The 57,671-nt window shown below is 74.5% G+C and carries 48 protein-coding genes (2 of these 48 only partly in view); 18 read left to right on the forward strand and 30 right to left on the reverse strand.

Features of this window, described 5'->3' with window-relative positions; translation table 11 throughout:
* Positions 1 to 795, reverse strand: the 5' portion of a protein-coding gene (locus tag FB458_RS18245; protein ID WP_141849753.1) for a YihY/virulence factor BrkB family protein. Its footprint begins 288 nt before the window's first position; the window shows 795 of its 1,083 coding nt (coding positions 1–795); it begins with the start codon at positions 793 to 795; its stop codon lies off the left edge, out of view.
* Between the two features lie 63 nt (positions 796 to 858).
* Here FB458_RS18245 and FB458_RS18250 point away from each other — a divergent pair, with 63 nt between their 5' ends.
* Entirely contained in the window at positions 859 to 2,514 is a 1,656-nt protein-coding gene (locus FB458_RS18250) for an acyl-CoA dehydrogenase family protein (protein ID WP_141849754.1), read from the forward strand.
* A 6-nt stretch (positions 2,515 to 2,520) separates the two neighbouring features.
* On the opposite strand, the gene FB458_RS18255 is transcribed toward FB458_RS18250, so the two are convergent.
* Together FB458_RS18255 and FB458_RS18260 are read right to left on the reverse strand one after the other, a co-directional pair.
* On the reverse strand, positions 2,521 to 3,993 hold the full coding sequence (locus FB458_RS18255) for a hypothetical protein (RefSeq protein ID WP_141849755.1): 1,473 nt from the start codon (positions 3,991 to 3,993) through the stop codon (positions 2,521 to 2,523).
* A 65-nt stretch (positions 3,994 to 4,058) separates the two neighbouring features.
* On the reverse strand, positions 4,059 to 4,919 hold the full coding sequence (locus tag FB458_RS18260; protein ID WP_246061359.1) for a polyphosphate kinase 2 family protein: 861 nt from the start codon (positions 4,917 to 4,919) through the stop codon (positions 4,059 to 4,061).
* A gap of 62 nt (positions 4,920 to 4,981) precedes the next feature.
* On the opposite strand from FB458_RS18260, the gene FB458_RS18265 reads away from it, so the two are divergent.
* A complete protein-coding gene (locus tag FB458_RS18265) occupies positions 4,982 to 5,746 on the forward strand; it encodes a dihydrofolate reductase family protein (protein ID WP_246061360.1) in 765 nt (254 codons plus the stop codon).
* On the opposite strand, the gene FB458_RS18270 is transcribed toward FB458_RS18265, so the two are convergent.
* Positions 5,712 to 6,929: an alpha/beta hydrolase family protein gene (locus FB458_RS18270; protein WP_141849757.1), complete on the reverse strand. Its 1,218-nt coding sequence runs from the start codon at positions 6,927 to 6,929 to the stop codon at positions 5,712 to 5,714. The genes FB458_RS18265 and FB458_RS18270 overlap by 35 nt on opposite strands.
* A gap of 17 nt (positions 6,930 to 6,946) precedes the next feature.
* Here FB458_RS18270 and FB458_RS18275 point away from each other — a divergent pair, with 17 nt between their 5' ends.
* Positions 6,947 to 8,020, forward strand: coding sequence for an ATP-dependent DNA ligase (locus tag FB458_RS18275; RefSeq protein WP_141849758.1), 1,074 nt, complete (start codon positions 6,947 to 6,949; stop codon positions 8,018 to 8,020).
* 15 nt (positions 8,021 to 8,035) lie between these two features.
* Here the strand turns inward: FB458_RS18275 and tpx are convergent, their stop codons facing one another.
* A complete protein-coding gene (gene tpx / locus FB458_RS18280) occupies positions 8,036 to 8,527 on the reverse strand; it encodes a thiol peroxidase (RefSeq protein ID WP_141849759.1) in 492 nt (163 codons plus the stop codon).
* Between the two features lie 404 nt (positions 8,528 to 8,931).
* Between tpx and FB458_RS18285 the strand changes: the two genes are divergently transcribed.
* A complete protein-coding gene (locus tag FB458_RS18285; RefSeq protein ID WP_141849760.1) occupies positions 8,932 to 11,694 on the forward strand; it encodes a CHAP domain-containing protein in 2,763 nt (920 codons plus the stop codon).
* A 4-nt stretch (positions 11,695 to 11,698) separates the two neighbouring features.
* Here the strand turns inward: FB458_RS18285 and ligD are convergent, their stop codons facing one another.
* A complete protein-coding gene (ligD, locus tag FB458_RS18290; RefSeq protein ID WP_141849761.1) occupies positions 11,699 to 12,877 on the reverse strand; it encodes a non-homologous end-joining DNA ligase in 1,179 nt (392 codons plus the stop codon).
* Positions 12,878 to 13,045: 168 nt separating this feature from the next.
* On the opposite strand from ligD, the gene FB458_RS18295 reads away from it, so the two are divergent.
* Together FB458_RS18295 and msrB are read left to right on the forward strand one after the other, a co-directional pair.
* The gene (locus tag FB458_RS18295) at positions 13,046 to 15,781 is read left to right on the forward strand and encodes a lamin tail domain-containing protein (protein WP_141849762.1); all 2,736 of its coding nucleotides are present in this window, start codon (positions 13,046 to 13,048) and stop codon (positions 15,779 to 15,781) included.
* A 123-nt stretch (positions 15,782 to 15,904) separates the two neighbouring features.
* A complete protein-coding gene (msrB, locus tag FB458_RS18300) occupies positions 15,905 to 16,339 on the forward strand; it encodes a peptide-methionine (R)-S-oxide reductase MsrB (protein ID WP_141849763.1) in 435 nt (144 codons plus the stop codon).
* A 75-nt stretch (positions 16,340 to 16,414) separates the two neighbouring features.
* On the opposite strand, the gene hemQ is transcribed toward msrB, so the two are convergent.
* Positions 16,415 to 17,122 (reverse strand): hydrogen peroxide-dependent heme synthase, encoded by a 708-nt coding sequence (gene hemQ, locus FB458_RS18305; protein WP_141849764.1) that lies wholly within the window; start codon positions 17,120 to 17,122, stop codon positions 16,415 to 16,417.
* 23 nt (positions 17,123 to 17,145) lie between these two features.
* A complete protein-coding gene (hemG, locus tag FB458_RS18310) occupies positions 17,146 to 18,594 on the reverse strand; it encodes a protoporphyrinogen oxidase (RefSeq protein WP_141849765.1) in 1,449 nt (482 codons plus the stop codon).
* Between the two features lie 151 nt (positions 18,595 to 18,745).
* On the opposite strand from hemG, the gene FB458_RS18315 reads away from it, so the two are divergent.
* Both FB458_RS18315 and FB458_RS18320 read left to right on the forward strand, forming a co-directional pair.
* Positions 18,746 to 19,849 (forward strand): DUF4349 domain-containing protein, encoded by a 1,104-nt coding sequence (locus tag FB458_RS18315; protein WP_170185737.1) that lies wholly within the window; start codon positions 18,746 to 18,748, stop codon positions 19,847 to 19,849.
* Entirely contained in the window at positions 19,846 to 21,102 is a 1,257-nt protein-coding gene (locus FB458_RS18320) for a cytochrome P450 family protein (RefSeq protein WP_141849767.1), read from the forward strand. The genes FB458_RS18315 and FB458_RS18320 overlap by 4 nt, the downstream gene beginning before the upstream one ends.
* Positions 21,103 to 21,189: 87 nt before the next feature.
* Here FB458_RS18320 and hemE read toward each other — a convergent pair whose 3' ends face one another.
* Together hemE and FB458_RS18330 are read right to left on the reverse strand one after the other, a co-directional pair.
* Complete coding sequence (gene hemE, locus FB458_RS18325; protein WP_425460858.1) at positions 21,190 to 22,269, reverse strand: uroporphyrinogen decarboxylase; 1,080 nt, start codon at positions 22,267 to 22,269, stop codon at positions 21,190 to 21,192.
* 47 nt (positions 22,270 to 22,316) lie between these two features.
* Positions 22,317 to 23,162, reverse strand: a complete 846-nt coding sequence (locus FB458_RS18330) for a DMT family transporter (protein ID WP_141849768.1) — start codon at positions 23,160 to 23,162, stop codon at positions 22,317 to 22,319.
* A 60-nt stretch (positions 23,163 to 23,222) separates the two neighbouring features.
* On the opposite strand from FB458_RS18330, the gene FB458_RS18335 reads away from it, so the two are divergent.
* From FB458_RS18335 to FB458_RS18350, 4 genes are all read left to right on the forward strand, one after another.
* Complete coding sequence (locus FB458_RS18335) at positions 23,223 to 23,843, forward strand: DUF3000 domain-containing protein (RefSeq protein ID WP_141849769.1); 621 nt, start codon at positions 23,223 to 23,225, stop codon at positions 23,841 to 23,843.
* 114 nt (positions 23,844 to 23,957) lie between these two features.
* Positions 23,958 to 25,235, forward strand: a complete 1,278-nt coding sequence (locus FB458_RS18340; RefSeq protein ID WP_141849770.1) for an HRDC domain-containing protein — start codon at positions 23,958 to 23,960, stop codon at positions 25,233 to 25,235.
* A 165-nt stretch (positions 25,236 to 25,400) separates the two neighbouring features.
* Entirely contained in the window at positions 25,401 to 26,648 is a 1,248-nt protein-coding gene (locus FB458_RS18345; RefSeq protein WP_141849771.1) for a thiolase family protein, read from the forward strand.
* 1 nt (position 26,649) lies between these two features.
* On the forward strand, positions 26,650 to 28,788 hold the full coding sequence (locus FB458_RS18350) for a 3-hydroxyacyl-CoA dehydrogenase NAD-binding domain-containing protein (RefSeq protein WP_141849772.1): 2,139 nt from the start codon (positions 26,650 to 26,652) through the stop codon (positions 28,786 to 28,788).
* Between the two features lie 79 nt (positions 28,789 to 28,867).
* Here FB458_RS18350 and FB458_RS18355 read toward each other — a convergent pair whose 3' ends face one another.
* On the reverse strand, positions 28,868 to 29,854 hold the full coding sequence (locus FB458_RS18355) for an LLM class flavin-dependent oxidoreductase (RefSeq protein WP_246061362.1): 987 nt from the start codon (positions 29,852 to 29,854) through the stop codon (positions 28,868 to 28,870).
* Positions 29,855 to 29,878: 24 nt separating this feature from the next.
* On the opposite strand from FB458_RS18355, the gene FB458_RS18360 reads away from it, so the two are divergent.
* Together FB458_RS18360 and FB458_RS18365 are read left to right on the forward strand one after the other, a co-directional pair.
* Positions 29,879 to 30,460, forward strand: coding sequence for a uracil-DNA glycosylase family protein (locus FB458_RS18360; protein ID WP_170185738.1), 582 nt, complete (start codon positions 29,879 to 29,881; stop codon positions 30,458 to 30,460).
* A 54-nt stretch (positions 30,461 to 30,514) separates the two neighbouring features.
* Complete coding sequence (locus tag FB458_RS18365) at positions 30,515 to 32,050, forward strand: helix-turn-helix domain-containing protein (protein ID WP_141849775.1); 1,536 nt, start codon at positions 30,515 to 30,517, stop codon at positions 32,048 to 32,050.
* Between the two features lie 62 nt (positions 32,051 to 32,112).
* On the opposite strand, the gene FB458_RS21950 is transcribed toward FB458_RS18365, so the two are convergent.
* Positions 32,113 to 33,903, reverse strand: coding sequence for an HNH endonuclease (locus tag FB458_RS21950; protein WP_141849776.1), 1,791 nt, complete (start codon positions 33,901 to 33,903; stop codon positions 32,113 to 32,115).
* Positions 33,904 to 34,083: 180 nt separating this feature from the next.
* Here FB458_RS21950 and FB458_RS18375 point away from each other — a divergent pair, with 180 nt between their 5' ends.
* Positions 34,084 to 34,848 carry a 3-hydroxybutyrate dehydrogenase gene (locus FB458_RS18375; protein ID WP_141849777.1) on the forward strand — a complete coding sequence of 255 codons (765 nt, stop codon included), beginning with the start codon at positions 34,084 to 34,086 and terminating at the stop codon, positions 34,846 to 34,848.
* Between the two features lie 12 nt (positions 34,849 to 34,860).
* Here the strand turns inward: FB458_RS18375 and FB458_RS18380 are convergent, their stop codons facing one another.
* The 5 genes from FB458_RS18380 to FB458_RS18400 all read right to left on the reverse strand — a co-directional run bounded on the left by FB458_RS18380 (position 34,861) and on the right by FB458_RS18400 (position 40,222).
* The gene (locus FB458_RS18380) at positions 34,861 to 35,247 is read right to left on the reverse strand and encodes a hypothetical protein (protein ID WP_141849778.1); all 387 of its coding nucleotides are present in this window, start codon (positions 35,245 to 35,247) and stop codon (positions 34,861 to 34,863) included.
* 89 nt (positions 35,248 to 35,336) lie between these two features.
* A complete protein-coding gene (locus FB458_RS18385) occupies positions 35,337 to 36,863 on the reverse strand; it encodes an aldehyde dehydrogenase (RefSeq protein ID WP_141849779.1) in 1,527 nt (508 codons plus the stop codon).
* Between the two features lie 140 nt (positions 36,864 to 37,003).
* Complete coding sequence (locus FB458_RS18390; protein ID WP_141849780.1) at positions 37,004 to 37,975, reverse strand: AraC family transcriptional regulator; 972 nt, start codon at positions 37,973 to 37,975, stop codon at positions 37,004 to 37,006.
* 64 nt (positions 37,976 to 38,039) lie between these two features.
* Positions 38,040 to 39,275: a CaiB/BaiF CoA transferase family protein gene (locus FB458_RS18395; protein ID WP_141849781.1), complete on the reverse strand. Its 1,236-nt coding sequence runs from the start codon at positions 39,273 to 39,275 to the stop codon at positions 38,040 to 38,042.
* Positions 39,272 to 40,222, reverse strand: coding sequence for a hydroxymethylglutaryl-CoA lyase (locus FB458_RS18400; protein ID WP_141849782.1), 951 nt, complete (start codon positions 40,220 to 40,222; stop codon positions 39,272 to 39,274). Before FB458_RS18400 ends, FB458_RS18395 begins: the two co-directional genes overlap by 4 nt.
* Positions 40,223 to 40,369: 147 nt before the next feature.
* Between FB458_RS18400 and FB458_RS18405 the strand changes: the two genes are divergently transcribed.
* Positions 40,370 to 41,278, forward strand: coding sequence for an SCO6745 family protein (locus FB458_RS18405; RefSeq protein WP_141849783.1), 909 nt, complete (start codon positions 40,370 to 40,372; stop codon positions 41,276 to 41,278).
* Between the two features lie 145 nt (positions 41,279 to 41,423).
* On the opposite strand, the gene FB458_RS18410 is transcribed toward FB458_RS18405, so the two are convergent.
* The 8 genes from FB458_RS18410 to FB458_RS18445 all read right to left on the reverse strand — a co-directional run bounded on the left by FB458_RS18410 (position 41,424) and on the right by FB458_RS18445 (position 53,300).
* Positions 41,424 to 42,443, reverse strand: a complete 1,020-nt coding sequence (locus tag FB458_RS18410; protein WP_170185739.1) for a zinc-dependent alcohol dehydrogenase — start codon at positions 42,441 to 42,443, stop codon at positions 41,424 to 41,426.
* Positions 42,444 to 42,445: 2 nt separating this feature from the next.
* The gene (locus FB458_RS21465; protein WP_170185740.1) at positions 42,446 to 42,964 is read right to left on the reverse strand and encodes a DinB family protein; all 519 of its coding nucleotides are present in this window, start codon (positions 42,962 to 42,964) and stop codon (positions 42,446 to 42,448) included.
* Between the two features lie 137 nt (positions 42,965 to 43,101).
* Positions 43,102 to 44,970: a 1-deoxy-D-xylulose-5-phosphate synthase gene (gene dxs, locus FB458_RS18420; protein ID WP_141849786.1), complete on the reverse strand. Its 1,869-nt coding sequence runs from the start codon at positions 44,968 to 44,970 to the stop codon at positions 43,102 to 43,104.
* Positions 44,971 to 45,055: 85 nt separating this feature from the next.
* A complete protein-coding gene (locus tag FB458_RS18425; protein WP_141849787.1) occupies positions 45,056 to 45,424 on the reverse strand; it encodes a hypothetical protein in 369 nt (122 codons plus the stop codon).
* 35 nt (positions 45,425 to 45,459) lie between these two features.
* A complete protein-coding gene (locus tag FB458_RS18430; RefSeq protein WP_246061363.1) occupies positions 45,460 to 46,872 on the reverse strand; it encodes a C39 family peptidase in 1,413 nt (470 codons plus the stop codon).
* Positions 46,873 to 47,077: 205 nt separating this feature from the next.
* Positions 47,078 to 49,837, reverse strand: coding sequence for an aconitate hydratase AcnA (acnA, locus tag FB458_RS18435; RefSeq protein ID WP_281286115.1), 2,760 nt, complete (start codon positions 49,835 to 49,837; stop codon positions 47,078 to 47,080).
* Between the two features lie 168 nt (positions 49,838 to 50,005).
* Positions 50,006 to 51,337, reverse strand: coding sequence for a class I SAM-dependent RNA methyltransferase (locus FB458_RS18440; protein WP_141849789.1), 1,332 nt, complete (start codon positions 51,335 to 51,337; stop codon positions 50,006 to 50,008).
* A 7-nt stretch (positions 51,338 to 51,344) separates the two neighbouring features.
* Complete coding sequence (locus tag FB458_RS18445; protein WP_141850698.1) at positions 51,345 to 53,300, reverse strand: APC family permease; 1,956 nt, start codon at positions 53,298 to 53,300, stop codon at positions 51,345 to 51,347.
* Positions 53,301 to 53,431: 131 nt separating this feature from the next.
* Between FB458_RS18445 and FB458_RS18450 the strand changes: the two genes are divergently transcribed.
* Together FB458_RS18450 and FB458_RS18455 are read left to right on the forward strand one after the other, a co-directional pair.
* Positions 53,432 to 54,094: a potassium channel family protein gene (locus FB458_RS18450; protein WP_141849790.1), complete on the forward strand. Its 663-nt coding sequence runs from the start codon at positions 53,432 to 53,434 to the stop codon at positions 54,092 to 54,094.
* Between the two features lie 38 nt (positions 54,095 to 54,132).
* The gene (locus FB458_RS18455; RefSeq protein WP_141849791.1) at positions 54,133 to 54,819 is read left to right on the forward strand and encodes a potassium channel family protein; all 687 of its coding nucleotides are present in this window, start codon (positions 54,133 to 54,135) and stop codon (positions 54,817 to 54,819) included.
* Positions 54,820 to 54,837: 18 nt separating this feature from the next.
* Here FB458_RS18455 and FB458_RS18460 read toward each other — a convergent pair whose 3' ends face one another.
* The 5 genes in view from FB458_RS18460 to FB458_RS18480 are tightly spaced (at most 53 nt apart) and all read right to left on the reverse strand, a layout consistent with a single transcriptional unit that may run on beyond the window.
* The gene (locus FB458_RS18460; RefSeq protein WP_246061364.1) at positions 54,838 to 55,638 is read right to left on the reverse strand and encodes a DUF3159 domain-containing protein; all 801 of its coding nucleotides are present in this window, start codon (positions 55,636 to 55,638) and stop codon (positions 54,838 to 54,840) included.
* Entirely contained in the window at positions 55,631 to 56,119 is a 489-nt protein-coding gene (locus tag FB458_RS18465; RefSeq protein WP_342778071.1) for an OB-fold nucleic acid binding domain-containing protein, read from the reverse strand. Before FB458_RS18465 ends, FB458_RS18460 begins: the two co-directional genes overlap by 8 nt.
* 27 nt (positions 56,120 to 56,146) lie before the next feature.
* A complete protein-coding gene (locus tag FB458_RS18470) occupies positions 56,147 to 57,028 on the reverse strand; it encodes a DUF3710 domain-containing protein (protein ID WP_170185741.1) in 882 nt (293 codons plus the stop codon).
* A 53-nt stretch (positions 57,029 to 57,081) separates the two neighbouring features.
* Entirely contained in the window at positions 57,082 to 57,582 is a 501-nt protein-coding gene (dut, locus tag FB458_RS18475; RefSeq protein WP_141849793.1) for a dUTP diphosphatase, read from the reverse strand.
* 1 nt (position 57,583) lies between these two features.
* Positions 57,584 to 57,671, reverse strand: partial view of a DUF4193 domain-containing protein gene (locus tag FB458_RS18480; protein ID WP_141849794.1) — the 3' portion only. Its footprint extends 212 nt past the window's final position; only the last 88 of its 300 coding nucleotides appear in the window; the start codon falls outside the window, past its right edge — the gene reads right to left on this strand; the stop codon is at positions 57,584 to 57,586.

Consider the following 57,671-nt stretch of genomic DNA (forward strand, 5'->3'; position numbering starts at 1 on the left):
GACGATCGGCGCTGAGAGGGGCCCGTAGATCGACGTGCCCCCCAGCGAGGCGTCGACCGACGCCCGGACGACGAACGAGGCCAGCGCCCAGATGACGAGGGCGAGGACGGCGCCGGGCACGTCGCGCCACCACGGCGCCCGCCTCGGGGTCGCGACGTGGAACAGGGTCGTCAGCGCGGCGACGACCGCGAGGACGACGACCGGCCAGTAGAGCAGCCCCAGCAGGTGCAGCCGCTCGGGCAGCCAGGACGCCAGCAGCGACGGGCCGATGAGCATGAGCGGCAGCACGACGACGCCGAAGAGCAGCCCCAGCGCGTAGAGCGAGAACGACAGGGCTCGGGTGCCGACGATCCCCCGGATCCCGCTCTGCCCGTACATGATCGCGATGGTGTCCAGGAAGACGTTGAGGGCGCGGGAGCCCGACCACAGGGCGAGGACGAAGCCGATCGAGACGAGGTCGTAGCGGCCCTGCCCGAGGACGTCCTGCACCGTGGGGACGAGGACGTCGGCGAGGGCCTGCTCGGTGAGGAACCGGGCGGCGTACGTCTGGATCGTCGCCACCACCTGGGCGACGGTGTCGGGGCCGAGCCACCGGCCGACGTACCCGACCCCGCCGAAGAGGGCGAGGACGAGCGGCGGCGCCGACAACAGCATGAAGAAGGCGGCCTCGGATGCCAGCCCGGTCACCCGGTACTTCAGGCAGGCGCGCACGGTCTCGAGGACCAGGCGCGCGAAGGTCGTGGCGCCGGGCACCCGTTCGAGTCGCCCGCGCAGGCGGGTCCGCAGCGTCGTCATGGCCCCACCACGGTACGGCGCGCGGCCACCCCCGGGTGCGCCCCGCGCCGTACGCTCGCCGGCATGCCGACGCACGAGGTGACCAACCAGGTGCCGCCCCTGCGCGGGTACGACGTCGTCGGGTCCGACCCGGTGCTCGTCGAGGCGCTCGCGCGCTGGGGCTCCACGGCGGACGCCGCCGACCTGCACGCGCTGGGTCACCTGGCCGGGACCGAGCGGGCGCAGCGCTGGGGCGAGCAGGCCGACCGGAACCCGCCGCGGCTGGTCACGCACGACCCCCGAGGGGTCCGCGTCGACGAGGTCGACTTCCACCCGGCCTGGCACGAGCTGCTCACCGTCGCCGTCGGTCACGGGCTGACCGCCGAGCCGTGGACGCGTCCCGCGGGCTCGGGCGCGCACCTGCGGCGCGCCGTCGGCTTCGTCGCCTGGAGCCAGGTCGAGGCCGGGCACGGCTGCCCGGTCTCGATGACGTACGCCGCCGCACCCGCCCTCGCCCGCGACCCCGAGCAGGCCGCCCGCTGGTCGCCGCTGCTCGCCTCGCGCACCTACGACCCGGGGCTGCGACGCGCCGCCGACAAGGCGGGCGCGCTCGCCGGGATGGGGATGACCGAGAAGCAGGGCGGCTCCGACGTGCGCGCGAACACGACCCGCGCGGTGCGGGCGCCCGGGGGGCCGCTGCCGGGGGCGACGTACCGGCTCACCGGGCACAAGTGGTTCACCTCGGCGCCGATGGACGACGTCTTCCTCGTCCTCGCCGCCGTCGAGCCCGGCTCCCCCTCGTGCTTCGTCGTGCCGCGCGTCCTCGACGACGGCACCCGCAACGTCTTCGCCCTGCAGCGCCTCAAGGACAAGCTCGGCAACCGCAGCAACGCCTCGTCCGAGGTCGAGCTCGACGGCACCTGGGGCGCGCTCCTCGGCGAGGAGGGCCGCGGCGTCCGGGCCATCATCGACATGGTCGGGGCGACCCGGCTGGACTGCGTCCTCGGCTCGGCCGCGACGATGCGCCAGGCCCTGGTCCGCGCGGTCCACCACGCGCGCCACCGGCACGCCTTCGGCCGGTCGCTGGTCGAGCAGCCGGCGATGACCAACGTCCTGGCCGACCTCGCCCTCGAGTCCGAGGCCGCCACCCTCCTCGGCCTGCGGCTCGCGCACGCCGTCGACGAGGGCGAGACCGCGTTCGCCCGGCTGGCCGTCGCCGTCGGCAAGTACTGGGTCTGCAAGCGGACGCCACCGATGGTCGCCGAGGCCCTGGAGTGCCTGGGCGGCAACGGGTACGTCGAGGAGAACGGCGTCGCCCGCCTCTACCGCGAGGCGCCGCTCAACTCGGTCTGGGAGGGCTCGGGCACCGTCAACGCCCTCGACGTCGTCCGCGCCCTGTCGCGGGAACCGGCATCCCTGGAAGCCGTTGCCAAGGAGCTGACCCTCTCGCGGGGGCTGGACGCCCGCTTCGACGCCGCGGTGGACGACGTCCTGGCGCGCGCCGAGGCGACCGCGGCGGCCGACCCGCTCGCGGCCCAGTTCGGCGCCCGCCGGCTCGTCGAGGACCTGGCGCTCGTGCTGCAGGCCGCCCTGGTCCTGCGCCACTCCCCCGCCGCCGTGGCCGAGGCGTTCGTCGCGTCGCGCCTGGCCCCGGAGCGGGGCGGCCGGTGCTTCGGCACGCTCGCCGTCGACCTCGCCGGTCGCTCGCGCGAGGTCGTCGACCGCGCCTTCGTCGGCTAGGTCGCCCTACCCGCGAGCCCCGCCGACACCGAGGACGACGGCCAGTCCCAGCGCGCTGCGCGGGTCGTACGGCGCCCGCCACAGGCCGCCGTGCACCGCCCCGTCGGCCTCCTCCTCCCACGGCGGGCGCAGCGGCGGCCGCGGTGACGTGAGGTCGTGCACGAGCAGCGCGGCCATGAGGGTGTTGCTCGTCGCCGGCTCGAAGACCTCGATGCCGAAGCGGTGCGCGCCGGCGTACGCCGCCGCGAGGGCCCGGTTGCGCAGGACCGACCGGGTCCGGGTCGGCGGCGCGACCTTGAGCGAGACGTCGACGCCGTCGCGGCGCGCCGCGGTGGCCCGCCAGCGCTGGATCCGCTTGGCCAGCAGGTAGTTCGGGCCCTGCTGCGGGACGACGCTGTCGTTGAGACCGGGGTCCGACCCGGGCGCGTAGTTGCGCTTGAGCAGCCGGCCGCCGCTCACCGCCCGCAGCGCGGGCCGCAGCAGCCGGGTCGCGGCGGCCGGCTCGTCGTACCCCCGGGCGGACTGGACGACCGCCTCGCCCGGGACGGCGAAGACGTCGGTGGGGGTCGCGAGGAAGGCGAGGGCGAGGTCGTCGCGCCGGCCGAGCAGCTCGGCGCTGAGGGCGTCGACGGCGGTCGAGACGCGCAGGTTCGTCGCCCCGTCCGCGTAGACGTAGTTGCCGAGGACGAGCGGCCCGTCGAGGTCCGTCAGCCAGTCGGCGACGGCGGCCAGGTCGTGCAGCAGGTCGGCTCCCTCGACGCCACCACCGTCCCCGCTGGCACCGCCGCCCCCGCCGGGGTCCGACACCGGCAGCGTCAGCCGGCCGCCGGACTCCTGCGCGAGCGGCCGCAGCCGGCGCCAGATCTCGGGCCGCGGCAGGTCGACGCCGACGACGTCGGCGCCCCAGCCGAGCAGCGCGCGCAGCGGCCCCATCTCGGCGCCGGCGCCGAGGACGACGACGCGCCGGCCCTCGAGCCGCAGCCGCTCCGGCTCGGCCGCGACGGTGCGCACCGCCTGGGCCGCCGCCGGCTCGAGGATGCCGCGGGCGAGCCAGTCGTCGAGCTGGCGCAGCAGGGCGTCACCCTCGAGCCGCCCCCCGCGCAGCGGCAGGCTCAGGGTCGCCCGCGGCCGTCCCGTCCCGGTGACGACCTCCGTGCGCAGCGGCCGCGCGCCGCCCGGCCGGGCGGTGAAGGCCTCGGCCAGCGGCCGGTCGTCCTCGCCGTCGTCGACCCTGACCCGCATCCGCTCGTGGACCGACGCCAACCCGGCGCGGGCCACACCGAGCGCGGCCGCCTCGTCGGCCAGCCCCACCTCGACCAGCCGGCGGAAGTGGGTGAGGTAGCCCTGCCGCCAGCTGGTGTCCCGCTGCGCGGCGGCCGCACCGACCGGGTCGACCGGGCGCAGCGCGTCGGCGACGACGGCGCGCCCGAGGGCCGACGTCGACCGGGTGCCGCCCTGCTCGGCGACCTCCGGGACCACGACCCCGGTGGGGCGCCCGGGCGATCCGGGTCCGGTGGGTCCAGCGGGTCCGACCACGGCGACGCTCAGCTCTCCGCGAGCCGGCGCTGCTCGGCCGCGACGTCGTAGGAGGCCGGCGGCCACTGCGGGTCCAGCCGCTCGAACGCGTCGAGCAGCAGGGTCTGGACGGCGAGCCGCGCATACCACTTGTGGTCGGCCGGGACGACGTACCAGGGCGCGGCGGTGGTCGAGCAGCGGGTGAGCGCGACCTGGTAGGCCTCCATGTAGTCGTCCCAGTAGCCGCGCTCGTCGACGTCGCCCGGGTTGTACTTGTAGTACTTGTCGGGGCGGTCGAGGCGCTTGGTCAGCCGCGCCTTCTGCTCGTCGCGGGACAGGTGCAGCATGACCTTGACGACGGTCGTGCCGTCGCGCACGAGGTCGCGCTCGAAGGCGTTGATGATCGCGTAGCGGCCGCGCCACTCGGCCGGCTCGACGAGGTCGTGGACGCGCACCGCGAGGACGTCCTCGTAGTGGCTGCGGTCGAAGACGCCGACCCGGCCCGGACCGGGCAGCGCGTTGCGGATGCGCCAGAGGAACTCGTGCCGGCGCTCCTCGTCGGTCGGCTTCTTGAACGCCGTCGCGCGCACCCCCTCGGGGTCCATCGCCCCGACGACGTGGCGCATGATGCCGCCCTTGCCGGCGGTGTCCATGCCTTGCACGACCAGGAGCAGCCGTCTCTCGCTGCCGGCGGTCGACTCGGCGTGCAGCTTCTCCTGCCAGTCGCCGAGCTCGTCGAGACGCTCCCAGAGCAGGGCCGCCCCCGCCTTCTTGCCGCCGTCGAAGCCCGGCGTCGAGCCCGGGTCGACGTCGGCCAGCCGGAAGCCCTTCCCCACCCGCAGCTCGTCGGCCAGGGAGTGGACGTCGGCGACCTTCGTCTTCTTCGACATGGCCGCCATCCTGCCCCACCGGCCGGCGCGTACGCGGCGGCGCGCGTGGGCATACTCGCGCCGTGCGACTGCTCCTGGCCGACCCGCCCGCCTCGTCCCCCGTCCCCGTCGGCGGCGAGCTCGACGACCTCGCCCTCGCGCGGCTCTACACGACGCCTCCGGACGGTGCGCCGTGGCTGCGGGTCAACTTCGCCGCGAGCGTCGACGGCTCGATCACCGGCGCCGACGGCCGCTCGGGGACCGTCAACACCGAGGTCGACCACGTCGTCTTCGAGCTGCTGCGCGCGCTCAGCGACGCGGTCGTCGTCGGTGCCGGGACCGTCCGCGGGGAGGGGTACGGCGCCCTGTCCGTCGCCGAGCACCTCGCCCCCGTCCGCGCCGGGGCCGGCATCGACCCGGACCTGCCGCTCGTCGTCGTCTCGGGCCAGGGCGTCGTCCCCGACACCGTGCGCGACGCCGACCCGGGCCGCGTGCTCATGGCCACGACGTCGTCCGCCCCGAGCCTCGACGAGGCCCGCGAGGTCCTCGGCGAGGAGCACGTCCTCGTCTGCGGGCGCACCCACGTCGGGCACGAACGGCTCGTCGCCCAGCTCCACGAGCGCGGACTGCGCCGGCTGCTCAGCGAGGGCGGCCCGCACCTGCTCTCCTCGATGGTGCAGGCCGGGGTCGTCGACGAGATCTGCCTGTCGGTGACGCCGGTCGTCGTCGGCGGCGACGGGCCGCGGATCACCCAGGGACCCGCGCTGACCGGTGACTACCTGCCCCGGGTCCTCGTCGAGGGCGAGGGCACGGTCATGGGGCGCTGGCTGCGGTCCGACCACCGCTGACGACTGCTCCGGCGCCGAGGAACTCCTCGACCGCGCGCTCCCAGCGCCGCGGGTCGAGGTTCCACTCCTTGCAGTGCCGCGCGGTGTCCCACCGCTCGAGGGTGACCAGGTCGGGCCGGGCCCGTGCGAGCGCGAGCGCCGGCCCCACGGGGACGAACTCGTCGTCGACGGAGGCCTGGAGCAGGACGCGGTGGTGCAGCTCGTCGGACCGGGCGACCCAGTCGGTGAGGGCGACGTCGACCGGGTCGTGCACGCCGACGAGACGCCGGCCCGCCCGGCGCCCCATGAGCCCCGTCCCGACCATCCGCAGCGGAGCGGGGATGTGGTGCAGCCGCGCGTGGTGGGCGAGCACGTCGCCCCAGTCGACGACGGGCGAGTCGAGCAGCACGGCGTCGACGCGGTCCGACAGCGGCGAGCGGTCGAGGGTCTGCAGGACGATGGCGCCGCCCATCGACCACCCGCCGAGGACGAGCCCGGCGGCGCCGTGCCGCAGCGCGAAGGCCATCGCCGCATCGAGGTCGCGCCACTCGCTCAGGCCGAGGTTGTAGCGCCCGTCCGGGGCCGGCGGGGCGCCGACGTCGTTGCGGTAGCTGATGACCAGGCACGTGTAGCCGAGCCGCCGGAGCACCGGCACGGCGCGCAGGCACTCCTCACGGCGGGCGCCGCGGCCGTGCACGAGGACCGCCCACCGCCCGGTGCCGGGCCCGGGCGGACCGGCCGGGTCCGGCTCGACCAGCCAGGACGGCAGCGGTCCGAGCTCGCCGTCGACGGCGACGTCGCGGTGCGGGATCCCGAGGCTGACGCGGGGCGAGTCCCAGTACCAGTACTGGTCCCACCGCGCGCCGCCCGGCTCGAGCGGGCCGCGGTCGACGGCGACGAGCCGGCGGACGACGGCGCGGTCGTCCCGCTCGAGGACGTCCCCGATGCGCGCGTGCGCCTCCTCGCCGGACCACAGGCCGTAGCGGCCGGGGACGACGGTCTCCGGCCCCACGGCCAGGGTCACCGTGTCCGCGCCGACGGCGAGGACGCGGACGTCGTCGGGCCGGCGCGGGTCGGGGGTGAGGACGGCCCGGGCGAAGTACGCCGACGTCGCGAGGCCGCCCAGCGCGAGCACCCCGGCGCCGGCCGCGCCGCCCGCGGCCACGGCGCGCACGGCGCTGCGGGCCGGGGGTGAGCTCGACATGGCGTCATCATGGCAGCGTGCGCCAGCCCCTCGACCTCCCGGTCCAGCCCATGCTCGCCAAGGCCGTCGACACGGTCCCCGCCGCCGACAGCGTCCGCGGGGGCCTGGCCTACGAGCCGAAGTGGGACGGCTTCCGCTGCCTGGTCCTGCGCGACGGCGACGAGGTCGAGCTGGCCAGCCGCGGCAGCAAGCCCTTGACCCGCTACTTCCCGGAGGTGGTGGACGCCGTACGGCGCCTGCTGCCCCAGCGCTGCGTCGTCGACGCGGAGGTCGTCGTGCGCAGCGGCGAGCCCGGCGCCGAGCGGCTGCAGTGGGAGCAGCTGTCGCAGCGGATCCACCCCGCGCAGTCGCGCATCACGCGGCTGTCGCGGGAGACGCCCGCCGAGCTGGTCTGCTTCGACCTGCTCGCGCTGGGCGACGAGGCGCTGCTCGACCGGCCGTTCCGCGAGCGCCGCGCCCGGCTCGAGGAGGCGCTGGCGCACCTCGGCGCGGCCGACCCCGTGCACCTGACCCGGATCACCACCGACGCCGACGTCGCCCGCGACTGGTTCGAGCGGTTCGAGGGCGCCGGGCTCGACGGCGTCGTCGCCAAGCCGCTCGAGCAGCCCTACGCGCCGAACAAGCGCACGATGCTCAAGATCAAGCACCACCGCACCGCCGACGCCGTCGTCTACGGGTACCGGGTCCACAAGAGCGGCCAGGGCGTCGGCTCGCTCCTGCTCGGCCTGTACGACGACGCGCCCGACGAGGGTGGCTCGCTGTTCGGCGTCGGCGGCATCGCCGCCTTCACGGCGAAGCGCCGCCTCGAGCTCGTCGACGAGCTGGCGCCCCTCGTCGTGCGCGACGACGAGGGGCGACCCGAGGCCGCCGAGACCGACCGTTCGCGGTTCTCGGGCAGCAAGGACGTGTCGTACGTGCCGCTGCGCCCCGAGCGGGTCGTCGAGGTCGCCTTCGACCAGCTCGAGGGCCGACGCTTCCGGCACGCGGTGACGTTCCTGCGCTGGCGTCCCGACCGCGACGCGCCGTCGTGCCGGATCGAGCAGGTCGACCGCGCGCCGGCGTACGACCTCGGTGAGGTGCTCGGCGGCTGAGCCCCGCCCGGGCGCTCAGCCCAGCGCGGCGACCGCCGCGTCGTAGTCGGGCTCCTGGCCGATCTCGGGGACCAGCTGCGTGTGCACGACGCGGCCGTCCTCGTCGAGCACGACGACGGCGCGGGCGTAGAGGCCCTCGAACCCGCCGTCCACGAGGCGCACCCCGTAGTCGTCGCCGAAGCTCGAGCGGAAGCCGGACGCCGTGACCACCTTGTCGATGCCCTCGGCGCCGCAGAACCGGGCCTGCGCGAACGGCAGGTCGGCCGAGACGCAGACGACGCGGGTGTTGTCCAGGTCGGCCGCACGGGCGTTGAACTCGCGCACGCTCGCGGCGCACACCCCGGTGTCGACGCTGGGGAAGATGTTGAGCACGTGGCGCACGCCCGGCTCGCGGGTGACGGCGGAGAAGTCCGAGCCGACGAGGTGGAAGTCGGGGGCAGCGTCGCCGACGGCGGGCAGCTCGCCGACGAGGTGGGCGGGGGTCCCGCCGAGGGCAGTGGTGGCCATGACGGATGTCTAGCAGCCCGGACGCCCGGCCGGGGCGGCGGGGGCCGACCCGTCGAGGAGGGGTTCCCCCGAACGGCCATTCGTGAGACGGTCACGCGTGTTGTTCCGGCCGTGCACTACCGCATTCTGGTACAGGCCGGTAGGTTTCGGACATCACGGTTGAGCGACACTCCCCGTCGCCCACCCCTCCACCGGCCCTTCCCCCCGGCCGGCTCCCCCACGCAGCACCCCCGCCGCACCCCTCGCAGCACCCCCACGCCGCCTCCCCGCGGCACGCCACGTCCCCGACCGCACCTCCCCGCCCCGCTCCCGGACGCCCCGCGTCCCACCCGACCCCGACAGCCCTTCGCGGCCCGTCGAGGCCCGGCCCGACTCCCCCCGGGCCGGGTCCACGAGGACTCACGATGCCCACGACCACGCCCCTGCCCCTGCCCACCAGCGCCCGCCGCCGGTACGGCGCCCCGTACGCCGGCCGCCACCGTCACGCCGCCGCCCCGCTGCTGAGGGCCCGCAGCGTCCTCGCGCTCGTGGCGCTCGTCGTGGCCGCCGCCGTCGGCCCGGCCGCGTGGTCGCCCGCGACGGCCTTCACCTGGTTCAACACCCTGTGCAAGAGCTTCGCCACCTGCAACACCTACGGGCTCGGCAACGCGGGCTACCAGAACGTCTACACGCAGTCGTTCTTCGGGATGTACCCCGGCCACAACTGCACGAACTACGCGGCCTACCGGCTCAAGGCACGCGGCATCAACGCGTCGTACCTCGCCGGCCAGGGCAACGGCTACCAGTGGGGCCCGGTCGCCGCGTCCCGCGGCGTGCGGGTCGACAAGACCCCGCAGGTCGGCGACATCGCGTGGTTCGACCAGAAGGCCGGCCTCAGCAGCAACGGCCACGTCGCCTACGTCGAGGCGGTCGACCCGACCACGAAGCGGGTCAAGGTCTCCGAGGACAACTGGGGCGGCGACTTCGACTGGCGCTGGTACCTCATCGCCGACGTCACCGGCTTCATCCACTTCGGGGGCGCGCCGAGCTCCACCTCGTCGTTCCCGCCCGCCAACGGCACCTACGTGCGGATCGCCGAGAACGGCCAGGTCTACCGGATCGCCGGCGGCGCCCCGATCTACGTGACGAGCTTCGCCGGCTTCGGCTCCGTCCCGCCGATCACCTCGATCTCCGCGGCCGCCTTCGCGACGCTGCCCGCCTACCCCGCCGACGGCACCTTCCTCACCGGGACCGACGGCCGCGTCTACCGCGTCGCCGGCGGCGCGCCGCTCTACGTCTCGTCGTGGACCAGCTTCGGCGGCCAGCAGCCGACCACCCTCGTCGACGCCGCGACCATCGCCAACGCCGGCGGCAGCGGCGTCTTCGGCCACCTGCTCGCGGCCCCCCGCAACGGCAGCTTCCTGCGCAACACCGCCGACGGCCGCACGTACGTCGTCGCCGGCGGCGCCCCGCTGGCCGTCCCCTCCTGGTCGGCGTACGGCGCCCCGCAGCCCTACACGGCGATCGACCCGTGGGAGCTGACGCACGGGCCGCACCTGCGCAGCCTGCCCACCGACGTGTTCCTGCGCGGCGGGCCGTCGGGCCGGCTCGTCCACGTCAGCGGGGGCCGGCCCCTCGGGTTCACCTCGTGGACCGCCTTCGGCGGCCAGCAGCCCGTCACCGTCGTCGACGACGCCACCCTCGCGGCCTGCGACCACCTGCTGTGCAGCGCCTTCGGGCGGCTCGACGCCGTCACCGCGGTGCCGGGCGGCGCCACCCTCTCCGGCTGGGCCGACGACCCCGACACCGGTGACCCGGTGCAGGTCTCGCTCGAGTCGGACGGGGTGCGCGTGGCGACCAGCCCGGCCTCGGTGAGCCGGCCCGACGTCGACGCCGTCTACCACCACGGCGCCGCGCGCGGCTTCTCCGCCGCGGTCACCCTGCCCTCGGGCACGCACCAGGTGTGCGCCCGGGCGATCGGCGTGGGCGCCGGGGACCCGAGCACGCTGCTGGGCTGCGCGAGCGTCCAGGTCAGCGCCGGCTCGACGGTCACCGTCGCCCCGGCCCGGATCGTCGACACCCGCACCGGCCTCGGCGGCCAGTCCGGTGCGACCGGTCCGGGACGCACGACGACGGTCACGGTCACCGGCCGGGGCGGCGTCCCCGCCACCGGGGTCACCGCGGTCGTCCTCAACGTCACCGTCACCGGCGCCACGAGGTCGGGCTACCTCACCGTCTACCCGGCCGGACGCGCCCGACCGAAGGCCTCGAACCTCAACTTCGCCGTCGGCCAGACCGTGCCGAACCTCGTCCTCGCCACCGTCGGCTCGAACGGGCAGATGTCGCTCTACAACGGCTCTGGCGGCACCGTGCACCTCGTCGTCGACGTCGCCGGCTACGTCATCGGCGGGTCCGCCGTGGTCGCCGGCTCCACCCTGTCCTCGACGCCGGCCCGGGTCGCCGACACCCGCACCGGCCTCGGCGTCGGGTCCACCGCCCCGCTCATTGACGGGGCGGTGCGCACGGTCGTCGTCGCCGGCCACGGCAACGTGCCGCCCGCCGGGGTCGCCGCGGTCGTCGTCAACGTGACGACGACCGGCGCCACGGGCTCGGGCTACGTCACCGCGTACGCCGCCGGGGCGAGCCGCCCCGACGCCGCCAACGTCCAGTTCGCGCCGGGGACCACCGTGCCGAACCTCGTCCTCGTCCCGCTCGGGGCGGGAGGGGCGATCCAGCTCTACGCCCACACGAGCGGGTCGGTGCACGTCGTCGTCGACGTCGCCGGCTGGGTCCTCGGGGGCACCCCCTCGACGCCGGGGGCCACCCTGGCCTCCACCCAGAGCCGCCTCGTCGACACCCGGTACGGCGTCGGGGTCACGCTCGGGGCGGTCCGCTCCGGCACCTCGGTGTCCCTGCCCGTGCTGGGCCGCTCCGGCGTCCCCGCGTCGGGGGTGGACGCCGTCGTCCTCAACGTCACCGCGACGCGGGGCACCACGTCCGGCTACCTGACCGTCTACCCCGGCGGACGACCCCGCCCGCTGGCGTCCAACGTCAACTTCCGGCCGCAGACCAACGTCGCCAACCTCGTCGTCGTCCCGGTCGGCGCGAACGGGACGGTGTCGCTCTACAACGGCTCGCCGGGCTCCGTCGACGCGGTCGTCGACGTCGTCGGCTGGATCCGCCGCTGACCGGTCAGGGCCGCGTGCGCGGCCCGCGCGAGGCGCGCCGACGCTTGGCCGCCTCCCAGCCGCCCGGCGGCTCCTGCGGGTTGTCGCGCAGGTAGCCGCCGTCGGAGCCGAGGTACTCCGCGTCGTCGTACCGCTGCTTGGAGGGCTGCACCCGCGGCGGCTCGCCGGGCATCTTGGGGTAGTCCGGCGGGAAGGACAGCTCGCCGAGCCCGTCGGCGAGGTCGCGCTCCCACCAGCCCAGCGCCGTGGTCAGGCTCGCCGACGAACCGCCGTACGACGCCCAGGGGTCCGGCCGGGAGTCGACGAGCCCCGGGACTGTGCGCACGGTGAAGTCGGCCATCGACACCCGGGGCAGGTCGTCCCAGGCCACCGGCATGCTCACCGGTGCCCCGGGCAGCGGCCGCGGGCTGTACGCCGACGCGATCGTCCGGTCGCGGCAGGCCTGGTTGAAGTCGACGAAGACCTTGTCGCCGCGCTCCTCCTTCCACCACGCCGTCGTCACGAGGTCGGGTAACCGGCGCTCGAGCTCGCGGGCGATCGCGATGACGCCGTGCCGCACGTCGAGGAACTCGTGCTCGGGCTGGACCCGCGCGTAGACGTGCACCCCGCGGCTGCCGGTCGTCTTGGCGTACGGCGCGAGCCCGGCGTCCTGCATCACCCCGCGCAGCGCGAGCGCGGCCTCGACGACGTCGGCGAAGGGACGACCCGGCTGCGGGTCGAGGTCGAGGCGGACCTCGTCGGGGCGGTCGAGCGGTCCGGGGCCGTCCTGCGACGAGGCCTCGGCGTCGAGGCCCGGCGGCGCGGTGACCGGCCAGGGGTGGAAGGTCACGGTGTTCATCTGCACCGCCCACACCGCGGTCGCGACCTCGTCGACGACCAGCTGCGGGTGCGAGCGACCGGAGGGGTAGGTCACGGTCACCGACCGCGACCAGGCGGGCGCGCCCTTCGGTGGGTTCTTCGCGTAGAACATCTCCCCGTCGATCCCCTGGGGGAACCGCTGGAGGGTGACCGGGCGGTGACCGGCGAGGGCGAGGAACCGGTCCCCCACCGCGACGACGTACCGGGCCAGGTCGAGCTTGGTGATCCCGGCGTCGGGCCACATCACCCGGTCCGGGCTCGACACGCGGACGCGGCGGGGGCCGTCGGGCCCCTCGACCTCGAGGACGGTGGCGTCGCTGGCCATGCCCGCAGCCTAGGCCCGCCACCCGACACGGCCCGGGCTGAGGACGTCCTGGGAGAACGCTGACCTTCTCCTTACCTGCTGTTCACCGTGTCGGTACCGAAACGCCCCCCTGTCCCGCCTACGGTCGGCCCGCCCACGTCCTCCGCCCACCCTCGGGAGCCCTCACCCATGCCGCACCACCGGCCACCCACACCCCGGGCCGCGCGCGGCGTCGTCACCACGACGGCCGCCCTCGCCCTGCTCAGCCCCCTCCTCGTCGCCCAGGCCCCCTCGGCCCAGGCCGTCGACACCACCTCGCCCGTCGTCGTCAGCGAGGTGTACGGCGGCGGCGGCAACACCGGCGCGCCGTACAAGAACGACTTCGTCGAGCTCTACAACACCGGGACCACCGCGGTCGACCTGTCGACCTGGTCGGTGCAGTACGGCTCGGCCACCGGCTCCTCCTACGCCCTGACCAGGCTCACCGGGACCATCGCCCCCGGCGCCTACTACCTCGTCGCCGAGGCGGCCGGCACGGGCACGGCGCCCGCGCTGCCGACCCCCGACGCCACCGGCACCCTCGCGATGAGCGGCACGGCCGGCAAGATCGCCCTCGTCTCGAACCAGACGGTGCTGGCCTGCGGCGCCGACTGCGACGGCGCCGCCGGCGTCGTCGACTTCGTCGGGTACGGCGGCGCCAACGACTACGCGGGCACCGGCCCGACCGGGGTCCTGTCGAACACGACGTCCGCGCAGCGCACCATCACGCCGTTCGCCAACACCGGCGACAACAGCAAGGACTTCACCGTCGCGGCCCCGACGCCCAAGGCGGCGCCGGGCTCGACCGGTGGGGGCGGCGGGGGCACCGACTGCGGCGTCACCCCGCTGCCGACCGAGTGCACGCCCGGCCCGGCCACGATCCAGGACGTCCAGGGCGACGGGTTCGTCTCGCCGCTCAAGGGCCAGACCGTCACCCGCGTCCCCGGCGTCGTCACCGCGGTGAGCACCGGCAGCCCGAAGGGCTTCTGGGTGCAGGACCCGACCCCGGACACCGCGCGCACCACGGCGTCGTCCGGCGTCTTCGTCTTCACCTCGGCCGCGGCCCCCGCCGTCGGCAGCGCCGTGGTCGTCAGCGGCACCGTCAGCGACTACTACCCGCTGTCCTCCGGCGAGACCCTCGCGACGACGGCCAGCCTGTCCACCACCGAGATCATCAACCCGACGGTGACGACGGTGAGCACCGGCAACGCCGTCCCGGTCGCGCTCGCCCTCACCCCGGACACCGTCCCCGCGCTCTACGCGCCGGCACCGGCCGACGGCAACGTCGAGAGCATCTCGCCGGTCGACCCGACCCACTCCGCCCTGGAGTTCTGGGAGGCCCACGAGGGCATGCTCGTCTCCGTCGACGACGCCCCCGTCGTCGGCCCGGGCAAGCCGCAGTACGGCGAGATCTACGTGACGACCAAGCCCGAGGACAAGCGCACCCCGCGCGGCGGCACCTACCTGCCGTCGTACGTCGGCACGCCGTCCGGCCGCCTGCTCGTCGCGCCGCTCGCCGGTGTGAGCACTCCCCCGGCGAACGTCGGCGACGTGCTCACCGGCACCACGAGCGGCCCGGTCGACTGGTCGTCGTACGGCGGCTACTCGCTGCGGGCCACCCGGATCGGCACCTGGCAGGACAACCACCTCGCGCCGGGCGTGGCCCGGGCGTCGGCGAGCGACCAGCTGAGCGTCGCGACGTACAACGTCGAGAACCTCGCCCCGTCGGACCCGCAGGCCAAGTTCGACCGGCTCGCCGCGGGCGTCGTCACCAACCTGCGCTCGCCCGACGTCATCACCGTCGAGGAGGTGCAGGACAACACCGGCGCGACCGACGACGGCACCACCGCCTCGGACGTCACCGTGGCCAAGCTCACCGCGGCGATCACCGCCGCCGGCGGGCCGTCGTACTCCTCGACGTCGATCGACCCGGTGAACGACCAGGACGGCGGGCAGCCGGGCGGCAACATCCGGATCGTGTTCCTGTACAACGCCGCCCGTGTCGGCTTCACCCCGAAGGGCACCCCGTCCGCGACCACCGCCGTCACGGTGACCAAGGACGTGGACGGGACGCCGACGCTGTCGACGAACCCCGGCCGAATCGACCCGACCAACCCGGCCTTCGACAGCTCGCGCAAGCCGCTGGCCGCCGAGTTCACCTTCCAGGGCAAGAAGCTGATCGTCGTCGGGAACCACTGGAACTCCAAGGGCGGCGACCAGAGCGCCGACGGCCGCTTCCAGCCGCCGACCCGGTCCTCGGAGGTGCAGCGCGTGGCCCAGGCCACCGCGGTGCACGGGTTCGTCCAGGACGTCCTCGGCGTCGACGCAGGCGCGAACCTCGTCCTCGCCGGTGACTTCAACGACTACCAGTTCTCGACCGCGGTGACGACGCTGACCGACGACGGCGCGACGCTCACCGACCTCATCACCACGCTGCCGGAGGACGAGCGCTACACCTACGTGTTCAACGGGATCTCGCAGGTGCTCGACCACATCGTCGTCAGCAAGGCGATCACCGACGTGGAGTACGACGTCGTGCACGTCAACGCGGAGTTCTCCGACCAGGCCTCCGACCACGACCCGCAGGTCGCCCGGATCCGGCCGGCCGCGCACGTCGCGCCCGTCGGCACGCTGACCGTCAGCCCGAAGCGGCAGAGCCCCGGTCAGTACGTGCAGGTCCGGCTGAACGGGTCGGTGCCCCAGGTCGCCGTCGCCGTCCAGCTCGACGGCACGGGTCCGAAGGCCAGCCTGAGGACCAACAAGAACGGGGCTGGGACGACGTCGTTCTTCCTGCCCGTCTCGACCTCGCGCGGCATCCACCAGATCGTCGCCACGCTGCCCGACGGACGGACGGTCTCGACACCGGTCCGGGTGGTCGCCCCCTGACCTGACCCGACCGGAGCACGACCCGGTGCGCCGGGGTGGAGGGAACACGTCCTCCACCCCGGCGCGTTGTCGTCGGTGATGTCCATTCGCAGCGCCCTCGCGGCCCTCACCGGCAGGAGCACCATGAGCAGCACCCCCCAGACCGAGACCGGGAAGACCTACGAGGTCGCCAAGACCGACGAGCAGTGGCGCGCCGAGCTGTCGCCGGCCGAGTACCAGGTCCTGCGCCAGGCCGGCACCGAGCGGCCCTACGTCGGCGAGTACACCGACACCAAGACCGAGGGCGTCTACTCGTGCCGCGCCTGCGGCGCCGAGCTGTTCCGCAGCGAGACGAAGTTCGACTCGCACTGCGGCTGGCCCTCGTTCTACGCCCCGCTCGCCGAGGACCGCGTCGAGTACATCGAGGACCGCACCATGGGCATGAAGCGCGTCGAGGTCCGGTGCGGCACCTGCGGCAGCCACCTCGGTCACGTCTTCGAGGGCGAGGGCTACGGCACGCCGACCGACCAGCGCTACTGCATCAACTCGATCAGCCTGAGGCTCGAGCCGAAGGCCTGAGCGCGCCGGCAGCCGGGACGACGACGGCGCCCCACCCGAGCGGGTGGGGCGCCGTCGTGCGTGACGGGTGGCGGGTCAGCGCAGGGCGGCGACGAGGTCCGCGATCTCGACCCGGGGGCCGGTGTAGAACGGGACCTCCTCGCGGACGTGGTTGCGCGCCTGCGAGGCGCGCAGGTCGCGCATGAGGTCGACGATGCGGTGCAGCTCGTCGGCCTCGAAGGCCAGCACCCACTCGTAGTCGCCGAGGGCGAACGCGGCGACGGTGTTGGCGCGCACGTCCGGGTAGCCGCGCGCCATCTGCCCGTGCTCGACGAGCATGTCGCGCCGCTGCGCGTCGTCGAGCAGGTACCAGTCGTAGGAGCGCACGAACGGGTAGACGCAGACGTACTTGCGGGCCTCCTCGTCGGCGAGGAACGCCGGCACGTGGCTCTTGTTGAACTCCGCCGGCCGGTGCAGCGCCGCGACCGACCACACCGGGTCCAGCAGGGCGCCGAGCTCGGTGCGCAGCAGCCGGTGGTACGCCGCCTGCAGCTGCTCGATCGTCTCGGCGTGCCACCAGACCATGACGTCGGCGTCGGCGCGCAGCCCCGCGACGTCGTAGAGACCGCGGACGACGACGTCCTCGGCGGCCAGCTCGTCGACCAGCGCGGTGAGCTCGGCGGTCATCGCGTCGCGGTCGGCGTCGCCGACCGGCTCGGCCACGGCGAAGACCGACCACATCGCGTAGCGGATCGTGTCGTTGATCTCCCGCATCCGGGCGGGGGTCGGGCGGCTGCTGCTCATGACCCCATGATCCCTCCCGGGGGTCACCCACCCGCAGGTGGGTGGGCGCGCAGGTGCTCGAGCACCCGGGCGGCGGCCGCCCGACCGGTGGCGACCACGGCGGGCACCCCGACGCCGTCGTACGACGCCCCGGCGACCGCGAGACCCGGGTGGGCCGCGACGGCGTCGCGGACGCGGGCGACCCGGTCGAGGTGACCGACGGCGTACTGCGGCAGCCCGCCGCCCCAGCGCTGCACGTGCGCCCCGACCGGGGCGGGGACGCGGCCGCGCAGGATCGTCGACAGGTCGTCGACGACCGTGGCCACGAGGTCCGCGTCGTCGCGCTGGAGGGCGGCCTCCTCGCCCGCCCGGCCGACCGACGCGCGCAGCACGACGAGCTCGGGGTCGAGCGCGTCGACCCAGGCCCACTTGGCGAAGGTGAAGGTGGCCGCCTTGACCCGGACCGGCTCGGTCGGCGGGACGAGGAAGCCGGTGCTGCCGGCGACGCCGGCGCCCTCGAGGACGGGGGCGAGGACGCGGCGCGGGACGGCGAGGGTGACGACGGCCATCGACGCCGTCCCGATCTCCCCGAGCGCGGCGGCGGCGTCGGGGGCGACGTCGTGCAGCAGGCGGGCGGCCGGGGCGGCCGGGACGGCGAGGACGACGGCGTCGGCGTCGGCCTCCTCCTCGGCCACGGTCGGCCCGACCGTCAGGGCCCAGCCGGTGCCCGTACGACGCAGGCCCCGCACCGTCGTGCCGGTGCGGACGTCGACGCCGCGCTCGCGCAGCGCCTGCGTGAGGTCGGCGGCCATCCGCCCCAGCCCGCCGCGGTAGCCGGCGAAGACCGGGGAGGGGTGGCCGCCCGCGGTCGCGGTGGCCCCGGCGGCGGCGCGGGCGGCCGCGTCGAGCAGCGGCTCACCCGCGCGGGCGGCGGCCCACAGCGCCGGGACGGTGGCGCGGGCCGACAGGCGCCGGGCGTGCCCGGCGTAGACGCCGGCGAGCAGCGGCTCGACGAGCCGGTCGACGACGGCGGCCCCGAGCCGGTCCTCGACGAGGGCGCCCACCGCGACGTCGTCGGCCTCGAGGGGCGCCAGGGGTCGGGAGCGCTCGGCGCGGACCCGCTCGACCTCGGCGTCGTCGAGCAGGCCGCGGGCGGTGTCCGGGTCGGACGGGACGCCCATGAGGGTGCGCGGCGGCAGCGGGTGGTGGGCGCCGCGCGACCACACCGTCGCAGCGCGGCCCCCCGGGTGGGTGAGCGCGTCACCGAGGCCGGCCTCGCGGGCCAGGTCGACCGCCTCGGGGCGGCGCGCGAGGACCGACTCCGCGCCGACGTCGACGGCGAGGCCGGCGACCGTGCCGGTGCGCAGCTTCCCGCCGGTGTCCGGGGCGGCCTCGAGGACGGTGACGCGCAGGCCGGGCTCCCCCGCCGCGACGAGGTCCCAGGCGGTGGCCAGCCCGGCCATCCCGGCTCCGACGACGACCACGTGAGGCATGCCGTCAGCGTCGCAGACGCCGCCGGCACCCGGGTCGGCGGGACACCGTGACCGAACCGTGACGCCGCGGGAGGCCCTGCGGCGCAACGGTCGTCGGGACCCAGCGTGTCCCCCGGGGAGAAGCACCACCCGAGCCGCCCTGGAGGTCGTCGTGAGCCCGTCCGTCCCGTCCCCGTCACCGTCCTCGTCCCCGTCACCGTCCTCGTCCCCGTCGCGGCGTCGGCGTCGGCGCGCTGCGGCGCTCGTCCCGGCCGCGCTCGTCGTCGTCCTCGCCGCCGGTCTGGCCGGCTGCTCGGGAGGCAGCAGCGGCAGCAGCGGTGGGGCCGCCGGGGTCGCCGAGCAGGGACCCGGCACCGCGCTCGAGGCCGACGGCACCGCCGCGTCCGGGGGCGTCGCGCCGGCCGGCGCCGCGCCGGCCCAGGGGGCCGCCGCCGGTAACTCGGACGCGGCGAGTGCGCGCAGCGGCGCCGCGGTGTCGGCGCCGCGGCTCGTGCGGGTGGCCACGCTGCGCCTCGAGGTCGGCGACGTCACCCGCAGCGCCGTCCAGGTGCGCGCCGTCGCGCAGGGCGCGGGCGGGTCGGTCACCCGGGAGGATCTCAGCAGCTCCGTGGGCGACGCGAAGAGCAGCACGAGCACCAGCACCAGCACGAGCACCACCGGGTCGATGACCGTCCAGGTGCCGCAGGACCGGCTCGACGCCGTCGTCGACCAGCTGGCCGAGCTCGGCACGGTGCTGCAGCGCACGACGTCGTCGCAGGACGTCACGTCGACGTACGTCGACACGGCCTCCCGGGTCGCGACCATGCAGGCCTCCGTGGCCCGGCTGCGCACGCTCCTCGCGCAGGCCAAGGACCTCGGCCAGGTCGTGGCCCTCGAGGACGAGCTGACCAAGCGCGAGGCCGACCTCGAGTCCACCCAGGCCCAGCTCGCCGACCTGCAGGGGCGCACGACGATGGCCACCGTCAGCCTCGCCCTCAGCACCCCGGCCTCCACGGCGTCGCCGACGCCGGCCGGCTCCCCCGGGTTCCTCGACGGCCTGCGCGGCGGGTGGCACGCCTTCGTCACGGCGGTCGTCTGGCTGCTCACGGCGCTCGGCGCCGTCCTGCCGTTCCTCGCCCTCGGCGCCGCGGTGGTCCTGCCGGTGGTGGCCTGGCGGCGACGTCGTACGGCCGCGGTCGAGGCTCCCCGCGCCCTCGAGGCCCCCGAGGCGCCCGCCGCGCCGGAGGAGGAGAAGGCGCCTACCGTGGCGTCGTGAGCAGCGCCGCCCCCACCCTCCCCGCCTCCTCGAGCGAGCCTCTGCGCCTCGGCGACGCGTTCGTCCAGGACCCGCACAGCGTCTACGCGCGGCTGCGCGACGAGGCGCCGGTGCAGCGGGTCGCGCTGCCGAGCGGGCTCGAGGCGTGGCTGGTGACGCGGTACGACGACGTGCGCGCCGGCCTCGCGGACCCGCGGCTGGCCAAGGACTTCCGCCGGCTGCGCGCCGCCGCCGGCATCCGCCCGGGGACCGGTCGGCCGCTGGCGCAGGACTCGCTGTCGAGCCACATGCTCTCCGCCGACCCGCCCGACCACCGGCGGCTGCGGACGCTGGTCAACCAGGCCTTCACCCCGCGGACCGTCGAGCGGCTGCGGCCGCGCGTCGAGCAGATCGCTGCCGGCCTGCTCGACGCGCTGCCCGGCCACGCCGACGAGGACGGCGTCGTCGACCTGCTCGAGCACTACGCGCTGCCGCTGCCGATCACCGTCATCTGCGAGCTGCTCGGCGTCCCCGAGGCGGACCGCGACGACGTGCGCCGGTGGTCCGACGACCTGCTCAGCCCCGAGGACGTCGAGGCGGTGCCGCAGTCGGCGGGCGAGTTCGCGGCCTACCTGGGCGCGCTCGTCGCCACCAAGCGGTCGGACCCGGGTGACGACCTGCTCTCGGGGCTGGCCACCGCGACGCTGGGCGGGTCGGGCGACGGCGACGACCGGCTGAGCGAGGACGAGCAGGTGGGGATGGCCTTCCTGCTCGTCGTCGCCGGGCACGAGACCACGGTGAACCTCGTCGGGACGGGAGCCCTCGCGCTGCTGCGCCGGCCCGAGCTGGCCGAGCGGGTGCGCGCCGACGAGGCGTCGCGCGGGGCCGTCGTCGAGGAGCTGCTGCGCCACGACGGGCCGGTCAACGGGGCGACGCTGCGGTTCACCACCGAGGAGGTCGAGATCGCCGGGGTCCGCCTGCCCGCGGGCGAGATCGTCCTGCTCTCGCTGGGGTCGGCGGACTGCGACCCGCGTCGCTTCGCCGACCCGGCGAAGGTCGACCTCGAGCGCGGCGGCGCCGGGCACCTCGCCTTCGGTCACGGCATCCACTTCTGCCTCGGCGCGCCGCTGGCCCGCCTCGAGGGCGTCGTCGCCCTCGGCCGGCTCCTCGAGCGCTACCCCGGGATCACGCTCGCCGCCGGGCCGGACGACCTGCGCTGGCGGCGCAGCGTCCTGCTGCGCGGGCTGCGCGAGCTCCCGGTCCGCCTGGGCTGAGCCAAGCGCCGCGAATCGGATTCGGTGGACTTGGCTCGGGTCGTGACCCGAGCCGAGCGGGCCGAATCCGATTCGGGTGGACGACCCTCAGCGCGTCGAGAGCTCGTGGACGAGCTCGACGACGCGGGTGAGGACGTCGGGGTCGGTGTCGGGCAGCACGCCGTGGCCGAGGTTGACGATGTGCCCACGGGCGTCGGCGCCCTCGTCGAGGATCTCGCGCACCCGCTGCTCGACCACCGGCCACGGAGCGAAGAGCAGGGCCGGGTCGAGGTTGCCCTGGACCGAGTAGCCGGGACCGAGGCGCCGTACGGCGTCGCGCAGCGAGACCCGGAAGTCGACGCCCACGACGTCGGCGCCCGCCGCGCCCATCGAGCCCAGCAGCTCGCCGGTGCCGACGCCGAAGTGGATCCGCGGGACGCCGAGGTCGGCGACGGCGGCGAGCGCGGTGGCCGAGTGCGGCTGCACGAAGCGCTCGTAGTCGGCCCGCGACAGCACCCCCGCCCACGAGTCGAAGAGCTGGACGACGCTCGCGCCGGCCTGCGCCTGCACCCGCAGGAACGCGCCGGAGATCTGCGCCAGCCGGGCGCACAGGTCGGACCACAGCCGCGGGTCGCCGTGCATGAGCGCCTTGGTGTGCTCGTGGTTGCGCGAGGGGCCGCCCTCGACGAGGTACGACGCCAGCGTGAACGGCGCACCGGCGAAGCCGATGAGCGGGGTCGCACCGAGCTCGGCGACGAGCAGCCGCACCGACTCGGTGATGTCGGGGACGTGCTCGGGCGTCAGCTCGGGCAGGCGGTCGAGGTCGGCGCGTGTGCGGAACGGCTGCGCGACGACCGGCCCCGTCCCCGGCACGATGTCGAGGTCGACGCCGACCGCGGCGAGCGGGACGACGATGTCGCTGAAGAAGATCGCCGCGTCGACGCCGTGCCGGCGCACCGGCTGCAGGGTGATCTCGGTGACCAGCTCGGGGCGGCGGCACGACTCGAGCATCGCGACCCCGGCGCGCAGCGCGCGGTACTCGGGCAGGCTGCGGCCGGCCTGGCGCATGAACCACACCGGCGCCCGACGGACCGGTCGGCCGAGGGCGGCACGGACGAGGTCGCTGTCGCGGGGGTCCGCGTCGTCGTCGGTCGTCTGCTCCATCACGCGCTCGGTCACACGCTCCATCGTTCCACGGCGCCGGTCGTGCCACGGACGGTCGTGCCACGGGACGGTCACGCCACGGAGAGCGCGGCGACCCCGGCGAGCGACACGACGACGCCGACGACCTGGATCCGCTGCAACCGCTCGTGCAGGAGCACCCGGGCCAGCAGGGTCGTCACGACCGGGTAGAGCGAGGCGAGGACCGCGACGACGCTGACCATCCCCAGCCCGGACGCCGTCGCGAAGAGCGCGTTGGCGCCGAGGTCGCCGAGCCCGATCGGCAGCAGCCAGCGCAGGTCGCCCGCGCGCGTGCCGCCGACCGTGCCCAGCCGCAGCGCGAGGACGACGTACAGCGTCGTGCTGGTCAGCCGCATCCCCCACAGCGTCGCGACCGTCGACACGTGCGAGCCGCGCGCGACGAGGAAGAGGACGGTGCCGAAGCCCACCGCGGCGACGACGGCCAGCAGCACCGGCCGCGCGCTCACTCCACCGCGCAGCTCGGGGCCGGAGGCGAGGATCGTGCCGAGGACCGCGATCGCCATCCCGGCCCACGCCAGGGTCGTCGGCTGGTCGCCGGTGAGGACGCCGAGCAGGACGGGGACGGCGGCGCCGGTCGCCGCGATCGGGGCGACGACCCCCATGGTCCCCGCGGAGAGGCCGGCGTAGAACGCCGCGAGGGCGACCGAACCGGTCGCGCCCGCGGCGACGGCGTACGGCGCCCACTCGGCCCACCGGTCGAACGGCACCGGGTGACCCAGCGCGGCCACGACGAGCAAGGTCACCGTCATGGCGACGAGCCCGACGACCTGCGAGGCGCCGACGACCGCGGCGGCCGGCAGCCGCCGGGACAGCAGCCCGCCGAGGAAGTCGCTCGTCCCCCAGGTCAGCGAGCAGAGCAGGGCGAGCACGGCCGACACGGGCGCCACGCTACCGGCGAGATCCGGGCCCGCGGCCCCGGGCCGCCGTACCGTGGGCTCGTGCGTGGACGAACCCTCCCGGGTGACCAGTCGCCCGACTTCGCGCGGGCCGTGGCCGCCCTGCGCGACGCGCGGCTGCGGCCCGAGGTCCGGGTGACCGAGGTGCCCGCGCCTCAGCGCATCGCGCCGTACGCCGTCGCGCTGACCGCCGAGGTCGTCGGCGCGGCCGGCGACGAGGACGAGCTGGCCTCGGGCCGCTTCGTCCTGCTGCACGACCCGAGCGCCCCGGCGCCGTGGGAGGGCGAGTGGCGCGTGGTCACCTTCGTGCGCGCCGAGCTCGAGCCCGAGCTGGCCGGCGACCCGATGCTGGGGCAGGTCGGCTGGTCGTGGCTCGTCGACGCGCTCGAGCAGCGCGGGGTCGACTACGCGAACGAGGCGGGCACCGTGACGCGGGTCGTCTCCGAGAGCTTCGCCGGGCTGGCCGACCGCGAGCCGAGCGTCGAGATGGAGGTGCGGGCGTCGTGGACGCCCGAGATCGGCCCGGCCCTGGGCGGGCTCGGCGGCGCCCGGCCGGACGAGCTCGGCGCCCACCTGCTCGCCTGGTCCGACCTGCTGTGCACCGTGGCCGGGCTGCCGCCCCTGCCCGAGGGCGTCACGGCCCTGCCGGGCCAACGGCGCTGAGCGTCCGTCGCCGTACGGCGACGCGGTTCGCTCACCGGCAGCGGCGACACGGCGGGGGGCGACACGGCGGGGGCGACGCTGCGGGGCACGGCGTTGTCACCTAGGGTCGGCTCCGTGAGCGACGACACGGCCCAGCGGCCGGCGTCGCCGGACGACGGGACGACCACCGCCGCCGCGGTCGACGCCGACGAGGCGCCCGAGCGCGTCCTCACCCCCCTGCTCGAGCCGGCCGACGGCGTCCCCGAGGTGGTCGCCGACGAGCGGCGGCTGCTCGAGGCGGCCGCCGCCATCGCCGGTGGCACCGGGCCGGTGGCCGTCGACGCCGAGCGCGCCTCGGGCCACCGCTACGGCCAGCGCGCCTACCTGGTCCAGCTGCGCCGGGAGGGTTCCGGCACCTGGCTGCTCGACCCCGTCGCGTGCCCCGACCTGTCCCCCGTCGACGAGGCCATCGGCGACACGGAGTGGGTGCTGCACGCGGCCACGCAGGACCTGCCGTGCCTGGCCGAGGTCGGGCTGCACCCCCGGGCCCTGTTCGACACCGAGCTGGGCGCGCGGCTCGTGGGCCTGCCCCGGGTCGGGCTCGGCGCGGCCGTCGAGCACTACCTCGGTCTGTCGCTCGCCAAGGAGCACTCCGCCGTCGACTGGTCGCGCCGGCCGCTGCCCGAGCCGTGGCTGCGGTACGCCGCCCTCGACGTCGAGGTCCTCGTCGCGCTGCGCGACGCCGTCGACGCCGACCTGCGCGAGCAGGGCAAGCAGGAGTGGGCCCGCCAGGAGTTCGAGGCGCTGCTGGCCTTCACCGGTCCGCCGGTGCGCCAGGACCCGTGGCGCCGGACCTCGGGCATGCACAAGGTGCGCAAGCGCCGCGGGCTCGCCGTCGTCCGCGAGCTGTGGCTGGCCCGCGACCGCCTCGCCCGGCAGCGCGACACCTCCCCCGGTCGGGTGCTGTCCGACGCGGCCCTCGTCGAGCTCGCCCTGGCCACCCCGCACACCCCCGCCGACCTCGAGGCCCGCGAGCTGCGGGTCGCCCGGCGCAACCCGCGGCCCTGGCTCGAGGCCGTCCGCCGGGCCGAGGCGATCCCCGAGCGCGAGCTGCCGCCCCTGGCGCTGCCCGCCACCGGCCCCCCGCCGCAGCGTGCGTGGGCCGACCGCGACCCCGTCGCCGCGGCGCGGCTGGCGCAGGCCCGCGAGGAGCTGGCCGCGTTCGCCGAGGAGCACCGCGTGCCGGTGGAGAACCTGCTCACCCCCGAGACGCTGCGCCGGGTGCTGTGGCAGCCGCCGCAGGACACGTCGGTCGAGGGGGTCGGCACCGCGCTCGGCGCCTACGGCGCCCGCCCGTGGCAGGTCGAGATCGCCGCGCCCGTCGTCGCGACGGCGATCGCCGAGAACTCCTGACGCGACCCGCTCCACGACCCACGTCGTGCCCCTCTCCTCGCCCTCTCCGCGACGCTCCCCGGAGGGTGTGGTGGGCCTCACCACCGGCCGCGTCGGGTCGTTGGTTACCGGCCAGTAGCATCGGGGCACCACGTTGTCCCCGAGCTGTCCACGACAGGAGCCCCCATGCCCCGCACCCTGCGCGAGGTCGTCTTCGTCGAGGGCGTCCGCACGCCCTTCGGCAGGGCCGGCGAGAAGGGCATCTACGCCCAGACGCGCGCCGACGACCTCGTCATCAAGTGCATCCGCGAGCTGCTGCGGCGCCACCCCGAGCTGCCGAAGGAGCGGGTCGAGGAGGTCGCCGTCGCCGCGACGACGCAGATCGGCGACCAGGGCCTGACCCTCGGCCGCACCGCCGCGCTGCTGGCAGGACTGCCGAACACCACCCCCGGTTACTCGGTCGACCGGATGTGCGCCGGCGCGATGACCGCCGTGACGACGACGGCCGGCGCCATCGCCTTCGGCGCGTACGACGTCGCCATCGCCGCCGGGGTCGAGCACATGGGCCGCCACCCGATGGGCGAGGGCGTCGACCCCAACCCGCGCTTCGTCGCCGAGCGGGTCGTCGACGACTCCGCGCTCGTCATGGGCTCGACCGCGGAGAACCTGCACGACCGCTTCCCCCAGCTAACCAAGGACCGCGCCGACGCCTTCGCCGTCGGCTCGCAGCGCAAGCTCGCGCAGGCCTACGAGGACGGCGACATCCAGCCAGGTCTGGTGCCCGTCGCCACGCGTCACGAGGAGCTGGGCTGGGACCTGGCCACCGTCGACGAGCCGCCGCGGCCGGGCACGACGGTGGAGGACCTCGCCGCGCTCAAGACGCCGTTCCGCCCGCACGGCCGGGTCACCGCCGGCAACAGCGCCGGCCTCAACGACGGCGCCACCGCGTGCCTGCTCGCCAGCGAGGAGGCGGCCGCCGAGCTCGGCCTGCCCGTGCGGATGCGGCTGGTGTCCTACTCGTTCGTCGGCGTCGAGCCCGAGGTCATGGGGGTCGGTCCGGTGCCCGCCACCGAGAAGGCGCTGAAGCAGGCCGGCCTCACCATCGACGACCTCGGGCTCTTCGAGCTCAACGAGGCGTTCGCCGTGCAGGTCCTGGCCTTCCTCGACCACTTCGGCCTCGCCGACGACGACCCGCGGGTCAACCGGTACGGCGGCGCCATCGCCACCGGCCACCCGCTCGCCTCCTCCGGGGTGCGGCTGATGACCCAGCTCGCGCGGCAGTTCGAGCAGCACCCCGAGGTGCGCTACGGGCTGACGGCGATGTGCATCGGCATCGGGATGGGTGGCGCGGTGATCTGGGAGAACCCGCACCACGCCGACTACGTCAGCAGCGTCGCCACCCCCGGTGTCGCTGGCCAGGAAGAGGTTGCCTGAGATGACGACGACGCTCGAGACCCCTCTCCGGGCCACCGCCGCCTTCCCCGAGGAGGTCGTCACGCAGTCCCACGTGCGCGACGTGACGCTGCCCGGCGGGGCCGGGACGATGGCCCTGCTGACCCTCGACAACGGGTTCGACCACACCAAGCCCACGACCTTCGGGCCGGCCGGGATCGCCGGGCTGGAAGCCGCCGTGCGCCGCCTGCACGCGCGCGCCGAGGCCGGGGAGATCCAGGCCGTCGGGATCACCGGCAAGCCGTTCGTCTTCGCCGTCGGCGCCGACCTCAAGGCCGTCGCCGGCGCGACCTCGCGCGACCAGGCCCTCGATGTCGCCCGCGCCGGCCACCGCGCCTTCGCCGCGTTCATGGACCTGCCCGTGCCGACCTTCGCCTTCGTCAACGGGGCCGCGATGGGTGGCGGGGTCGAGATCGCCCTGGCCTGCGACCACCGCACCATCTCCTCGGGCGTCCCCGCCGTGGCGCTGCCCGAGACCTTCCTCGGTCTCGTCCCCGGCTGGGGCGGCTGCTACCTGCTGCCGCGGCTGGTCGGACCGCAGGCCGCGCTCACCGTCATCGTCGAGAACCCGATGAACACCAACCGGGTGCTCAAGGGGCCGCAGGCCGCCGCGCTCGGGATGGCCGACGCGGTGTTCGAGCCCGCCGACTTCCTCGAGGAGTCGCTGGCCTGGGCCGCGCGGGTGGTGACCGGGCAGGTCGCCGTACCCCGGCCGAACCGGACCACAGACGAGGCCGAGTGGGACGCGGCGCTGAAGAAGGCGAAGGGGCTGGTCCTGAGCAAGACCGGTGGCGCGTCCCCCGCGCCGCTGCGGGCCCTCGAGCTCGTCCGCGCCGCGCGCACCGCCACCCGCGAGGAGGCGTTCGCCGCCGAGGACGAGGCGCTGGCCGACCTCGTCATGGGCGACGAGCTGCGGGCCGGGCTCTACGCGTTCGACCTCGTCCAGCGTCGAGCCAAGCGTCCCGCCGGCGCCCCGGACAAGGCCCTGGCCCGCAAGGTCGGCAAGGTCGGCGTCGTCGGCGCCGGGCTCATGGCCAGCCAGCTGGCGCTGCTCTTCGTCCAGCGGCTCAAGGTGCCCGTCGTCCTCACCGACCTGGACCAGGAGCGCGTCGACAAGGGCGTCGCCTGGGTGCACGGCGAGCTGCGCACGCAGGCCGAGAAGGGGCGGCTCTCCCCCGACGGGTTGAACCGGCTCACCGCGCTCGTCACCGGGTCGACGAGCAAGGACGGCTTCGCCGACGCCGACGTCGTCATCGAGGCGGTGTTCGAGGAGATGTCGGTCAAGAAGACGGTCTTCGCGCAGGTCGAGGAGGTCGTCTCCGACGAGTGCGTCCTCATGACCAACACCTCGTCGCTGTCGGTCACGCAGATGGCGGCCGACCTGCGTCACCCGGAGCGGGTGGTCGGCTTCCACTTCTTCAACCCCGTAGCGGTCATGCCGCTCGTCGAGATCGTCACCGGCGAGGCCACGGGTGAGGTCGCCCTGGCGACCGCCTTCGCCACGGGCAAGGCCCTGAAGAAGACCTGCATCCTCGTCAAGGACAGCCCGTCGTTCATCGTCAACCGGCTGCTCGGTCGGTGGATGGGCGAGGTCGCCAAGGTGGTCGACGAGGGCACGCCGCTCGAGGTCGCCGACTCCGCCTTCGCCGGGCTCGCACCGATGCCGCCGTTCCACCTGCTCGGGCTCGTCGGGCCGGCGATCGCGTTGCACAACAACGAGACCCTGGCCGCGGCGTTCCCCGACCGGTTCTACGTCTCCCCCGGCCTGCAGCGGATCGTCGAGGCGGGCAAGGGCAGCATCTACCGGTACGACGGCGGTGCCCCGCAGGTCGACGAGGAGGTCCGGGCCCTCATGCCGGCCCCGACCGAGCCGGTCGTGCTCGGTGTCGAGGAGATCCGCGAGCGGGTGCTGTCGGTCATCGCCGACGAGGCCCGGCGGATGCTCGACGAGGGCGTCGTCCGCGAGCCGATGGACCTCGACCTCGCGATGATCACCGGCGCCGGCTTCCAGTTCTGGAACGGCGGGATCCTGCCGCTGCTCGACCGCACCGGGGTGAGCGAGAAGGTCACCGGGCGTCGGTTCCTGCCCGCCGGGGTCGCGAGCGTCCCGACGCCGGCCTGACCGACGTCTTCTTGCGCCGGATGTGCCCGTCCTGGCCCGCTGCGGCCCGGGAACGGGCACATCCGGAGCACGGAGTCGGTCAGGGGTGGACCAGGGGCGCGAGCGCGTCCAGGGCGGCGGCGGGGTCGTCGCCGACGGGGTAGAGCGCCTGGGAGCGGACGCCGGCCCCGGCGACCTCGGCCAGCCGGGTCCTCGCCTGCTCCGCGGTGCCGGCGACGGCCAGCTGCCGTACCCACGCCGCCGGGAGGGTCGCGACCGCCTCGTCGACCGAACCGGCCGCGGCGACGTGGGCGGCCAGGTCGTCGGCGAACGGAAGGTCGACCAGGTGGGGCGCCCAGGCGGGGTCGGCGACGAAGCGCAGCGCCGGACGGACGGCGCCGATCGCGGCGGCCTCCCCCGGCGCGCCGTCAGCCTCGGGGGCGACGCTCGCGACCTGGTACGCGACGAGCGTCGCGTCGGGTCCGACGCGGCTCCGTACGGACGCGACGTACTCGGGCGTCGTCGGCTCGGCGAGCAGCACGCCGTCGGCGTGCTGCGCGGCCACCTCCATCGACCGCGGCCCGCGGACGCCGGCCAGCAGCGGCGGCACGGTGCGGGGCGGATGGGCGAGGCGGACGTGGTCGAGGGCGACGTACCGGCCGGCGGTCGTCACCTCCTCGCCGCGCAGCAGCGCCCGGAGGGCGTCGAGGTACTCGCCCAGCAGGGTGAGCGGGCTGGCGACGGTGGCGCCGACCTGGTCGTTCCAGGAGGCCATGCCGTGCCCGACGCCCACGGTGAGCCGGCCGGGGTGCAGCCCGGCGAGGGTGGCGACCTCGAGGGCGGCGTACGCGACGTTGCGGGCGCCGACCGGGAGGACGCCGAGACCGACGTCGAGCCGCTGCGTCACCGCGAGGGCGGTCGCGGCCTGCGCGACGCCCCCGTGCAGGAAGCAGTCCTCGACGACCCACAGCTCGTCGAAGCCGAGCTCCTCCACACGCCGGACGAAGGGGACGAGGCGTTCGGCGGGGAGGGACGGCGGGACGATGACGCCGACGCGGGGGCGGGTCTCGGGCGGGGCGGCGCTCACCCGGCGATCGTAGGAGGGCATCGCGTGACGAGCGGGTACGACGCCCGGGTGACCGGCTCCCCCGACACCAGCCTCCTGCGCCCCGGACTGCGGCTCGTCATCGCCGGCACCGTCGGTCGGGCGTACCGGCCCGACCGCTACTACGCCGGGCCCGGCAACCGGTTCTGGGAGCTGCTCGAGGGCAGCGGGCTGGTCCCCGTGCGGCTGGACCCGGACCGGGCGGACGAGCTGCCCGCGCACGGAGTCGGGCTCACCGACCTCGTCACCGAGCGCGTCCAGCGACCGCGCGAGGAGCCCGAGGTCGTCATCCACCGGGCACCCTTCGACCGCGCCGTCCGCCGGGTGCGTCCGCGGGTGGTGGCGTTCGTCAGCAAGACGGCGGCCACGTGGTACGCCCGGGGCGCGGGGCAGCGCCTCCCCCGCGGGTACGGCGAGCTGTCGTGGACGGTCGCCGGCGTCCCGGCCTTCGTCTTGCCGGGGCCGTCGGGGGCCAACAACGGCATGCCGGTCCAGCTGCGGCTGGCGCTGTGGACCGACCTGGCCGACTACCTCGAGCACCTAGAGCACCTTGAGGCGCAGGACCACACGGCCGATGGGCTACCGTGAGGAGGTCGGCGTGTCGGTTCGTTCGTATCTCATATATGAGATAACGTGACCGTCATGACCGTCACGGACACCTACCTCGTGCGCATCGGCTCCCTCATCCGGGACGCGCGGCGCCACAAGGGCCTGACCCAGGCCGAGCTCGCCTCCTCGCTGCAGACCAGCCAGAGCGCGGTCGCGCGGATCGAGCAGGGCCAGCAGAACCTCAGCCTCGAGATGCTGGCGCGGATCGGCGAGAGCCTCGACTCGGAGTTCGTCTCCCTCGGCTCGTCGGGCCCGCAGCACCTGCGCATCGTCGGCGGACAGAAGCTGCACGGCGCCATCGACGTCAAGACGAGCAAGAACGCCGCCGTCGCGCTCCTGTGCGCCTCGCTGCTCAACCGGGGGCGCACGACGCTGCGCAACCTCGCCCGGATCGAGGAGGTCAACCGCATCCTCGAGGTCCTCGGCTCGATCGGCGTGAAGACCCGCTGGCTGCCCGGGACCAGCGACCTCGAGATCGTGCCGCCGGCGCAGCTCGACCTCGACGCGATCGACGTCGAGGCGGCGCGCCGCACGCGGACCGTCATCATGTTCCTCGGTCCGCTGCTTCACGACCTCGACCGGTTCCACCTGCCCTACGCCGGTGGCTGCGACCTCGGCACCCGCACCGTCGAGCCGCACATGGCGGCGCTGCGCCCGTTCGGGCTCGACGTCGTCGCGACGCAGGGGTTCTACGAGGCGGCGGTCGACCGCTCCCGCAGCCCGCAGCGGGCGATCGTCCTCACCGAGCGCGGCGACACCGTCACCGAGAACGTGCTCATGGCCGCAGCCCGGCACGACGGCGTCACCGTCATCCGCAACGCCTCGCCGAACTACATGGTCCAGGACCTCTGCTTCTTCCTGCAGCAGCTCGGCGTCGGCATCGAGGGCATCGGGACGACGACGCTCACCGTCACCGGTCGCAGCATGATCGACGTCGACGTGGAGTTCTCCCCCTCGGAGGACCCGATCGAGGCGATGAGCCTCGTGGCCGCCGCCGTCGTCACCGAGTCGCAGATCACCATCCGCCGGGTGCCGATCGAGTTCATGGAGATCGAGCTGGCGACCCTCGAGGGAATGGGGATGCGCTACGAGGTCTCCGAGGAGTACACGTCGTACAACGGGCACACGCGCCTGGTCGACCTCACGACCATCCCCGGCCCGCTCACGGCGCCGATCGACAAGATCCACCCGCTGCCGTTCCCCGGGCTCAACATCGACAACCTGCCCTTCTTCGCGCTCATCGGCGCCATGGCCGAGGGCACGACGATGCTGCACGACTGGGTCTACGAGAACCGGGCCATCTACCTCACCGAGCTGACCAAGGTCGGCGGCAAGGTCCAGCTGCTCGACCCGCACCGGGTGCTCATCGAGGGCCCGACCCGCTGGCGCGCCGCCGAGGTCATGTGCCCGCCGGCGCTGCGCCCCGGCGTGGTCGTGCTGCTGGCGATGCTCGCCGCGCCGGGCACGTCGGTGCTGCGCAACGTCTACGTCATCAACCGCGGGTACGAGGACCTCGCGGAACGCCTCAACGCGCTCGGCGCCACCATCGAGGTCTTCCGCGACATCTGAGCCGAGCGCTCGGCCACCCGAGCGCACCGGTCGGCCGGCCCGCCTCCCACCACCCCCGCGCCTCACCGGCGCGGGGGCGGTGTCGGTGGGGCGTGCCAGGTGACGCCGGTGGAGGTGACGGTGGCGCGCAGGTCATGGGTGTGGACGTGGGTGTGGTGGCGTCGGCACAGCAGGGCGGCGTTGCTGCGGTCGGTGGTGCCGCCGCGTGACCACCATTCGGCGTGGTGGACGTCGCACCAGGTGGCGGGGACGGTGCAGCCGGGGTAGGAGCAGTGCTTGTCGCGTCGCCACACGACCAGGCGCTGCGCGGGGGCGAACAGGCGCTTGGTGCGGCCGAGGTCGAGGACCTGGCCGTCGGCGCCGAGGAGGGCGGGGATGATCCCGGCTTCGCAGGCGAGGCGGCGGACGGTGGCGGCGGACAGGACCTCCCCGGTGCTGGTGATGCCGGCGCGGTCGAGGGCGCCGACCAGGGCGTCGAAGTCGATGGTGACGAGCAGCTGGGTCTTGTCTCCGAGCCCGGGCCGCGGCCCGAACGCCGCCCCAGCACCCGCCCCAGCCTCGGCCTTCGGCTCAGCCCCGGTGTCGTCATCCCGAGCAGAGCCGGCTGAGCCGGCAGTCGAGCCGCCGCTGGAACCGCCGCTGGAACCGCCGCTGGGACCACCGCTGGAGCCCCCGGTCGAGCCGCCGGTCGAGCCACCGCCGGACCAGCCGCCGGGGACGCCGGCGGGGACGCCGGCGTCGCCGCCGCCGGCGGCGACGGCGCGGGTGACGAGGTCGAGCAGGGCGTCGGCGCGGCGGGTCGCCGCCGAGCGGGGGTCGGTCATCTCCCCCGGTTCGAGGGTGCCGTCCTGCAACCGGCGCGGCGCGGACAGCGCGGACACGGCGGCGTCGACGATCGCGGCGCCCTCGGGGTCCAGGGTCAGCTTGTACGAGGCCAGGCCGGTGGCGGAGCAGCCGCCGTCGGTGCGGGTGAACGCCCGCGCCAGCCGACCCCGGCGTTCGTCGTCCTCAAGGTCCTTCGCGGGCTTGACCAGCTGCGCGGCCTCGCGCAGGTGCCGGGCCAGGAGCTTCGCGTCGACGCCGCGCAGGGACCCGGGCGCTTCGACCTCGCGCGGGTCGCTCGACCCGTCGGGCCGGACCTCGGGCAGGACGTCGGAGGCGCCGACGACGAACCCGGCGACCCACGTCGTCAGGTCCTCCTCGTCCGCCACGGGCTGGATCTGCTGGGCGAACCGCACGATCTGCGCGGCCCGCCCGACCGGCAGCGCGGTGGAGAAGATCGCCGCCCGCACGACGTCCGCACCGGGGATCCGGTCCCGCGACGCGCCCCCGAGCTGTCCTGTGTCAGGCGCGGCAGTGGCTCGGGCCACCGTGACCGCAGCGGCGACGGCGTTCACCTCCGGCAGCGGCGCCCGCGCCCCCAGCGCCTGCCTCAGATAGTCCGGCACCGAGAACCCCGCCTCGGCGGCCAAGCCCCGCGAGAGGACCTCCCCGAGCAGGACCTGCTCCAGCACCTCCAACCGCGCCCGCGCCTCGCCGACGTCCGCGAACGCCGACAGCACCTGCCCGGTCGACAGCCGGCACCCCTGCGACGTCGACGTCGGTTCCGCTGCTGCCCGCAGGTGCGCCACCGCCACGGCGGTCGCGGAGTCCAGCAGCTCGCTCGACCCGGCCGCCGAGACCTCCTGCGCAGCGCTGTCCTCGCGCGGCGCTCCGAACCCGGCCGACCACCCCGCCAGCTCCCCCAGCACGTCCCCGACCCGACGCCACGACCCCGCACCAGCAGACCCCGCACCACCAGGCGCGGCAGCGGCGTCCGCCGCACCACGCTCCGGGGTCAGGTCCTCGTCCATGTGCCAACGCTAGACGCGACCACCGACAGCCCAAGCCGGCTGTTGCACGCCAATCCCGCTGTTGCGCAGCCGAATTCGCCCCAGAGAACAATTCGGACGTCTCGTCACCCTGACCGACGCTTTGCTTGACACGGAGACACCCGCCGCCCTACACGAGGGCGCCTGGGTAGGTTGGCCGGCATGACGCAGGTCTCCCCCACCCAGCCCCTCGTCGGTCGTCGCGCGCTCGTCACGGGTGCCGCTTCGGGGATCGGCGAGGCGATCGCCCGGCGCTTCGCCGAGGCCGGCGCCCACGTCGTCGCGGTCGACCTCGACGCAGACCGGCTCGCCCCGCTGGCTGAGCTCGACGACGTCGAGACGGTCGCGATCGACCTCTCCGACCTCGACGGGCTCAGCGCCCTCCCGACCGACGTCGACATCCTCGTCAACAACGCCGGCATCCAGCACGTCGCCCCCATCGAGTCCTTCCCGCTCGACCGCTTCGACCTCATCCTGAGGCTCATGCTGGCCTCGCCGTTCCGGCTCGTGCGGCAGTCGCTGCCGCACATGTACGAGGGCGGCTGGGGTCGGGTCGTCAACGTCTCCAGCGCTCACGGGCTGCGGGCCAGCGAGTTCAAGTCGGCGTACGTCACCGCGAAGCACGGCCTCGAGGGACTGTCCAAGACGATCGCGCTGGAGGGGGCCCCGCACGGCGTGACGAGCAACTGCATCAACCCGGGCTACGTCCGGACCCCGTTGGTGGAGAAGCAGATCGCCGACCAGGCCGCGTCGCACGGGATCCCCGAGAGCGAGGTGCTCGACACCGTCATGCTCGCCTCCGCGGCCGTCAAACGGCTCGTCGAGCCGGAGGAGGTCGCCGAGCTCACGCTCTTCCTCTGCGGCTCCGCCTCCGCCTCGGTGACCGGCAGCTCGTTCGCCATGGACGGCGGCTGGACCGCCCACTGAGGCAGAGCGGCCTCAGCGGCCCCGGCAGTCCACCCAGGCCACCTGCGTCATGGCCGTGCCCGGGTCCGCGCCCGTCACCCACATGCCCCCGAAGACCACGGTCTGCTGCACCCCGATCGTGCTCAGGCACTCGGGCCACCCCCGCTCGTGGAAGCTGCCGGCGGCGTCGTACCAGGACACGCTGGTCGCGGCGCCGAATCCCGCGCCGTCCACGGTCGCGCTGAAGATGTGGTCGCCGACGTACGCCGTCGTCACGTAGGTGCTCGTCGTGACGGTCTTCGCCGTGCTCGCCCCCCACCCATAGCCGATGAGGCCCGCGACAGCGATCGCGCACGCGACCATGACCCGGCGTTGCCGGACCGACCGGCGCTCGGCGCGCGACGATCCCGTGGCCGGCACCAGCGACAACCTGCTCATCACTTCTCCGTCCGGCGAACGATCCGTTCGCCGCAGGATCGCACACACGCAGGCCCCGCGGGCCCGAGACGCTAGCCCAGCTTGAACGGGTCGCGCGTGCCGCCGGTCAGCTCGATGTAGACCGACTTGGTCTCCAGGTACTCGTCGACCGCGGCCGCGCCGTTCTCCCGCCCGATGCCGGACAGCTTGTAGCCGCCGAAGGGCATGTTCGGTGCGACGACGCGGTAGGCGTTGACCCACACCGTGCCCGCCTTGATCCGCGCCGCCACCCGGTGCGCGCGGTGGACGTCCTTGGTCCACACCGCTCCCGCCAGCCCGTACGGCGTGTCGTTGGCCAGCCGGACCGCCTCCTCCTCGTCCGAGAAGGTGTAGGCCGACAGTACCGGCCCGAAGACCTCCTCGCGGACGATCGTGGCGCCCGGGTCGGCGACGACGACGGTCGGCCGGACGAACAGCCCGCCCAGCTCGGCGTTGGGCTCGCCACCGCACGCGATCGTCTGCCCCTCCGCCTTGGCGCCCTCGAGGAACCCGAGGACCTTCTCGTACTGCGGCCGGTTCGCGACGGGGCCCATCTCGGTCTGCGGGTCGGTCGGGTCGCCCTGCTTGATCGCGTTGGCGCGCTCGACGACCTTGGCCACGAGCTCGTCCTTGATCGACTCGTGGACGATGAGCCGAGACCCCGCCATGCAGGTCTGCCCGGTCGCCGCGAACACCCCGGCGACGAGGCCGTTGGCGGCGGCGTCGAGATCGGCGTCGGCGAAGACGACCTGCGGGGACTTGCCCCCCAGCTCGAGGGTGACCTTGCGGATATTGGCCACCGCCGCCTGCGCGACCGCCGCCCCGGTCGCGGTCGACCCGGTGAACGCGACCTTGTCGACGCCCGGGTGCGCCGCGAGCGCCGCGCCGGTGTCGCGCGAAAGCCCGGTGACGACGTTGAGCACCCCCGCGGGCAGCCCGGCCTCGTGCAGCACCTCGGCGAACGCGACCGTCGACGCGGGCGAGTGCTCGGACGGCTTGACCACGCAGGTGCAGCCGGCGGCCAGCAGCGGTGCCAGCTTGAAGGTCAGCAGCAGGAGCGGGCTGTTCCACGGCGTGATGGCGCCGACGACCCCGACCGGCTCGCGCACGGTGTAGCCGAAGTAGGTCTGCGGGGCGAGCTGCGGGACGGTGCGGCCCTCGAGCTTGTCGGCGAGACCGGCGAAGTAGAGGTACCACTGGCCGAGCCCCTGGAGCTGGCCGAGCATCTCGCGCATGAGCTTGCCCGAGTCGCGCACCTCGAGCAGCGCCAGCCGCTCGGCGTTGGCGGTGACGCCGTCGGCGACCTTGCGCAGCACGGCAGCCCGTTGGAAGCCGGTCATCTGCCCCCACTCCCCCTCGAACGCGGCGCGCGCCGAGGCGACGGCCCGGTCGACGTCCTGCGGGCCGCCGTCGGCGACCCGCGCCCAGGCGCGCCCCGTGTAGGGGTTCTGCGACTCGAAGGTGCGCCCCGAGGCCGCGTCCACGCTCCGCCCGTCGATGAACAGGCGGAAGGTCTCCAGCTCCTCCGCGCCCGCACCGTCGCCCGGGCTGGTCCTCTGCGAGGTGGTGTCGACGGTCATGACGCGCACTCCTTAGTGGCCGGTGCCGGCGCGGTCCCCGCCGGTCCCCTCACGCTAGGTCAGGCCTGCGACACCGGCTATCCCCTCACGGCGCGTCTCCGACCGCTCAGCGCGACCCGCCGTACGGGGCGCCGTACGGCTCAGCGGTGCAGCGTCTGGTTCGGCAGCTCGTGGAACTGCGCGCGGTACTGCTGCGCGAAGCGCGACTGGTGGAAGAACCCCCACCGCGTGGCGATGTCGGTGACCCGCGCCGTCGTCGGGTCGCCGGCGAGCAGCTCGGCCCGCACGTTGGCGAGCCGGACCCGGCGCACGTAGGCCATGGGGGACTCGCCCACCTGGTCCTTGAAGGCCGCGTGCAGCGTCCGCACGCTGACGCAGGCCACCCGGGCGAGCACCTCCGGGATGAGGTCCTCCGCGGCGTGCTCCTCGACGTAGCGCAGCACCGGCGCCAGCCGGCCCACCCGCTGCCGGTCGCCCTCCCCGGCGAGGGCGTCGCTGAACTGGTGCCGGCCCGCGAGGAGCAGCTGGGTCAGCACGTAGGACTCCAGCTGGCGGCGCGCGATGGCCGAGTCCGCCAGCCCGCCCGGCTGGTCCAGCTCGGTCGCCAGGAGCTGCACGGCGCGCAGCAGGCTCGGTCCCGAACCGACGTCCAGCCCGAGCTGGAGGTCGAAGTCGACGACCTCCGCGACCGGACGGCCGAGCAGGTCGGCCAGGTGCGACTCGAGCGTCGCGCGCGGCACCTTGAGGATGAGCTGCTCGGCGTCGGGCGCCCAGCGGACCGTCGTCTCCTCGTCGGGCAGCAGCACGGTCCCGCTCCGCCCCGCGGTCGTGGCGGCCTGCGCGCCGTCGCTGCGCACGGCCCGGGTGCTCCCGACGACGGTGAGGTTGACGTGGTAGCAGGTCTGGGTCGGCGGCATCGACAGCTCGGTCTCGGCCTGGTACGTGAGGAACCCGAGGGTCAGCACCCGGTCCGTGACGGCGTTCAGCCGCATGTCGAGGGCCTCGGTGCGCCCCTCGAGCCGGTGCGGCAGGTAGACCTTCGTGACGGCGTCACGCGCCTCCTCGAGGCTGGTCGTGTGGACGACCGGCGCCGACGACAGGTACTCCCGCACGCGCGCTCCTCCTCGGGCTCGACCTCGGGCTCGACCCGGGGAGTCTAAGCAGACGGCGCCGCCGTCACCCGCGTGGCCGCCCGAGGATCCGCGTGAGGACGTCGTCGGTGTGCTCCCCGAGGTCCGGTCCGGGGTGCCCGACCGGCAGCGACGTCGGCCCGAGCAGCGGCACGACTCCGGGGAAGGCGACGTCCCGCACCTCGCCGGCGACGTCGACCGGGACCTCCTGCACCATCCCGCGGACCCGGTAGTGCTCGTCGTCGGCGATGTCGGCGGCGGTGAGGATCGGCCCCGCCGGCACCCCGGCGTCGTCGAGGACGTCGAGCGCCTCGTCGCGCGGCAGCGTCCGCGTCCACGCCGCGATCGCCTCGTCGAGCTCGTCACGCCGGTCCCACCGCGCCGCGTTGCGAGCGAGGCTCTCGTCCTCGGCGAGGTCCCGTCGCCCGATCGCCGTCATCAGCCGGCGGAAGATCGAGTCGGCGTTGCCGGCGATGATCACCCAGAGGTCGTCGGCGCACGGGTAGGCGTTCGACGGCGCGATGCCCTGCATCCGACCACCACTGCGGGTGCGCAGCACCTCGTGCGCCGACCAGTCCGGCACGAGGGACTCCATCATCGAGAAGACGGCCTCGTGCAGCGCGACGTCGACGGCCCGCGCGTCCGGACCCACCGCGGCGGCTCCGGCCGCCCGGCGGCGTTCCCGGTCGAGCAGCGACATGACGACCCCGAAGGCGGCGTAGAGGCCCGCGATGGAGTCGCCGATCGACACACCGACCCGGGCGGGCGGGCGGTCGGGGTCCCCGACGAGGTCGCGCATGCCGCCGTACGCCTCGGCGACGGCGGCGAAGCCCGGTCGCTGCGAGAGCGGCCCGGTCTGCCCGAAGGCGGAGACCCGGGCGACGACGAGCTCGGGGTTGGAGGCGGTGAGGGTCGCCGCGTCCAGGCCCCAGCGGTCGAGGGTGCCGGGCCGGAAGTTCTCGACCAGCGCGTCGCAGACGTGGACGAGGTCGAGCACCGTGCGCTGCCCCTCCTCGGTCTTGAGGTCGAGCTCGACGGACAGCTTCCCGCGGTTGACGGTCCGATAGAGCATCGAGGTGTCGCCGGCGAAGAGCCGCCAGTTGCGCAGCTCGTCCCCGGTCCCCGGCCGCTCGATCTTGATCACCTCGGCGCCGAAGTCGGCCAGCAGGCGCCCCGCGGTCGGCGCGGCGATGAAGTTGCCCAGCTCGAGGACACGGAGCCCGGCCAGCGGCCGCTGGACGTCGAACGGACCGGCGTGCGGCGCCCCGTACGGCGTGCTCACGCCCGCACCGCCCGCTCGACCGGGTCCGGCGCGTCGCCCGCCCGCCCCAGCTGGGCGGTCACCGGGGTGCCGACCTGCTCGGCGAGCCAGCGCGCGGACGCGTCGGCCGCCGCGAGGTCGAGCCGCTCCGGCCCGCTCGCCGCGACCCCGCCGTGGCGCAGCAGGTAGGCCAGGTCCTCGGTCGCGATGTTGCCGGTCGCCGCCGGGGCGAACGGGCACCCCCCGAACCCGCCGAGCGACGCGTCCAGCGCGAGCCGCTGCCCGGCGTCGCGCCGTTGCGTCGCGGCGGCCCACGCGTTGGCGTAGCCGGTGTTGCGGGTGTTGTGGAAGTGCCAGCGCAGCGCGGGGACGCGGGCGTCGCCCCGCACCAGCCCGGCCAGCGCGGCGACCTGGTCCGGCGTGCCGACGCCGACCGTGTCGGCGAACGCGAGCTCGTCGAGACCCAGGTCCAGGACGCGGTCGGTGACCTCGCGCACTCGCTCCAGCGGCACCGCTCCCGTGAACGGGCAGCCGAAGGCCACGGCGAGGGTCACCGTCACGCTCATCCCCGCCTCACGGGCGACGCCGACGGCGCCGGCGGCCTGCTCGACGAGGGCCGCCGTCGACGCGCCCTGGTTGCGCTCGGCGAACGCGTCGGTGACGGGGACGACGACGTTGACCTCGGTGCACGCGGTGAGCGCGGCCCGCTCCGCGCCGCGGCGGTTGAGGACGAGCCCGATGTAGGTGACGTCGTCGCGACGGGGCACCTGGGCCATGACCTCCTCGGCGCCGGCCATCTGCGGCACCCGGTCGGGACGCACGAAGCTGACGGCCTCGAGGCGTCGTACGCCGAGAGCGAGGAGGCGGGTGATCAGCTCGACGCGCGTCCCGACCGGCAGCGTGCGGGCCTCGTTCTGCAGCCCGTCCCGCGGGCCCACCTCGACGAGCTCGACCGGTGACGCGGGCATGGCGGGTCCTCCTCGGGTGACGGGTGACCACGAGTCTCGTCGCCTGGCCGCGGCGCCTCTATCCGGCCCGTGCACAGCGGTATCCGCTGGATGCCGATTGTGCTCGCAGCCCTCGACGTCGACGCTCCCGGCCGCCATCATCGCGCCATGGACTACGCCGAGGCCCGCGCCGCCTTCTTCGCGCCCCGTGAGGGCGAGACCCAGCCGCTGGGCTGGACCACGCCTGCCCGTCGCCTGCGCGACGCCATCGAGCCGATCGCCACCGTCTGCTTCTGGAGCGAACCCTCGTACGACGCCGCCGCCGCGCGCGGCCTCGACTTCCTCTCCGGCTACGTCTGGGGGCGCTCGAGCGTGCTGGGCGAGCCCGAGGGGGCGGTCGCCGCGGCGGCGTTCGGCGTCTTCGCGCCCGGGCTGGTCGCCGACCTGTACGACGCCGGCCGCGCCGCCTGCTCGCTCACCGACGTCCGCGCCGCCCGCGTCGAGGGCGTCACCGCGGCGCTGACCCAGGCCGTCGGCGACCCGGCGGGCACCGAGGGGCTGGCGGAGACGACGGCCGCCCTCGAGGCCGCGGGCGACGCGGCGTCGCCCCTGGGGCGGCCGTTCTTCGCCGGGTGGGGGGCGCAGCCGGTGCCGGACGAGCCGTGGGCCCGGCTGTGGCGCGCGACCTCCCGGCTGCGCGAGCTGCGCGGCGACAGCCACCTCGCCGCGCTCGTCGGCGAGGGCGTCGACGGGATCCAGGCCAACGTGCTGACCGAGCTGTGGGTCGGCTGGGACCTGTTGTCCTACACCGGTTCCCGCGCGTGGGACCCCGAGCTCATGGCGTCGGCCGTCGCCGGCCTGGAGCAGCGCGGACTCGTCGCGGACGGCGCGCTGACCGACGCCGGCCGCGAGCTGCGCGATCGCCTCGAGGCCGAGACCGACCGAGCCGTGCAGCCCGTCATCGACGCCCTCGGCGACGACCTCGACGCCCACGTCGAGCGGCTCGAGCGGTGGTCGTCGGCCGTCATCGAGCGCGGCTGGTTCCCGCCGGACCCGTACAAGCGCGCCGCCGGCTGACTCCGTACGGGCTGCTGCGGGCGCGGGACGTCGACGTCACCCCCGGCAAGCTGACTGCTGCGGGAACGGGACGTCGACGTCACCCCCCGGATCCGGACTGCTGCGGGGCAGGGACGTCGACGTCCCTGCCCCGCAGCAGTCCGCGTCAGGGGGTGACGACGACCTTGATCGCGCCGTCGGCCTTGGACGCCGCCGTCTCGAACGCCTGCGCGACGTCGTCGAGCGAGAACCGGTGCGTCACCAGCGGGTCGAGGTCGAAGCGACCCGAGCGCACGAGCTCGAGGGCCCGCTCGTACTGTCCACGCCCGCCGTTGCCGCCGATGCCGAAGACGGTGAGCGTCTTGGCCATGATGGGGATGACCGGCAACGGAGGGAGGTCGTTGGCCCAGCCGATGTGGGCGACCTTGCCCTCCTTGCGGACCGCGTCGAGCACCATCGCCGACGACGCCGGGAAGCCGCTGGTCTCGATGACGATGTCGGCGCCGACCCCGTCGGTGAGGTCGAGGACCGCCTGCTTCGCGTCGACCTCGGCGACGTTGACGCAGTCGGTCGCGCCGAACGCACGCGATACCGTGAACGGCGCCTCGCGCGCGTCGGTCACGATGAGCTTGCCCGCTCCGGACAGCGCGCACAGCCGGGTCAGGGCCAGCCCGATCGGCCCCTGGCCGAGCACGACGACGCTCTCGCCGAGGATGATCCGCAGCCGGTCGACCGTGTTGAGCCCGACGGCGAGCGGCTCGAGCAGCGAGGCCTGCCAGGCCTCCACGCCGTCCGGGCGCGGGATGAGGTTGACGACGGGGACCGCGACCTTCTCGGTCATGCACCCGTCGGACCACAGCCCGATGAGCTTCTTCTTCTTGCAGTCGAAGGGCTTCCCGCTGTCGCACTCGGGGCAGTCGTTGCACGGCAGGGACGGCTTGACGGCGACGGGGCGGCCCACCCACGACTCCTCGACGCCCTCGCCGACGCTCTCGACGCGGCCGGCGAAGTCGTGCCCCGGCACCCGCGGGAAGGGCGTGTCGATCCGCCCGTCGTACTGGTGGACGTCGGTGCCGCACAGCGAGGCGGACTCGACGGCGACGACGACCCAGCCGGGCCGCGCATCGGGCTCGGGACGGTCCTGCAGCTCGACCTGGCCGAGACCCGTGAGGACGGCGGCGCGCACGCTCAGACCCCCTTCGGCGCGAACTCGCGGTTGCGCATGATCTCGAGGGCCTGCTCGACGTGCCCCGCGGCGTGACCGAGGATGAGCGGGCTCCACTCCTCGACGGTCATCGTCCCGAGGTCGGGGATCTCGACCCGGCGGGCGAGGACCTCCGCGCTCACCGAGCCCGCGGCGGTCGCGGTCGTCCGGCGGGTGCTGGCCAGCTGCCGGCGGGCGAGCTCGATGGTCGGCGGCGGGTACCCGACGAGGTCGTGCCCGACCTCCTCGCGGAAGAAGAACGACACCTCAGGGTCGCACTCGAGCCGCTTGAGGTCCCCGACCCAGAGCAGCGAGCAGACGTTGATGTGGCTCACGACCTGCGCGACGGTCCACCCCCCGTCGACGTGCGCCCGGTGCAGGTCGCCGTCGCCCAGCTGGGCCAGCGCGTCGTCGAGGCGGCCGAGCGCCGCGTCGGCGTCGGCCAGCGCCTGGCGCAGCGCCGAGGGGGTAACCGGCGTGGACAGGTCGGAGGTGTCGGTCACGGTGAGGCTCCCTTGCCGTCGTCGGGGCCACCTCGCGGGCGGTGCGGGCGGCCGAGGGCACGCTCCGGCGCCCCGCGCCCGATCCTGCGGGGTACGACGCCCCCGCACAAGGCCGCACGCCGCAGCCCCGACGCACCTCAGCGCAGCCGTGCGTCCAGCGCGTCGGCCACCGCGTCCGGCGTGAGCCCGATCTCCTCGAGCACCTCGCCGCGCGAGCCGTGGTCGAGGAAGCGCTTGGGGATGCCGTGCAGGTGCACCGGCACCTCGACCCGGGCCTCGTGCAGCGCGAGCGCGACCTGCGAACCCACCCCGCCGACGACGAGGTTGTCCTCGAGGACGGCGACCGCCCCGGCGGACCGGGCCAGGTCGACGAGGTCGGCGCTGACCGGCAGGCACCAGTGCGGGTCGACGACGCGGACGCTGCGGCCCTGGGCGGTGAGCTTCTCGGCGACCGACACCGCCGTCGTCGCCAGCTCCCCCAGGCCGACGAGGAGGAGGTCGACGTCGCCCTCGCCCGGCTCGGCGAGCACGTCGACGCTGCCGCTGCGCCGGACGGCGGGCAGCGGCGCGGGCGGGTTTTGCTTGGAGAAGCGGATGACCGTCGGGGCGTCGGGGACGTCGACCGCCTCGGCGAGTGCCCGTCCGAGGGCCTCGGCGTCGCGCGGGGCGCACAGGTGCAGACCAGGCACCATCCCGGTCAGCGTCATGTCCCACATGCCGTTGTGCGACGCGCCGTCCGTGCCGGTCACGCCGGCGCGGTCGAGGACGAAGGTGACGCCGGCCCGGTGCAGCGCGCAGTCCATGAGCAGCTGGTCGAAGGCGCGGTTGAGGAAGGTGGCGTAGACGCAGACGACCGGGTGCAGGCCGCCGTACGCCAGTCCGGCCGCCATCGTCACGGCGTGCTGCTCGGCGATCCCGACGTCGAAGACCCGGTCGGGGTGGCGCTCGGCGAACTCGCGCAGCCCGACCGGGATGAGCATCGCGGCGGTGATGGCCACGAGGTCGTCGCGGTCGGCCGCCACCCGCATGAGGGCGTCGCTGAACTCGTCGGTCCAGATCCGTCCCTTGACCTGCAGCGGCAGTCCGGTCTCGGGGTTGATCTTGTCGACGGCGTGGAACTGGTCGGCCTCGTCGCGGCGGGCGAGGTCGTAGCCCTTGCCCTTCTTGGTGAGGACGTGGACGAGGACGGGGCGGCCGAAGTCGCGCGCGCGCCGCAGGGTCGCCTCCACCGCGGCGGTGTCGTGCCCGTCGATGGGGCCGAGGTACTTCAGCCCGAGGTCCTCGAACATCCCCTGCGGGGCGACCATGTCCTTGAGGCCCTTCTTCATCCCGTGCGCCGCCCCGTAGACGGCGTTGCCGATGACGGGCGTGCGTGACAGGGCGTTCTTGCCCCAGGTGAGGAAGGCCTCGTAGCCCTGGGTGGTGCGCAGCGTCGCGAGGTAGTCGGCCAGCCCGCCGGTCGTCGGCGCGTAGGAGCGCTCGTTGTCGTTGACGACGATGACGAGCGGCAGGTCCTTCTCGGCGGCGATGTTGTTGAGGGCCTCCCAGGCCATGCCGCCGGTGAGCGCGCCGTCGCCGATGACGGCCACGGTGTGCCGGTCGCGCTCGCCCGCCAACCGGCGCGCCTTGGCGATGCCGTCGGCCCAGGACAGCGAGGTGGACGCGTGCGAGTTCTCGACGACGTCGTGCTCGGACTCGCCGCGCGAGGGGTACCCCGACAGGCCGCCGCGCTGGCGCAGCCTCCCGAAGTCGCGCCGCCCCGTGAGCAGCTTGTGCACGTAGGACTGGTGCCCGGTGTCGAAGACGATCGTGTCGCGCGGCGAGGCGAAGACCCGGTGCAGCGCAATGGTCAGCTCCACCACCCCGAGGTTGGGACCGAGGTGGCCCCCGGTGCGCGAGACCGACTCGATGAGGAACTCGCGGATCTCACCGGCCAGCCGGGGCAGCGCCTCGGGGGGCAGGGAGCGGACGTCGTCGGGTCCGTCGATGCGGTCGAGCAGTGCCACGGGGGGTCGGGGTCCTTTCGTGCGATCCCGCCGAGTCTAGGCGCTGGCCCACCGGTGGGCGGTGCGCGGGCGGTGCGTGACCCCGTCACAGCCGCGGGACGAACACCGTCCCGCGCAGCGCCTCGAGCACCAGGCCGGCGGCCCGCTTGGCGGCGACGAGCCGTAGCCCCTCCCGCTCGAGCTGCTCGATGACCTCGGCGAGCGCGGTCGCCGGCAGGTCGTCGCCGAGCTCGACCCGCACCTCCCGGTAGGCCTGGCGCATCGCCGACACCTGCCCGTCGAGGTGCCGGTCGGCCAGCCAGGCGAGGGCCAGCGGGTGCCGCCGCCAAGCGCCGTACGTGCGGTAGTCCGGCGGGCAGTGGTCCAGCAGCCAGGCGACGGCCCGGTCCTCCCACCCGGGCGAGTGCGCCGGGGGCACGCCGGGCGGCCACCCCGGCGGTACGGCGACGCTCATGCCCCCAGTCTGCGTCGCCGCACCGACAGACCTCCCTACCAGTTCGGCTCGGCCGGGGTGAGCGGGGCCGGGAGCCGCACGGAGCGCGGGTGCATGACGTAGGCGGTGCCGCCCGAGTGGGGCACCCAGGCGTTCTCGAGCTGGTCGCGGCGGTAGGTCGTGCGCACCTGCGCGTCGTCGGCGACCAGGTGGCTGGCCGGGTCGTTGACGACGACGTCCCCGTCCTGCGTGAAGCCGACGACGACCATGAGGTGGCCGTTGGTGCCGTAACCGGCCCCGTCGAGCTCGCCCTTGGCGAAGGACACCGAGATGACGACGGGGATCCCGCGCCGCACGAGCTCCTCGAGCTCGGTGAACGAGCGCAGCCGGGTGACGAACGCCTCGAGCCCGTAGCGGGCGGCGTAGGCGTTGTTGAACGGCCAGTTGCCGCAGCCGTCGTAGGCGTAGTCGAAGACGTTGCGGGCCGCGAAGTCCACCTCCGCGTCGACCGGCGGGTCGACCCAGGCCAGGTCGGCCGGCTGCGGCCCGACGCCCCAGTAGCGCAGCACCATGGCCGTCGACGTCGCCGAGCACCACGCCTCGCCGCCGTTGTCCCACTGCGGGTAGTGCCCGACGTGGACCTCCTGCGAGAGCGTCGGCACGTCGAGGACGACGCCGCGGGCGCGCCCGACCGGGCTGACCGGGACCGTCTCCTCGTCGGGCAGCGCGGACGCGACGGCGCCGACCATGGTGACGAGCGGCGTGTCGTCGCTGCCGACGGGGCGCACGAGGTTGACCTGGAGCTGGAAGTTCTTCAGCGCGTGGCCGCTGTAGGCGTGGAAGGTGTCGGTCCACACGGTCGCGAGGTCGGTGCCCTGGTCGTCGACGGACGCGCGGTGGATCGCGCCTCCGTCGGCCGGGTCGAGCGCGCACCAGCGGCCGAGGACGTACCAGCCGGACATCGTCCGGTTCTCGTCGACCCCGCGGACGAGCACCTCGACCCAGGTCGACCCCGGCGTCTCGACGTCCCAGGAGGCGATGAGCTCGGTGAGGCCGAACGCCGTCGCCACCCGCGGCGAGAGCCAGGTCGCCTGCTCGTACGACGCCGCCGTCCCGTCCCCGACGGGGTCGGTGTAGGTCCGCGTGGACGTCGCGCGGGCGATGACGAGCCGGCCGCTCGCGTCGGTCGTCGTCCCGCGGTTCGCGCCCTGGTGCCAGGAGCGACCCTGGAACCGGGTGAAGAGGACGTGCCGGGCGCCGTCGGCGGACGGGACCGCCTTGGGGCGCACCCGCGCCGCCACCACCGGGGCCACGGCGGCCTCGGCCCGCCGGGTGCCGAGGACGAGGGCCAGGCCGGCGGCACCGACGCCCAGCACCGCGCGCCGGGTGAGGGCGCCGGTCGGGGCGGGCGCCGTGGCCGCACAGGCCGCCGGGCGCGTGAAGGGACGGAGAGCACCGGTGTCGGCCACGGGGTCACCTCGGGGGTCGGAGGGGCGGTTGTGTATTTCTCACACGTCGTGGCTCCGGAGCGTAAACCCGTGACCGAGGTCGCGCCAGCCCAGGACCGAGGCGTGGGCGCCGCTCCGGGCGGGGCCGCCCGGGACGCGCGACGGCCCGCCCCGGGGTGGGGACGGGCCGTCGTACGGCGTGCTGGTGGTGCCGGTGGTGCCGGGCTCAGCCGACGAGCGAGCGCAGCACGTACTGCAGGATGCCGTCGTTGCGGTAGTAGTCCGCCTCGCCGGGGGTGTCGATCCGCACGACCGCGTCGAACTCGACGGTGCCGCCGTCCTGCTTCGTCGCCGCCACGTGGACGGTGCGCGGCGTCGTGCCCTCGTTGAGGACGGTGATGCCGCTGACCGCGAAGGTCTCCGTGCCGTCGAGGCCCAGCGACTCGGCGCTCTCCCCCTGCGGGTACTGCAGCGGCAGGACGCCCATGCCGATGAGGTTCGAGCGGTGGATGCGCTCGTAGCTCTCGGCGATGACGGCCTTGACCCCGAGCAGGCGGGTGCCCTTGGCGGCCCAGTCGCGCGACGAGCCGGAGCCGTACTCCTTGCCGGCGAGGATGACGAGCGGGACGCCCGCCTCCTGGTAGGCGGCCGACGCGTCGTAGATCGTCGTCTGCTCGCCGTCGGCCAGCCAGTTGCGGGTGAAGCCGCCCTCGACGCCGTCGAGGAGCTGGTTGCGCAGCCGGATGTTGGCGAAGGTGCCGCGGATCATCACCTCGTGGTTGCCTCGGCGCGAGCCGTAGGAGTTGAAGTCCTTGCGGTCGACCCCGTGCTCGGCGAGGTAGCGCCCCGCCGGGCTGTCGGCCTTGATCGAGCCGGCCGGGCTGATGTGGTCGGTCGTGACCGAGTCGCCCAGCTTGGCCAGGACGCGCGCGCCGTCGATGTCGGCCACCGGGGTGGTCGCCATCGTCATGCCGTCGAAGTACGGCGGCTTGCGCACGTACGTCGACTCGCCGTCCCAGGCGAAGGTGTCACCCTCGGGCGTCGGCAGCGACTGCCAGCGCTCGTCACCGGCGAAGACGTCGGCGTAGTCGGTGGTGAACATCCCCTGGTTGATCGAGTCGGAGATCACCGCCTCGACGTCGGCCGGGGCGGGCCAGATGTCCTGCAGGAACACGTCCTTGCCGTCGGTGTCCCGGCCGAGCGGCTCGGTGGCGAAGTCGAAGTCCATCGTCCCCGCGAGGGCGTAGGCGATGACGAGCGGCGGCGACGCGAGGTAGTTCATCTTCACGTCGGGGTTGATCCGGCCCTCGAAGTTGCGGTTGCCCGACAGCACCGAGGTGACCGCGAGGTCGTTCTCGTTGATGGCGGCCGAGATCTCGTCGGAGAGCGGCCCGGAGTTGCCGATGCAGGTCGTGCAGCCGTAGCCGACGAGGAAGAACCCGAGCTTCTCGAGGTAGGGCCACATGCCGGCCTTCTCGTAGTAGTCGGTGACGACCTTGGAGCCGGGGGCCATCGACGTCTTGACCCAGGGGGCGACGGTCAGGCCCTTCTCGACGGCGTTCTTGGCCAGCATGGCGGCGGCCATCATCACCGACGGGTTCGACGTGTTGGTGCAGCTGGTGATCGAGGCGATCGAGACGATGCCGTGGTCGATCTCGAACGACGCGCCCTCGGCGGTCGTGACGGTGACCTTCCTCGAGGGGCGGCCGGCGCCGTCGCCCTCGTCGGCCGGCTTCGGGCCGCCGTTGCCCTCGAGGTTGCCCGCGTCGCTGGCCGGGAAGCTCGACCCCGTACCGGCGTCGCCCTCGTCGTGCGCGACGTAGGTCGGCAGCACCTTGCGGAAGGCCGCCTTGGCGTCGGTGAGGGCGATCCGGTCCTGCGGGCGCTTCGGGCCGGCGATGGACGGGACGACGGTCGACAGGTCGAGCTCGAGCCGCTCGGAGAAGCGCGGCTCGACCGACGGGTCGTGCCACAGCCCCTGCTCCTTGGCGTAGGCCTCGACGAGGGCGACCGACTCGGGCGAGCGCCCGGTCAGGCGCAGGTAGTCGAGGGTGACGTCGTCGATGGGGAAGATCGCGCAGGTCGAGCCGAACTCGGGGCTCATGTTGCCGATCGTCGCGCGGTTGGCCAACGGCACCGCCGCGACGCCCTCGCCGTAGAACTCGACGAACTTGCCGACGACGCCGTGCTTGCGCAGCATCTCGGTGATGGTGAGGACGACGTCGGTGGCGGTCGCGCCGGCGGGGATCTCACCGGTCAGCCTGAAGCCGACGACGCGCGGGATGAGCATGGAGACGGGCTGGCCGAGCATGGCCGCCTCGGCCTCGATGCCGCCGACGCCCCAGCCGAGGACGCCGAGGCCGTTGACCATCGTCGTGTGCGAGTCGGTGCCGACGCAGCTGTCGGGGTAGGCGACGCCGTTCCGGACCATGACGGTGCGGGCCAGGTGCTCGATGTTGACCTGGTGGACGATGCCGGTGCCCGGCGGGACGACCTTGAAGTCGTCGAACGCGGTCTGGCCCCAGCGCAGGAACTGGTAGCGCTCCTTGTTGCGGCCGTACTCGATCTCGACGTTGCGCTCGAAGGCGTCGGCCCGACCGAAGACGTCGATGATGACGGAGTGGTCGATGACCAGCTCGGCCGGCGAGAGCGGGTTGATCCGCGTCGCGTCGCCGCCCAGCTCGACGACGGCCTCGCGCATGGTGGCGAGGTCGACGACGCAGGGCACGCCGGTGAAGTCCTGCATGATGACGCGGGCCGGCGTGAACTGGATCTCGGTGTCCGGCTCGGCGGTCTCGTCCCACTGCGCGAGGGCGCGGATGTGGTCGGCGGTGATGTTCGCGCCGTCCTCGGTGCGCAGGAGGTTCTCCAGCAGCACCTTGAGGCTGAAGGGCAGCGTCTGCGCGCCCTCGAGGCCGGCGAGGCGGTAGATCTCGTAGGCGTCGTCGCCGACCCGGAGCTCACCCCGCGCCCCGAAGCTGTCCACCGACCCCGTGGCCGATCCCGTTGCTGGTCCTGTCGCCACGCCGGGCTCCCTTCATCGCGAACTATCTTGACGTCAAGATAAGTGAACCACATCCCGACGTCGTGGCACAGCCCAGCCTCTCACCGGATGCGGCGTGTCGGGGGCGACGGCGAGGTCGGTGCCGGGCGCTCAGCCCGCGGCGGGCTCGAACGTCGCCAGGCACTCGACGTGGTGCGTCATGGGGAACGCGTCGACCGCCCGGAGGTGGCTCAGCCGCCACCCGCGCTCCAGGAGGTACGACGTGTCGCGGGCCAGGGCCGCGGGGTCGCAGGCGACGTAGACGACCCGGCGGGCCCCGAGCCGGACGAGGGCGTCGACGACGTCGCGGCCGGCGCCGGTGCGGGGCGGGTCGAGGACGACGACGTCGGCGACGACGCCCTGGTCGACCATCGCCGAGAGCTCGCGGGCGACGTCGCCACCGCGGACCTCGACCTGAGGCCGGTCCTCGAGGTTCGCGGTCGCGTCCTCGACGGCCACCGCGTCCCCCTCGACCGCAAGGACCGCGCCGGTCACGCCGACCGCGTCGGCGAGCGCGGCGGCGAAGAGCCCGACCCCGGCGTAGAGGTCGAGCGCGCGCTCCCCCGGCTGCGGGTCCAGCTCGGACAGGACGTGGGCGAGGAACGTCGGGGCCGCCGCGGGGTGGACCTGCCAGAACCCGCGCGCGGAGACGAGGAACGACTCCTCCCACTCCCCCTCGGGTCCGTCGACCGCGACGTGCTGGACGACGCTCGGCACCGGCCCGTCGACGGGCAGCGGCACCTCGACGGCGGCCTCGGGCTCGTCGGCGGCGACGACGTCGACGCCGGTGCAGCCCGTCCAGACCGTCGACAGCGCCCCGGTGGCGACGACGCGCTCGTCGGCGATGAGGCAGTCGTCGAGCGGGACGACGTCGTGCGAGCGGTGCGCCCGCAGCCCGGCGCGGCCGGCCGCGTCGACGGCGAGCTCGACCCGGGTGCGCCAGCGCAGCCCGCGCTCGTGCTCCGGCGTGCCGGGCAGCGCCTCGACGACGACGTCGACCTCGAGCCCGGCGAGCCGCTGGAGCTGCTCGCGGACGACGGCGGCCTTGAGCTCGCGCTGGTGCGGCAGGGCCACGTGCTGCAGGTCGCAACCGCCGCAGCCCGGGGTGGTGGCGGCCGGGCCGGCGTACGGGCAGGGCGGGGTGACCCGGTGCGGCGAGGCCCGGAGCACCTCGACGGCGTCGCCGCGCAGGAACGAGTCCTTGGCCCGGCCCTCGGTGACGAGCACCCGGACCAGCTCCCCTGGCAGGGCGTGCCGGACGAAGACGACGCGCCCCTCGTGCCGGGCGACGCAGTGCCCGCCGTGCGCGATCGGGCCGACCTCGACCTCGACGGTGCGCCCGACGAGCGGGTCGGGCGGGGCGGCCGGGCGGGGGGCGCCGCGGCGGTCGCGGGGCGCCGTACGGCGACCGGAGGGGCGTGGTCGGCGCGGTCCGGGGGTCATGCGGACCTCATGCGGGGCCGCGCCGGATCGAGCCGACGACGGGTCCGTCGAAGAAGTCCTCCTGACCCTCGGACGAGCGCAGTTGCCAGGGCACGCTGGCGACCATGACGCCCGGGGTGAAGAGCAGCCGCGCCTTGAGCCGCAGGGCGCTCTGGTTGTGCAGCACCTGCTCGTACCAGCGGCCGAGGACGTACTCCGGGATGTAGACGACGACGACGTCGCGGGGGCTGCCGCTGCGGATCGACTTGACGTAGTCGACGACCGGGCGGGAGATCTCGCGGTACGGCGACGCGAGGACCTTGAGCGGGACGGGGATGTCGCGCCGGGCCCACTCGGCCCGCAGCGCCTGCGTGTCGTCCTCGTCGACCTCGACGGTGACCGCCTCGAGGAACGTCGGGCGGGTCGCGCGGGCGTAGGCGAGCGCGCGCATGGCCGGCTTGTGGACCTTGGACAGCAGGACGATCGCGTGCACCCGGCTGGGCAGCAGCTGCGGCTCCTCCGGGTCGAGCTCGAGCTCCTCGGCGACGTGGTCGTAGTGCCGCTTGATGGCGAGCATGAGGAAGAACAGGACGATCATCGCGAGGATCGCGTAGCGCGCGCCCTCCATGAACTTCGTGATGAGGACGACGACGAGGACCGTGCCCGACATGAACGCGCCGACCGCGTTGATGGCCCGCGAGCGGACCATGCGCGAGCGCTCCTTGGGGTCGCGCTCGGTGCGCAGGTGCCGGTTCCAGTGCCGGATCATCCCGCTCTGGCTGAGGGTGAAGGAGACGAACACCCCGACGATGTAGAGCTGGATGAGGGCGGTGACCGTGGCGGAGTAGGCGATGATCAGCGCGACCGCGCCGGCCGCGAGGATGAGGATGCCGTTGGAGAACGCGAGCCGGTCGCCGCGGGTGTGCAGCTGGCGCGGCAGGTAGCCGTCCTTGGCGAGGATCGAGCCGAGCACCGGGAAGCCGTTGAAGGCGGTGTTGGCGGCGAGCACGAGGATGAGCCCGGTGACGATGGAGACGTAGACGACGCCGGGCTGGAAGCCGTCGAAGACGGCCTTGCTCAGCTGCCCCAGCACGGGGTCCTGCACGTACGACGCCCCGACCGGCTGCCCGTTGAGCGACAGCTGCTCGGCGGGGTTGTCGGCCACCTTGATGCCGGTCAGGCGCCCCAGCACGATGATCGAGACGAGCATCGTGATCGACAGCAGGCCGAGCATGAGCAGCGTCGTGGCGGCGTTGCGGCTCTTCGGCTTCTGGAAGGCGGGCACGCCGTTGGAGATGGCCTCGACGCCGGTGAGCGCCGCGCAGCCGGAGGAGAAGGCGCGCAGCAGCAGGAAGGCGACGGCCAGGCCGGCCATCTGGTCGTGGCCCGGCTCCGGCGACAGCGTGTAGCGCGCGCTCTCGGCCTGCCCGAGGTGGCCGGTGAGGTACTGCGCGAAGCCGACCAGGCCCATCCCGATGATGCCGACCATGAAGGCGTAGACCGGGACGGCGAAGGTCTTGCCCGACTCGCGCACGCCGCGCAGGTTGAGCGCGGTGAGGATGACGACGATGCCGACCGCGGCCTCGACCTCGTGCCCGCGCAGGACCGGCAGCGCGGTCGCGGCGTTCTGGATGCCGGAGGAGACCGAGACGGCGACGGTGAGGACGTAGTCGACGAGCAGGGCGCTGGCGACGGTCAGCCCGGCGCGCGGGCCGAGGTTGACGGTCGCGACCTCGTAGTCGCCGCCGCCGGAGGGGTAGGCGTGCACGTTCTGCCGGTAGGAGGCGACGACGACGAGCATGACGACGACGACCGCGAGGGCGATCTGCCACGAGTGGGTCGTGACGAAGGCGCCGCCCGCCATGCCGAGCATGAGCATGATCTCGTCGGGGGCGTAGGCCACCGAGGAGAGCGCGTCGCTGGCGAAGATGGGCAGCGCGAGCCGCTTCGGCAGGAGGGTCTCCCCCAGCCGGTCGCTGCGCATGGCGCGACCGAGCAGCAGGCGCTTGAGGACGCGTCCGGAGGAGGCCACGGGCACACTGTATGCGGGTGGGCGGGGCGTCGTACGCCGCACCACCGCAGGTGGCAGGCCCTGCTCGTGTAGCGTCTCGCAGCGTGCACTTCGTCATCATGGGCTGCGGCCGCGTGGGGTCGACCCTCGCGAAGAGCCTGAGCAAGCGCGGGCACGACGTCGCCGTCATCGACTCCGAGCCGTCGGCCTTCCGCCGCCTCGGCAGCAGCTTCGACGGGATGACCGTCACCGGCCTCGGCTTCGACCGCGACACCCTGCGCGCGGCCCGGATCGACGAGGCCTACGCGTTCGCCGCCGTCTCCAGCGGTGACAACTCGAACATCCTCGCCGCCCGCGTGGCCCGCGAGACCTTCGGCGTCGAGCACGTGGTCGCCCGCATCTACGACCCGGGCCGGGCCGAGGTCTACCAGCGGCTCGGCATCCCCACGGTCGCGACGGTCCGCTGGACCTCCGACCAGATGCTGCAGCGGCTGCTGCCGCAGGGCGCCGTACCGGCGATGACCGACCCGAGCGGTCGCGTCGTCGTCGCCGAGGTGCCGCTCGCCCGCACCTGGGTGGGCCGGCGGATCAGCGAGGTCGAGTCGCTCACCGGCTCGCGGGTCGCCTTCGTCACCCGGCTCGGCGAGGGCATGGTGCCCGGGGCCGACACCGTCTTCCAGGACGGCGACCTCGTCCACGTCGTCGCCGCCCTCGCCGACCTCGGGCGCATCGAGAAGACCTTCGACCAGCCGCCGCCGGCGCACTGACCGGCCCGCCACCGAGACCGACAGGGAACCGACAGGACATGCGCGTCGTCATCGCCGGAGCCGGCAGCGTCGGGCGCTCGATCGCCCGCGAGCTGCTGCACAACGGCCACCAGGTGCTGCTCATCGACCGCGACGCGGACGACGTGCAGGCCTCCCGGGTGCCCGACGCGGCCTGGCTGCTCGCCGACGCGTGCGAGATCAGCGTCCTCGAGGAGGCCAAGGTCCAGGAGTGCGACGTCGTCGTCGCCGCGACCGGCGACGACAAGGCCAATCTCGTCGTCTCGCTGCTGAGCAAGACCGAGTTCGGCGTGCCGCGCACCGTGGCCCGGGTCAACAACCCCAAGAACGAGTGGATGTTCGACGAGTCGTGGGGCGTCGACGTCGCCGTGTCGACGCCGCGGCTGATGACCGCGCTCGTCGAGGAGGCGGTCAGCGTCGGCGACCTCGTGCGGATCTTCCAGTTCCAGCAGGCGCGGGCGTCGATGGTCGAGCTGACCATCCCTGTCGGCAGCCCCTACATCGCCCGCCCGCTCGGCGAGGTGACGTGGCCGGCCGACACCGTCCTCGTGGGGATCATCCGCGACGACCGCCCGATCGCGCCGAGCCGCGACGACACCGTCGAGGCGCACGACGAGCTCCTCTTCATCACGACGCCGGACTCCGAGGACGAGCTCGAGCAGATGCTCAGCCCCTCCAACCGGCTCCCCCGCGGCGCCGACGACTGACCCGCCGTACGACGCTCGCTACGCCTCGGCGGGGCGGGGCTCGTCGAGCGGGGTGCGGCCCCGCAGGACGACGAGGCCCATGACGAGCACGGCGACGAGGTACGCCGGCGTGCCCAGGACGATCTTGGCGACGCCCAGGGCGCCGACCTCGCCGGCGAGGTAGAGCGGCACCATGACCGCGAGGCGGACGACGTCGAGGCCGACGATGACCCAGCCGAGCCGGGCGGCGACGGTGACGATGCCGGTGTGGCGGCGCCAGCCGGTGAAGATCTCCTTGAGGGCCGCCTCGTCCGCGGCCGCGCGGGCCTGCGCCTCCTCGTCCTGCGGGGCGTCCTTGCGCGACGCGTCCTTGAGCCGCTGCGACGTCGCGGCCAGCTCGGGGTCGCCGGCGGCGATGAGGAAGCCGAACACCGGCCACCGCGCGAGGTTCGCGACGAGGAAGGCGAGCCCCGTGGCCGCCGTACCGATCATCCCCGGCAGGAAGGCGTCCTGCGCGCGGCCCGAGCGCAGCGCGAAGAACGCGGCCACGGCGAGCACCAGGGCGGAGTAGCCGATGTAGCGCACCGTCTCGCGCCGGACGAGCCGCACGACGGCGAGGACGACGAGCGCCGCGCCGGAGGCGACGAGGGAGGCGACCGACGAACGGGTCACGCTCCACACGACGACGAAGAGGAAGGTCGGCAGCGCCGACTCGAGCGCCCCGCGCCAGCCCCCGAGCGCGCCGAGGATCCGCTCGCGCAGCAGCTCCTCGACGGTCGTGTGCTCGCGCCTCGCGGCCGCCTCGGGGACGGCGCCGCGCACCGCGTCGGCCTCAGGCACCCTTGGGCACGATCTCGTAGAAGGGGTTGAACATCGTCGCGACGCCGCGGTAGTACGACACCCGGCCGGTGGCGCGCAGCATGACGCCGGGCTCGATGCCCGCGATCTCGCGGCGGCCGAGCCACACCAGGTGCAGCGGGCGGCTGCCGTCGTAGATCTCGACGACGAGGGCGGGGACGTCGGCGCGCGGGCGCAGGGTCACCGAGCGGATGGTCCCGCAGACGTGCGCACGCTCGCGGTTGGGCAGGTCGCAGATCGGCGTGGCCCCGACCCGCTCCGCCTCGTCCTGCAGCTCGTCGGCCTCGAGCTCGTCGTCGGCCCGGGTGAGCCGGTCGGCGAGCCGGCCGAAGAAGCCGCGCCGCGGCTCCTGCACGTCGCGCTGGCCGCGGTGCAGCATCGAGGCGGTCGGGCTGGCCGACTCGACCGCGTGGGGGCGCGCCTCACTCGGGGCGGGCGGGGTGGTGGGGACGACGTCGGGCACGCTTCCTCCTGGTGGGATGACGGGTCCTCAGCGGACCTCGGTGATCTCCGGTCCGCGCTCGAACGGCTTGAGGTCGTCGGGTCGGCGGGTCGACGGCTCGACCTCGTCCTGGAGCTCCTCGGCGCCCTCGTCCTCGGGGGTCGCCTGCTGGGGCAGGGTCAGCGGGAGGACCTCGCGGGGCGGCATGGCCTCGTCGCCGCGGACGACGACGCAGCTGCGGACCACGGCGACGAGGGGCGCGGCGGCCCGCTCGTCGACGGCGGCCGGCCCGCTGAAGACGGCGCGCAGGAACCACCGCGGCCCGTCGACCCCGGCGAAGCGGACCTGCGCGAAGACGGTGCGGCCGTCGGCGCCGCGCTGCGGCATCCGGCAGACCAGCTCGCGGCCGAGCTCACCCGCGACGACGTCCGCGGTGCCGCCGGCCGAGATGACGTTGTCGGCGATCTCGGCCCGGATCTCGGGCCAGACCGGCAGCGTCCGGGGGGCGGCGAAGACCTGCACCTGGACGCTGCTGTCGCCGAGCAGGCAGTGCACGGAGAGCACCGTCTGCTGGGACTCGTCGAGCTCCAGCCGCAGCTGCATGCCGTCGACCGGGACGAAGCGCAGCGCGCCGAGGTCCAGCCGGTCGACCGGTCCGTCGGCGTCCTCGTCCGCGCGCTCGACCTCGGAGACGTCGTACGGGCCGCGGGCGCGCGAGAAGGACGGCTCGTCCGCGGTCGCGTCGTGCTCCGCGGCCGGGTCGTCGAGCGCCTCCTGCTCGTGGGCCTCGAGGTCGTCGGTCCCGAGGTCGTCGGTCCCGAGGTCGTCGGTCCCGAGGTCGTCGGTCCCGAGGTCGTCGGTCTCGAGGGGGTCGACGTCCTGGGCCTGCGGCTCGGAGGCCTCCTGCTGGCGGCGGCGGAAGATGGCCACGGTGTGATCGGTCCTCGGGGTGTGTGGGTGGGCGGGGAGCGGGGCTACCGGCGTCAGCGCGGGCCGGCGTCGCCGAAGCCCCCGCTGGCTCCGTGCCCAGTCTCCCCCCTGGGGCTGTCGGGGAGCGAATCGCGCTCCTCGAACTCGACCCGGGCGACGGGTTGGACGACGAGCTGGGCGATCCGGTCGCCCCGGCGGACGGTGAACGGCTCGCGCGGGTCGAGGTTGACCAGGTCGACGAACAGCTCGCCGCGGTAGCCGGAGTCGACCGTCCCGGGGGCGTTGACGATGGTGACGCCGTGCCGGTGGGCGAGCCCGCTGCGGGGATGGGTGAAGGCGGCCCAGCCGTCGGGCAGCGCGATGGCCACCCCGGTCGGGACCAGGGCCCGCTCGCCGGGCGCGAGGACGACGTCCTCGCGGGCGTGCAGGTCGGCGCCGGCGTCGCCCGGGTGGGCGTACGACGGCACCGGGAGCCCGGGGTCGAGCCGGTGGAGCGCCACCCGGACGCGCAGGGGGCCGCCCTCCTCGGAGGCCGACCCCGGGCCGGTGCTCATGTCAGGCGGCGCAGTCGCGGCACACCATGCCGGTGGCCGACTCCTTCGCCAGCTGGCTGCGGTGGTGGACGAGGAAGCACTGCGAGCAG

It is taken from the genome of Lapillicoccus jejuensis, assembly GCF_006715055.1.
In the GTDB taxonomy this organism is placed as follows: Bacteria; Actinomycetota; Actinomycetes; order Actinomycetales; family Dermatophilaceae; genus Lapillicoccus; species Lapillicoccus jejuensis.

What these genes read in the sequence shown, in the direction of transcription:
- FB458_RS18250 (WP_141849754.1), top strand. Translation starts at nt 859, where the DNA reads ATGCCGACGCACGAGGTGACCAACCAGGTGCCGCCCCTGCGCGGGTAC.
- FB458_RS18260 (WP_246061359.1), bottom strand. Translation starts at nt 4,919, where the DNA reads ATGTCGAAGAAGACGAAGGTCGCCGACGTCCACTCCCTGGCCGACGAG.
- FB458_RS18270 (WP_141849757.1), bottom strand. Translation starts at nt 6,929, where the DNA reads ATGTCGAGCTCACCCCCGGCCCGCAGCGCCGTGCGCGCCGTGGCCGCG.
- tpx (WP_141849759.1), bottom strand. Translation starts at nt 8,527, where the DNA reads ATGGCCACCACTGCCCTCGGCGGGACCCCCGCCCACCTCGTCGGCGAG.
- FB458_RS18285 (WP_141849760.1), top strand. Translation starts at nt 8,932, where the DNA reads ATGCCCACGACCACGCCCCTGCCCCTGCCCACCAGCGCCCGCCGCCGG.
- ligD (WP_141849761.1), bottom strand. Translation starts at nt 12,877, where the DNA reads ATGGCCAGCGACGCCACCGTCCTCGAGGTCGAGGGGCCCGACGGCCCC.
- FB458_RS18295 (WP_141849762.1), top strand. Translation starts at nt 13,046, where the DNA reads ATGCCGCACCACCGGCCACCCACACCCCGGGCCGCGCGCGGCGTCGTC.
- msrB (WP_141849763.1), top strand. Translation starts at nt 15,905, where the DNA reads ATGAGCAGCACCCCCCAGACCGAGACCGGGAAGACCTACGAGGTCGCC.
- hemQ (WP_141849764.1), bottom strand. Translation starts at nt 17,122, where the DNA reads ATGAGCAGCAGCCGCCCGACCCCCGCCCGGATGCGGGAGATCAACGAC.
- hemG (WP_141849765.1), bottom strand. Translation starts at nt 18,594, where the DNA reads ATGCCTCACGTGGTCGTCGTCGGAGCCGGGATGGCCGGGCTGGCCACC.
- hemE (WP_425460858.1), bottom strand. Translation starts at nt 22,269, where the DNA reads ATGGAGCGTGTGACCGAGCGCGTGATGGAGCAGACGACCGACGACGAC.
- FB458_RS18345 (WP_141849771.1), top strand. Translation starts at nt 25,401, where the DNA reads ATGCCCCGCACCCTGCGCGAGGTCGTCTTCGTCGAGGGCGTCCGCACG.
- FB458_RS18350 (WP_141849772.1), top strand. Translation starts at nt 26,650, where the DNA reads ATGACGACGACGCTCGAGACCCCTCTCCGGGCCACCGCCGCCTTCCCC.
- FB458_RS18365 (WP_141849775.1), top strand. Translation starts at nt 30,515, where the DNA reads ATGACCGTCACGGACACCTACCTCGTGCGCATCGGCTCCCTCATCCGG.
- FB458_RS21950 (WP_141849776.1), bottom strand. Translation starts at nt 33,903, where the DNA reads ATGGACGAGGACCTGACCCCGGAGCGTGGTGCGGCGGACGCCGCTGCC.
- FB458_RS18375 (WP_141849777.1), top strand. Translation starts at nt 34,084, where the DNA reads ATGACGCAGGTCTCCCCCACCCAGCCCCTCGTCGGTCGTCGCGCGCTC.
- FB458_RS18385 (WP_141849779.1), bottom strand. Translation starts at nt 36,863, where the DNA reads ATGACCGTCGACACCACCTCGCAGAGGACCAGCCCGGGCGACGGTGCG.
- FB458_RS18400 (WP_141849782.1), bottom strand. Translation starts at nt 40,222, where the DNA reads ATGCCCGCGTCACCGGTCGAGCTCGTCGAGGTGGGCCCGCGGGACGGG.
- FB458_RS18405 (WP_141849783.1), top strand. Translation starts at nt 40,370, where the DNA reads ATGGACTACGCCGAGGCCCGCGCCGCCTTCTTCGCGCCCCGTGAGGGC.
- FB458_RS18425 (WP_141849787.1), bottom strand. Translation starts at nt 45,424, where the DNA reads ATGAGCGTCGCCGTACCGCCGGGGTGGCCGCCCGGCGTGCCCCCGGCG.
- FB458_RS18440 (WP_141849789.1), bottom strand. Translation starts at nt 51,337, where the DNA reads ATGACCCCCGGACCGCGCCGACCACGCCCCTCCGGTCGCCGTACGGCG.
- FB458_RS18445 (WP_141850698.1), bottom strand. Translation starts at nt 53,300, where the DNA reads ATGCGCAGCGACCGGCTGGGGGAGACCCTCCTGCCGAAGCGGCTCGCG.
- FB458_RS18455 (WP_141849791.1), top strand. Translation starts at nt 54,133, where the DNA reads ATGCGCGTCGTCATCGCCGGAGCCGGCAGCGTCGGGCGCTCGATCGCC.
- dut (WP_141849793.1), bottom strand. Translation starts at nt 57,582, where the DNA reads ATGAGCACCGGCCCGGGGTCGGCCTCCGAGGAGGGCGGCCCCCTGCGC.